We start from the raw sequence: 57,671 nt of genomic DNA on the forward strand, positions 1-57,671 counted from the left end.
CCGCCTTTCCAAGGGTGGTTTGACTTGAGATGGAAGCCATTTGGACGTCCCGAAGGGATTTGACCAAAATGGCCCATCGCGGCGTCAAAAGGACTTGAAATATTGACATATTCCTGCGCCCTTTTTTCTTGCGCTGAGCCATTTTGCTTCAAACCTCAATGGTGCCGGTAATGGGTCCTGAGCCTAAGCTGCGTCGGGCCATGAAGCCTCCGATGGTACAACGCCGAAAGCCTGCCTTCGCCCGCGTATCCGCATCTATGGCGGCGCTGCTGCCGCTCGCGCTGGCATCGGCTCCGGCGGCAGCGCAAAGCCACGCTGTGGTTCAGCCATTGCCCCCGGCGGCGACCGGCGACCTGACCGACGCGCTCGCCCGGCTGGCGCGTAATGGCAGCGATTTCAACGCGCTGATAGATGCGGGCAATGCATCGCTGGAACTGGACGATATCGACGCGGCGGTCGGTTTCTTCGGCCGGGCCGATGAATTGCGTCCCGGCGATGCGCGGGTGAAGGCGGGGCTGGCGACAGCCGCTCTTCGTTCGGACCGCCCGCTCGATGCGATTACCCAGTTCGATCAGGCGGTTTCCGCCGGGGTCGATCCCGTTTCGGTGGCGAGCGACCGTGGACTGGCTTACGATCTGGTGGGCGATAACGCCTCGGCGCAGGCGCAGTATCGTTTGGCTCTCTCGCGCCGGGCCGACGATGACACGATCCGCCGCCTTGCGCTGAGCCTGGCCATATCGGGCGATAAGGACGGGTTCGAGAAAACCCTGCTGCCCTTGCTGCAAAAGCGCGATTTCGGGGCCTATCGCGTGCGCGCGATGGGTCTGGCGATCCTTGGTCGGAAGGACGAGGCGACTTCGATTGCAGAGGCGGTGATGCCGCGCGATCTGGCGGCGCAAATGCTGCCCTATCTCGATTATATGCCACGCCTCACGCGGGCGCAGCAGGCAGCGGCCGCCAATCTGGGCAAGTTTCCCCGAGCGGCGCAGATCGGTCGCGACGATCCGCGCTTCGCGCAGTATTCGCCCCCGGCCAGCCAGCCGAAAGTGGCAAGTGCAGGTTCGGTTGATTCGCGGCTAACACCCACCGGGCAGCCGTTGGGTCCGCGCAGCAAGACGGACCAGCCGGCCAGCAAGGCAGTGCAGCCGAGCAAACCAACTCCGGCAGAGGCGCGGCGTCTGGCGCGGGAACAGGACCGTGGCATTCGCCGGTCCCGACCATCGCTGGAGGGGGCAACGATGAAACGCGCGGCTCCTCCGCCACCGACATCAACCCCGCCGTCACCGCCACCAGCCTCGACGCCTCAGGCTTCGGGTTCGGTGGAGCTGCCGCCGGTATCGGGCAACCCGAAGCCGGGCTTCGATCTGGCGACAGTGGCAAGCCAGCCTGCCAGCCAGCTCGATAACGTGCGACAGGCGCAAGCGCAGACTCCGTCGCCCGCCCCGGTCACGATCACACCTGCGCCGCGCAATGCGACCCCGGTGTCGGACGCTCCGGCAGTACAGCCTTTCACTGCCTCGACTCCGCCACCGCCTCCGTCGCCGCCATTGGCGCTGCCGCAGGAATCGCGCCCGATCGTGCAGCCTACTCCGCCACCACCGCCCCCACCGCCGCCATCCGTGGCCGATGCATTTGCGGAACTGACTTTGCCGCAGGCGCCCTCGCAGGCGGCAGCGGGCGCGGTCGATATCACGGCGATCAAGATCAAACGTGAACTGCCACCGCCTCCGCCACCGCCCCCCGCGCCGCCACCTCCACCGCCGCCTCCACCAGAGCCGAGCCGCATCTGGGTGCAGGTCGCGACTGGCAAGGACTTGAAAGCATTGGCATTCGACTGGCGCCGGTTTGGCAAGAAAGCGCCCAAGGTTTTGGCCAAACGCGATGCCTTTACTGTGGAGTGGGGACAATCGCGGCGCCTGGTCACCGGCCCGTTTTCTTCGAACAAAGAGGCCGATGCGGCCATTGCCGATCTCAAGGCTTTGGGGATCGACAGTTTCCGCTTCACCAGCGAAAAGGGCGAGAAGGTTTCTCCGCTCAAGTAGCTGCGATCGGACTCTTCCACCGGTTTTGCACAAGCTATGAACAGGGTTGTCGAGTTCTCCCCAGCATCCGCATCGGTCGCGATTGCGGGAAATGGGGCGGATCGGCCACCTATGGCGTCATGAAGTCGCCAAGAAAAATCATACGATGAGAGCCGTCCGGGAAACCTTCCGTGCAGATGATGACGCGGCACCGATCGATATGCTCGCTGCATTGTTCGATGCCCGCCAATGGCCGCACGAAATCATCTCCCCCGATGAAATTTCGGGCGAAATTCAGGGAAGCTGGGCCAATTATCAGGTGCGCGCGATCTGGCGCACGGCAGATAACGTACTGCAATTGCTGTGCCTGCCCGATATCCGCGTGGCGGAAGGGAAGCGTAAACCGGCGTATGAATTGCTGGCGCTGGTCAACGAACAGCTCTGGTTGGGGCACTTCGATGTCTGGTCGCAAGGCGGGATGCTGGTCTATCGTCACGGGCTGTTGCTGGGCGACGAAGGACTGCTGAGCCTGAGCCAGGCGCAGGGCCTGATCGAAAACGCTGTCGACGAATGCGACCGGTTCTATCCGGCATTCCAGTTCGTGCTGTGGGGCGACAAGTCGCCGCGCGATGCGCTCGACAGCGCGATGGTCGATGCTGCCGGAGAGGCGTGAACCGGCCTGCTGAGCAGGTGAGATCGGGCTGGCGGGGGTAGCCGTGGGGGCGCGCGGCTCCTACATGGCCGCCATGACTCACTTCCAAAACATTCTCATCGTCGGGTTCGGTAACATGGCCGGGGCGATGGTCGAAGGCTGGCTGGCCGCAGGTGTGCCCGCCGCGACTTTCACGATCTATCACCCCACGCGCACCGAAGCGCCCGCGGGGATGGCGATCATCAACGACTGGCCCGATGGCGAGCCGTTCGATGCCGTGATCGTGGGTGTAAAGCCGCAGAAACTGGGCGATGTCGCGGATGGTCTGGAACGGGTTGTCGGGCCGGGCACTGTGGTCATTTCGATTCTGGCGGGGGTCGAGCTGGACAGTCTGGCGCGCCGGTTCCCGCGTGCGGGCGGCGTTGTGCGCCTGATGCCGAACCTCGCGGTGGCGCTGCGTAAATCGCCCAATGCGCTGATCGCTCAGGGTCTGGACGATGCCGCGCGCCAAACGGTGACGGACATGGCTGCCATGCTGGGCAGTGCCGAATGGCTGACGGAAGAGGCGCAGTTCGATCTGGTGACGGCACTGGCCGGATCGGGGCCGGGGTTCGTCTATCGGTTCATCGATGCGCTGGCGGCGGGGGCGACGCGCCTCGGCCTCGAACACGAACAGGCGCAGCGGCTGGCGGTACAGATGGTCGAAGGGGCCGCGGCGCTCGCCGCGCAATCGCCCGATTCGCCAGCGGACCTTGCGCGGCGTGTCGCCAGCCCCGGCGGGATGACGCAAAAGGGGCTCGACGTGCTCGACGAAGACGATGCGCTGGCCCGGCTGTTAACCGAAACGCTCCGCGCCGCGCGCGACAGAGGGCGGGAGATGGCGGCGGCCGCCCGCGACGAAGGTTAATGCGGGTTTGTCGATTCTCGACCGGTTTTCCTTGAAAAATGCACGCCAACCATCGATATTTGCCTTGAAGCCCGTTCATCTGTGCGACGGGCCAGAGGAGATGGTTTAAAATGGCCAATTGGAATGAACCTCGCACGACGCAGTCGGGCTTCGGCTCGGTCCCGCGCGCCGGTGGCGCGGTCGTTTTCGACGAGGGCCTTCGTCGGCATATGCTGTCGATCTACAACTATATGACTTCGGGCGTGCTGCTGACCGGTATCGTCGCGTTGCTGACGGCGAATTCGGGCCTTGCCCTGACTTTCGCAACCGGCCCTATGCGCTGGATCGTGGCGCTGGCGCCGCTGGCCATCGTGTTTGCGATGAGCTTTGGCGCGAACAAGTTCAGCAAGACTACGCTTCAGGCGATGTACTGGGGCTTTGCGTTCCTGATGGGGCTGTCGCTGTCGACGATCTTCCTGATCTACACAGGCGGGTCGATCGCTGTCACATTCTTCGCGACCGCAGCAGCCTTCGCAGGGCTTAGCCTGTGGGGTTACACGACCGACAAGGATCTGAGCGCGATGGGCAAATTCCTGCTCATGGGCGTGATCGGCCTGGTCGTGGCGAGTGTGATCAACATGTTCGTCGGCTCTGCCCCGCTGATGTATGCCATCAGCTTCATCGGTGTGCTGATTTTCGCAGGCCTCACGGCTTACGATACGCAGAAGCTGAAGGAGCAGTATGCACAGCTTCGCGGCACCGAATGGGCTGGCAAGGCGATCGTTCTCGGCGCGTTGACGCTGTACCTCGACTTCATCAACATGTTCCTGTTCCTGCTCCGTTTCATGGGCAACAGCCGGAGCTGAGGCGGACTCGTTTCGCCGCAAAGATGATTCGATTCATCGTGCCCGGGGCGCTCACTGCGCCTCGGGCATTTTAATTGTGGCGATTGAAGGTTACAGTTACCGCTTAATCCACCCGCAATGCTGCGGGTGCTATAGATTTGATGCGGGCAGAGGAGGGCCGCGCCGCATGTTTCAGTTTTCCACTTCACGCATTCGCATGATGGCAGTGGCCACGGGGCTTGCTGTTCTCGGGGCTTGTGCGACACCGCCGCCTCCGCCGCCGCCGCCACCCCCGCCACCGCCACCGCCGCCCAAGGTTATTCCGCCGCGCCCGACGCCTCCGCTCGGTGCCAGCTTGAATATGACCATTCCGCCGGTTGGTTTCGACGGGAAGCGGCGCACGGTAAATTATGGGATCAGTACAGCGCAGACGGTGTGGAATATGCGCTCCGCCCTTAACGTTGCGGCGTTGAACTGCCTCGAACCGGAATACCAGCCTGTGCTGGACGCCTACAAGGCGCTGCTCTCCACCGACAGTCGCGTGCTGCGGAAGACCAACGATGCGCTGATGAAGGAATATCGCGAGAAGTTCGGCAAGGAATATCGCGGCCATTTCGACACATATATGACGCAGGTCTATAACTTCTATTCGATGCCGCCTGCGCGCAAGAATTTCTGCGATGCGGCGCTGGCCGTATCGGCAGAGGCGATGACGGTCAGTTCAGCCGATCTGGAGGCATTTTCGCTAAGAACATTGCCGTTGCTCAATTCGGTGTTCGAAGATTTCTTCCGGTCTTACGAAGATTATCGCACCAATCTGGCCGCCTGGGATTCCGAATACGGTGTGCAGCCCGCGACCAGCACTCTGCTTGCGACCTATGGCAATGGCGCTGCGATCGATAATCCGATGAACGCCGGTATGACGAATGCTGCAACCGACACTGCCCAGGTTCCCGGCGTAGCCGCGTCTGAGACGGCTGCCCTCGCAACGCCGGTCACGCCTGCGCCGGTACCGGGCGCTGCGGCTGACGCAGAGGTGGCGACTTCGGCAAATGCTTCGGAAGAGACTGCCCTGCCGACGATCACGCTTCCGCCCGCGACGAATACGACCGCCACTCCGGTGCCGACGATCACGTTGCCGCAGACAACCCCGCCGGGGAACAGTTCGGGCGCGGAGGGCTGAGCGAGCGGATTTGACCTTTGCAGGGCGCGCCGCTTTCGCTAAGGGGCGCGCTCTTCGGCATAGACCCGATGCATCCGTCGGGCGCTGTGTGACAGAGGAACTGGAACGGGGCCGTAGCTCAGATGGGAGAGCGCGTCGTTCGCAATGACGAGGTCAGGGGTTCGATCCCCCTCGGCTCCACCAGTTCGTCTTTGCTTTCCGTACACGCAATTGAGTATGCGATTTCCTCGCACCTTCGGTGCTAAGGGCCGCGTTTGCTGTCCATTGATGCGCCATCCGGTGTTTGAGGCTATAGACCAACCATGCATTTTCTCGATCAGGCCAAGATTTATCTCCGATCCGGCGCGGGTGGGCCGGGTGCGGTCAGTTTCCGGCGCGAAAAGTACATCGAATATGGCGGGCCGGATGGCGGCAACGGCGGGCGCGGCGGCGATGTCGTGTTCGAAGCGGTCGCGGGGCTGAACACGCTGATCGATTTCCGTTATTCGCAGCATTTCAAGGCGCAGCGCGGCGCCCACGGTATGGGTAAGGACCGCACCGGCGCCAGCGCGCCCGATCTGGTGATACAGGTGCCGGTCGGTACGCAGGTTCTGTCCGAAGACCGCGAAGACGTGATCGCTGACTTTACCGAAGTGGGCCAGCGCCTCGTCATCCTCGAAGGCGGGATGGGCGGGCGTGGCAACGCCAGTTACAAGACCAGCACCAACCGTGCCCCGCGTCAGCATCAGCCGGGGGAACCGGCGCAGGAAATGTGGGTCTGGCTGCGGCTGAAGCTGCTGGCCGATGTCGGACTGGTCGGTCTGCCCAATGCAGGCAAGAGCACGTTCATCAATCAGGTGTCGAACGCGCAGGCGAAGGTCGGCCATTATGCGTTCACCACGCTGGTGCCGAAGCTGGGCGTGGTGCGGCACAAGGGGCGCGAATTCGTGCTGGCGGACATCCCCGGCCTGATCGAAGGGGCTGCGGATGGAGCGGGGATCGGCGACCGGTTTCTTGGCCATATCGAGCGCTGCCGCGCGTTGATCCATCTGGTTGATATCTCTGGCGAAGACCCGGCAGAAGCGATGCAGACCGTCGTCGCGGAACTGGAGGCATATGGCGAAGGGCTGGAGGATAAGCCGCGCCTGATCGTGCTGAACAAGGTCGATCTGGCCGATGCCGAACTGGTGGAAGGTTTCGCCGCCGAACTGCGCGCCGCCGGGGCGGACAAGGTGTTTGCGATCTCCGGCGCCACCGGTCAGGGCGTGAGCGAACTGATGGATGCGTTGCTGGCCTATCTCCCCGAACGCACCGCGACCGAGACCAAAGGTGTCGAGCTCGAACGGAACGACGATGAGGAGGGCGACGGCCTGCCAGATTGGTCCCCAATCTGAGGTACTTCGTCTGACCGGGTGACGCGCGCGCGATCCTTCGCTACATGCCCGCGCATGACTGTTTCCACTCTTTCCGATCTGTTCGATCCCGTCGCCTGCCCCCGTCTCGTCATCAAGGTGGGGTCCGCCCTGCTTGTCGGCAAAGACGGTTCGGTGCGACGCGAATGGCTGGAGAGCCTCGTGGAGGAAATCGCCACGGCCCGCTCCAATGGGCAGCAGGTGGCTGTCGTCAGCTCCGGCGCGATTGCGCTGGGCGCGGCGCGGCTGGGTCTGGAAAAGGGTGGCCGCGCCAGTCTGGCCGACGCGCAGGCGGCGGCTGCGGTGGGCCAGATCGAGCTTTCCGGCCTGTGGGCCGAACTGCTGGGGCAGAACGACATTGCCGCGGCCCAGATGCTGGTTACGCTGGACGATCTGGAGGATCGGCGGCGGTATCTCAACGCTTCGGCAACGCTGGTCCACCTGCTCGAATGCGGCGCAGTGCCAGTGGTGAACGAGAACGACTCGGTGGCCACATGGGGCATTCGTTTCGGGGATAACGACCGTCTCGGCGCGCGTGTGGCACAGGCGGCGCAGGCCGATGCCATCGTGTTGCTGAGCGATGTGGACGGCTTGTACGACCGTAATCCCAAGGAAGAGGGGGCGCAGCTTATCCCTCTGATCCAGAAGGTCGATGCGCGCATCCGGGCGATGGCCGATGGCGGTTCGGCATCGGGCATGGGCTCTGGCGGGATGACCTCGAAGATCCAGGCGGCAGAGATTGCCACTCGCGCCGGGATCGCGCTGGCCATCATCAACGGCCTGCACGAACAGCCGCTGTCGTGCGCGCTCCATTCGGATCGCGCCAGCGTGTTCGCGCCCCGCCGCAACGATGCCGGGCGCAAGGCGTGGCTGGGTGGCCGTATCGCGATCAAGGGCACGCTGACGGTGGACGATGGGGCGAAGGCCGCGCTGGGCAAAGGCGCCAGCTTGCTGGCCGCCGGGGTCACCAATGTCGATGGCGCGTTCAAGCGGGGTGACGTGGTCACGATCGCCTCCGCCGATGGAGTGCCTGTCGCGCAGGGTCTGGCCGAATACGATGCCGACGAATCGCGCAAGATCGCGGGCCACAAGGGTGCAGAGCAGGCCGAGCTGCTCGGCTATACCCCCCGCGCGGCGGTGGTTCACCGCGATCACATGGTTCTGCTGTGACCCAGCCGCCGCTCGTCGCGCTGACTGGCGGGACTGGCTTTGTCGGACAGGCGACACGCGAAGCCCTCGCTGCCAGAGGGGTGCGGGTCCGCGCGCTGGCGCGCTCGATCCCGGCGGAACGGGGCGATATCGAATGGGTGCAGGGCGGGCTGAGCGACAATGAGGCGCTGGCGCGGCTGGTCGCGGGGGTCGATGCGGTGGTCCATGTCGCCGGGCTGACCAATGCGCCCGATACCGCCGCGTTCGAGGTGGCCAATGTCGATGGCACACGCAACTTGCTGGCGGCAGCGGAGCAAGCCGGGGTGGCGCGCTTCGTCTGCGTATCGTCGCTGTCTGCGCGCGAGCCGCAGCTCTCGGCATACGGCGCATCGAAGGAGCGCGCCGAACGGCTGGTGATGGAAAGCGACCGCGACTGGACCGTCGTGCGCCCCCCGGCGGTGTATGGCCCGCGCGATCGCGACATGTTCGAACTGTTCCGTATGGCGAAGCTGGGCATCGTCCCGGTGCCGCCGCCGGGGCACGTTTCGCTGATCCATGTGGACGATCTCGCGGCATTGCTGGCGGCGCTGATCCCCGGCGGCGAAGCAGTGAGCGGCAAGCTGTTCGAACCCGACGATGGGCATCCGGGCGGGCTGACGCATGTGGAAATGGCGCTGCTGATCGGTGAAGCAGTGGGCAAGCGGCCGCTGGTGCTGTCGTTGCCGAAAGCGATCCTGTTGCTCGGTGCGCGGATCGACCGGCTGGTGCGCGGCACGGGTGCGCGGCTGACGCCTGACAGGGTAGGGTATATGACACACCCCGACTGGGTGGCGCGGCCCGCGTTCCATGTCCCCCCATCGGTGTGGCGACCGCATATCCCGACTGCCGACGGACTGGCGGCGACCGCCCGCTGGTATCGCGCGCAAGGCTGGCTCTGACAGACTGAAAGCCTGCCTTTTTCGCGGCACTGCCCGGCGAGACATGGACCACATGTTACACTGTCCTGATCCAAAAAAGTCCTCTGCCGGATTGCGAGGAAAATCGCCCGTGTTTCAGAGGTATGGTTGGCAGGAAAGCGTCGCATTGGCCGTGAAATGCCCGATCGCACCGATGTAGGACTGCGGCAATCGCGGGGAGGGCGATCGCGCACCTTATCCGCCCGCCAGTGCGGACCCAACCGCATCGTCACCCCGGCCTCAGCGCCGGGGGCCAGCTTCCTGTGGCGCGGGGCGAGGAGAGCAGCGGGGCCCCGGATCAGGTCCGGGGCGACGGTGCATGGGGTTGCGGGTGTATGGCGCTGTCATCGTGGAGTGGTGCGGAGGCATGGCGTGCAGTGCTCGTGGGGCAGGTGGGTGCGGAGCTACCCGCTCGCCAGATCGCCGCACCTCATCCGCCTGTCAGAGCGCGCCAAGTTGCATCGTCACCCCGGCCCCTGAGCAGGGGGCCAGCTTCCTGTGGCGCGGGGCGAGGAGAACAGCGGGGCCCCGGATCAAGTCCGGGGCGACGGTGTGGTTTGTTGCGGGCGTGTGGTGCTGTGGAGGCGGATTGTCACGGTCGCGCGGGACGGCGGTTGGTGGTGGCGTGGCAGGTGGGTGCGGCGAAGCGAAGCGCACTCGCCAGATCGCCGTGTCTTATCCGCCTGCCAGAACCGACCAACCCCCACCGTCACCCCGGCCCCCGAGCCGGGGTCCAGCTTCCTGTGGCACAGCACGAAAAGAACAGCGCTTCCCCCCAACACACGGACGACAGGCGGTAACTACCCCGCGCGCAGTTCTTCCGCCAGCAATCGGAATTCGTCCCCGCGCGGAGAGTTCTTGCGCCAGATCAGTGCGATTTCGCGGCCCGGTGTCTTGCCCTTCAGCGGGCGGGCGACGACTTCGGTGTCGCGCAGGATGCCCGCGTCGATGGCCATTTCGGGCAACATCGTCAGGCCGAGCCCGTTATCGACCATTTGCACCAGAGTATGCAGGCTGGTGCCGATCATCGTCGCGCTGGCGCGCAATTCGGGGCGGTTGCAGGCGGCCAGCGCGTGGTCTTTCAGGCAGTGCCCATCCTCCAGCATCAGCAGGCGGCCTTCGTCGATCATCGATGGCGGCACCTGATCGGGCGGATCGCGCGGATCGTTTTTGGGGAAGGCCACGAACAGTCGGTCGGTGGCGATATGCGCGCTTTCGATTTCGCCGGTGGCGAAGGGGAGGGCCATCAGCACGCAATCGGCGCGCCCGTGATGCAGGCTTTCCAGCGCATGATCGGTGGTCTCTTCACGCAGGAACAGCTTGAGACCGGGGCGATCCTTCCGCAGGCGCGGCAGGATGCGCGGCAGCATGAACGGCGCAATCGTGGGGATCACGCTTATGCGGAGTTCGCCCGATAACGGCTTGCCACTGGCCAGCACCAGATCGCTCAGCTCCTCCGCTTCGCGCAGCAGGCGGTGCGCCTTGGCCACAACCCGTTCGCCCAGCGGCGTGAACCGAACCACGCGCCGACTGCGCTCGACCAAAGTGACACCCAGCAACGATTCCAGCTCGCGAATCCCGGCGGACAGAGTCGATTGCGAAACGAAGCTGGCCTCCGCCGCGTGGCCGAAATGGCCATGTTCGTGCAGCGCGACGAGGTACTGAAGCTGCTTGATCGTAGGGAGGTATGTGGACATCGCTCCCTCTCTACCCTGTCACCCTGCGTTGGCCAACCGGCATACGGTGAAGGGTGAGGAGGGGCGGATTATTCTGCCGCCAGTGCCTCGTCACCCGCTGCGTCACCCGCTGCATCATCCACGTCGCTGGCGGTTTCGGTGCTGTCGGTCTCGCTGGTCCGATCGCCCGGTTCCACATCGTCGATATGGGTCATCTTGAGACGCCCGTTCTCTACTGCGAACGCCAGCTTGCCTTCGACCAGATCGAGCGCATCGCGCCCGAACACTTCGTATCGCCAGCCTTTCAGGATCGGCAGATCGCGGATACCGGCGGCGAGGGCCTCCATCTCGTCGCTGCGGGTCAGCAGGCGGCTGGCCACGTCGATTTCGCGGCTGCGGATCTTGAGTAGCAGCTTGAGCAGGTCGGCCACCAGCGCGCCTTCCTTGCCCAGCGGGGCGCCGCGCTTGGGCTTGTCGGGCATCTCGTCTTTGCCGAGCGGTTCGGCCGCTTCGAGCACTTTCATCAGGCGTTTGCCTATATCGTTGTCTTTCCACGCATTTGACAGGCCGCGCACTTTGACGAGATCGGCCTGTTTCTTGGGCGGATGGCTGGCGAGATCGGCCAGCGTTTCATCGCGCATGATCCGCCCGCGCGGGATATTCTTGTGCTGCGCCTCCCCTTCGCGCCAGGCGGCGAGATCTTTCAGACGGCCAAGCACGGCGGCATTACGGCTGGGCGCGCGAATGCGTTGCCATGCCTTGCCGGGATCGTTGGCGTAGTTCGACGGATCGGCCAGTTTGTCCATTTCCGCGTCGAGCCACGATCCGCGCTCTGTTTTTATAAGTTTTTTCAGTATCTTGGGGAATATTTTTGAAAGATGTGTCACGTCCCCGATGGCATATTCGATCTGCCGTTCGGTCAACGGGCGGCGGCTCCAGTCGGTGAAGCGCGCGCCCTTGTCGATAGTGAGGCCAAGCCATGCTTCCACCAGATTGGCATAGCCGATCTGTTCGGACTGGCTGATCGCCATCATCGCGATCTGGGTATCGAAAATCGGGTGCGGGGTCTTGCCGGTGAGGTTGTAGATGATTTCCACATCCTGCCCCCCGGCGTGGAAGATCTTCAGCACGTCTTCGTTGTCGCACATCAGATCGAGCAGCGGTTGCAGATCGATCCCTTCGGCCAGCGGATCGATCGCCGCTGCCTCTTCGGTATTGGCGATCTGCACCAGGCACAGTTCGGGCCAATAGGTGTTCTCGCGCATGAATTCGGTATCGACGGTAACGAAATCGCTTTGCGCCAGCCTTTCGCACAGATCGGCGAGGGCTTCGGTAGTGGTAATCAGGTCATGTATTTTCATCTGTCTTCATTTCATGGTTCGGGCGGAGTGCCACCCACCGGACAGAGTGTGCCTTGACAAAAGCCCGCCCTTGCCCTGTTAGCGCGCGCGTTTCCTGCTAAAGGAGCGCGAACCCGCGCAATACGCGCGAGGCACCTAGCGCCATAGCCCCGAAATTGGAAAGTTTTTAGATGCACGCCTATCGTACCCACAACTGCGCGGCCCTGTCGAAGGGCAATGTTGGCGAAACCGTCCGCCTTTCGGGCTGGGTCCATCGCAAGCGCGATCATGGCGGGGTGCTGTTCGTGGACCTGCGCGATCACTATGGCCTGACGCAGATCGTTGCCGACGAAGACAGCCCCGCGCTGCCGATTCTCGACGGGCTGCGGCTGGAATCGGTCGTCACTATCGATGGCGAAGTGAAGGCGCGCGCCGAAGGTACGGTCAATCCCAACCTGCCGACCGGCGAAATCGAAGTGTTCGCCCGCGCCGTAACGGTGCAGAGCACGGCAGACGAACTGCCGCTGATCGTCAATTCGGCGGAAGATTATCCCGAAGAAACCCGTCTGAAATACCGTTTCGTCGATCTGCGGCGCGAACGGGTGCACAACAACATCGTGCTGCGTTCCAACGTGATCGCCAGCTTGCGCCGCCGGATGATCGATCAGGGCTTCACCGAATTCCAGACCCCGATCCTCGCGGCCTCCAGCCCCGAAGGCGCGCGCGACTATATCGTGCCCAGCCGCCTGCATCCCGGCACGTTCTACGCGCTGCCGCAGGCGCCGCAGATGTTCAAACAGTTGCTGATGGTGGCCGGGTTCGACCGCTATTTCCAGATCGCCCCCTGTTTCCGCGACGAAGACCTGCGTGCCGACCGCAGCCCGGAATTCTACCAGCTCGATTTCGAAATGAGCTTCGTCACCCAGGAAGACGTGTTCAATGCCATTGAACCGGTGCTGGCCGGGGTGTTCGAGGAATTTTCGGGCGGCAAGAGCGTGACGCCGGCAGGCAGCTTCCCGCGTATCCCCTATGCCGAAGCGATGCTGAAATATGGCAGCGACAAGCCCGATCTGCGTAACCCGCTGATTATTTCGGACGTATCCGATCACTTCCAGCAGTCGGGCTTTGGCCTGTTCGAGAAGATTGTCGGCACCGGCGGCGTGGTCCGCGCGATCCCGGCGCCGGGCACGCACGAGAAGAGCCGTAAGTTCTTCGACGATATGAATGACTGGGCGCGCAAGGAAGGGTTCGCGGGCCTCGGCTATGTCACGCGCAAGGGTGGCGAATTCGGCGGCCCGATTGCCAAGAACCACGGACCCGACAACATGGCGAAGATCTACGCCGAGCTGGGGCTGGGCGAGAACGACGGCCTGTTCTTCGCCGCTGGCAAGCAGGGCGACGCGGTCAAGCTGGCCGGTGCCGCGCGCACCCGTGTGGGCGAAGAACTGGGCTTGATCCCCGACGATCGCTTCGAATTCTGCTGGATCGTCGATTTCCCGATGTTCGAATACGACGAAGAGGCGAAGAAGATCGATTTTAGCCACAACCCGTTCTCGATGCCGCAGGGCGAGATGGAGGCGCTGGAAACGCAGGATCCGCTCGATATCAAGGCGTGGCAGTACGACATCGTCTGCAACGGATATGAACTGTCGAGCGGGGCGATCCGTAACCACCGCCCGGATATCATGTACAAGGCGTTCGAACTGGCCGGGTACACCCGCGAAGATGTGGACAGCAATTTCTCCGGCATGATCGAAGCGTTCAAGCTCGGCGCACCGCCGCACGGTGGCTCCGCACCGGGGATCGACCGGATCGTGATGCTGCTGGCCGACGAGCCGAATATCCGCGAAGTCATCGCCTTCCCGCTCAACCAGCGGGCGCAGGATCTGATGATGGGCGCGCCCAGCGCGGTATCCGCTCGCCAGTTGCGCGATGTGCATATCCGCACGATCGAACCGCCGAAGCAGGAAAAGCCAGCCACAGAGGATTGATTACCCACCTCCCGTACGGGGGTTATCTGTCCGGTTTGACTTATTCCGTCGCATCATTATTTGCGGCACGGGATCTTTAAATACCGGCAGGTGATATGGATCCTTTCATTCGATTTGGCATGGCGCTTTCCATTGGTGTTGCAGCCCCCGCTGCAGCGGAGACTTTGACTGTGCCTGTGGGCCGTCCGGCTGTCAGCGACGCGGTTGCTGCGCTCGATACGATTTCTATCCAGCAGTTCGGCGGCCGCGACGGTGCCGCAGCGGCTGTCGCGATTGAAGATGCGTTACGCGCGGCGGGGCCAGATGGGCGGCCCTGGTTGCGCGTTGTGCCCGCGGGGGTGAAAGCGGACGTGAAAGGTGGGCTTTACGGTTCGGTCGAAAGCGACATCAAGATCAGTTCGAGATATCAGAAAACGAAAGAGGAATGCCGCGACAGAGATAAGGACGGCAATTGCACGGCGAAAGAAACGCGCAAAATCGATTGCAAGTATGAGCAGTTGACGTTGCGCCCGACACTTCGCCTGACCGATGCAGCCGGCGCGTTGCTCTATTCCGACGAAAAGGCGATGACGGACACCCGGCAATCCTGCGCCGACGGTGTTCAGCCCGATTGGTCGCGCGTCCGGCGTAAGCTGGTTGCCGAGCTGGTAGAGCGCACTGTCGCAGCACTTACTCCGGCCCTGATGCGGCAGAATATCCGTGTGATGGAAAACCGCCGGGGTCTGGATAAAACCGCCGCAACGGCGTTCAAGGATGCCCTGCGCCTGACCAAGCGCGATCAGGAGGGGGCATGCCGTGTCTGGCGCACGATGGGGGCCGATTCCGGCAATCAGCCGTCTGTCGCGTTCAACATCGGTCTGTGTGCCGAACACGATGGCGATCTGGAGACCGCCCGCAGACAGTATGAACGAGTGGCAAATATGACGGCGGGGCGCGGTGAAGCCAACGAAGGTCTGCGGCGTATCGACGATACGATTCGGGCGAACCGGCAATTCGCCGCCCGCACAGGGGGATGACCGCTGGTGCAATAACTACAATTTGGCAGTGGAATGAATACCTACGCGGCACTTGCCAGCCCGCCGCCCGTTGATTAGGGCGAAACCCAACCATACACCCCAAGTTCGAAGAGGGACCATTATGAGCGATACCGCCGACCGCGTGCAGAAAATTGTCGTCGAACATCTCGGCGTCGAAGCCGACAAGGTCACCCAGGACGCCAGCTTCATTGACGATCTCGGTGCCGACAGCCTCGACATCGTTGAACTGGTCATGGCTTTCGAAGAAGAATTCGGGGTCGAAATCCCTGATGACGCTGCCGAAAAGATCACGACCGTCGGCGACGCGACCAAGTACATTGAAGAGCACAAGGGCTAAGGCCCTGCCCGCCGTGCTCGCCTGACGGCAAGTCGGCGGGGCATAAACAGGCTCGTCCCCGCCGCGGGGCCGGGCCTGTTGTATATATTGGAGAGCAGTATGCGTCGTGTCGTCGTTACCGGACTCGGCCTCGTCACCCCGCTGGGGGCGGACGTGGAAACTTCGTGGAAAAACCTCATCGCCGGGAAAAGCGGTGCAGGTACGATTACCCGGTTCGATACCGAAGGGCAGAAATGCACCATCGCGTGCGAAGTGAAGCCCAAGGATCACGAATTCGGCTTCGATCCTGACAAGCGCGTGGATCACAAGATCCAGCGTCAGGTCGATCCGTTCATCGTATACGGCATCGATGCCGCCGGTCAGGCGCTCGAAGATGCCGGGCTCACCGATATGGACGACGATCTGAAAACCCGCGCCGGTTGTTCGATCGGTTCCGGGATCGGCGGCCTGCCGGGGATCGAGATCGAATCGGTCAACCTGCACGAACGCGGCCCCGGCCGGGTCAGCCCGCATTTCGTGCATGGGCGTCTCATCAACCTGATCAGCGGGCAGGTTTCGATCAAATACGGCCTGATGGGGCCGAACCATGCGGTCGTCACCGCCTGCTCTACCGGCGCGCACTCGATTGGCGATGCCGCGCGGATGATCAAGGATGGCGATGCCGACGTAATGCTGGCGGGCGGTGCGGAAAGCACGATCAACCCGCTGGGTGTGGCCGGTTTCGCTCAGGCACGCGCGCTGAATACGAGCATGAACGATCGCCCGACAGAGGCCAGTCGCCCCTATGATAAGGGCCGCGATGGCTTTGTGATGGGCGAAGGTGCCGGCGTTGTCGTTCTGGAAGAATACGAACACGCCAAGGCGCGTGGTGCGAAGATCTATGCCGAAGTGGTCGGCTATGGTCTGTCGGGCGATGCCTATCACGTCACTGCACCGCATCCCGAAGGGAAGGGTGCCGAACTCGCCATGCGGATGGCACTCCGCAAGGCCGGAATGGAACCGGGCGACATCGATTACGTCAACGCGCACGGCACCAGCACGATGGCCGACACCATCGAACTGGCTGCAGTGAAGCGCGTTCTGGGCGACGATCTGAGCGGTGCATCGATGAGCAGCACGAAATCGGCCATCGGCCACCTGCTCGGCGGTGCCGGTGCGGTGGAGGCGGTGTTCTGCATCCTCGCCATGCGCGATCAGATCGTGCCGCCAACGCTGAACCTTGACGATCCCGACGAAGGGACCGAAGGCGTCGACCTGGTGCCTCACGTCGCGAAGAAGCGCGAAGTGAAGGCGGTGCTCAACAACAGCTTCGGGTTCGGCGGGACCAATGCCTCGCTGATCATGAAGAAGGTCGACTGACGTGAAGAAGCTGGTGCTGGCGGCGGCGCTCGTCGCGGCGCTGGCTTTCGCGTGGTTCGCCCACGGGTGGTACGGCGCAGCGAATGTGCCGAAAGACACTTCGTTCATCGTGCCCGATGGCGCCACGCTGACCAAAGTCGCACGCAAGCTGGAAGATAAAGGCCTGATCGCATCGGCCGACAGCTTCCTGCTGCGCGCCAAGGTGTTCGGCGGCAGCGATCCGGTGCAGGCGGGCGAATTCCTCGTTCCGGCCGGATCGAGCCCGTCGCAAATCCTCGACCAGTTTCAGCATGGCGAGGTGATTCAGCGGTTCGTCACTATCCCCGAAGGGATGCCCTCGGTTATGGTGTACGAACGCCTGATGGCCGAACCGCTGCTGACCGGCCCGATCCCGGTGCCGGAAGAGGGATCGGTCCTCCCCGATACTTATAACTTCGAACGCGGCGAACCGCGTACACGGGTGTTGGCGCGCATGCAGACCGCGATGAACGCGTTTCTGGCCGAAGCATGGTCGAAACGGGGCAAGAATATCGTTGTCAAAACGCCAGAAGAGGCGGTGACGCTCGCTGCAATCGTCGAAAAGGAAACCGGCGTCGCCAGCGAGCGCAAGCAAGTTGCCGGGCTATATTCCAACCGCGTGCGGGAAGGGATGCCGCTGCAAGCCGACCCGACGATTATCTATCCCATCACCAAGGGCAAGCCGCTGGGCCGCCGCATCCGCCAGAGCGAGATCGCAGCGGTCAACGGATACAACACCTATACCATGCGCGGGCTGCCCGTAGGGCCGATCACCAACCCCGGAAGGGAGAGCATCGAGGCAGTGCTCCACCCGGCGGACACCAGGGCGCTCTACATGGTTGCCAACGGCAAAGGCGGGCACTGGTTCGCGCAGACGCTGGCTGAGCATAACGCCAATGTACACAAGTGGTTCGCCATTCGCCGCGAGCGCGGGGAGATGGACTGATCGCGCCAAGGGGCAGCGACAGGGGCGGCGCGGCGATGTCGTTCGACCCGTCCGCGCCGGCTCCGCTGATCGTGACCGCGCAATTGCCGCAATGGCTGCAATCGCGGGCCGATCGGCTCCGCACCGCGCATTTCCCGCCGGAACGTAACCAGCTCAACGCCCACGTCACGCTGTTCCACGCGCTGCCGCCCAGTCTGGAAAGCGAACTGCGCGACGCCTTGGCGCAGGAGGCGAAGGCGGCCCCGCTCGCCGCACGCCTCGATGGATTGATGAACCTGGGGCGAGGCACCGCTCTGCGGCTGGAAAGCGCGGCGCTGCTGGCGCTGAGGGAAAGGCTGGCGGATCGCTTTTATGGCCTGCTGACGCCGCAGGACATGGCCGTGCCACGCCTGCACATCACCATCCAGAACAAGGTCAGCCCGCATCGTGCGCGGGCTTTGCAGGCCGAACTGGCGGGGGCGATAGAGCCGCGCCCATTCGCATTTACCGGGTTGGCGCTGCACCGATATCGGGGCGGACCGTGGGAGTTTGTAAAACAGTGGTCATTCCGCGGTTGACCGCGCGCGATCCCCGCCCTAAATGCGCCGCCTGCACGGCGCCAACAGACGCCGCAGTGCCCGATTGGGGCGGAGTAGCTCAGCCGGTTAGAGCAACGGAATCATAATCCGCGTGTCGGGGGTTCGAGTCCCTCCTCCGCTACCATTTCGCGAATCATCTCAAACCTCGCAAAATGGCGGTTTTCCGCCGCATTGAGGTGTTGGAGATGATCGCAATCGTCCTCATGCATGCGTCCTTGAGTTGGACAGACCTGGTCAGCTTTCGACCGGTTTGGACGCCTGTTGTGCTATGATTTGTGCTATTGTTTTCTCGCCTCGTGTTGATCGAGGTAGCCATGGGAAAAGCCCAGAATTTCAATCCTTCGAGCCTTGATATGCTCTGTTCTGGCAGGCGTTCCGATCCGTTGGTGGCCGGGCTTTGTGTGATTGTTAGCGCCGCCGGTAAGAAGACTTGGACGTACCGGAGGCGCATCGCGAAGTCGGGGGTGATCGTGCAGCTCACGCTTGGCACCTATCCAGCTCACACTATTCCGGATGCGCGTGAGTGGGCCAGCAGGTTGAATTCCGCTGTAGAGCGAGGGGAGGATCCCCGAGTTGCCATGCGAATCGAGGAGGCAAGGAAGACCCTGACGGTCGCGAAAGCTCATGCGATCTATATGGAAGCGATGAGGCGTGGTGACCGAAGGGTGCTCAAGCCTCGCACACTCTACGACAAGGACGTAATCTTCACGAGGGACATCGATCCACGTCTGGGGAAGAGGTCGCTCATAGAGCTCACCGAGAACGAGTGCTGGGATGCCGTCTACGACAAGGCAAAGGCGTCGAAGGTTCGCGCAAACAAAATGGCCGGAGAATTGAGCTGCTTCCTGCGTTGGTGTTCGGGGCGGGAGGGCCGGATGGCGGGAATCGAGTTGGCGGCTCATCCCGCACCGACGTTGAACTCGAATTGGTTTTGCACGGGGCCGAAGGCGAATAAGCGCTTTTTGAATGAGGATGAACTGGGTTGGCTGTTCCAGGCGCTCGTCGATGAGGAGCTTCGCTATCGCCGAGGCTTCATTTTGCTCTTGTTGACTGCCGCAAGGCGCAACGAATTGTTCGGAGCCCGTTCGAGTGAAATTGCAGATGGTGTTTGGACGTTGCCGCCCGAGCGATCGAAGAATGGTGAAGCGAACCATGTGACATTAGGGCCATGGGGACGCAGTCTGGCGCAGGCTAACCAAGAATGGCTTTTCGCATCTCCTCGCATAGACGGGCCGCACCTGTTCGGGTGGTTCAAGGCCCGGGACAGGGTTCACAGCCGGATGGAGCGGTTGGCCGGGATGGAAGTGCCCCGGTGGCATTTCCATGACCTACGTCGCACGTTTCGATCACATGCCCGACGAATTGGTATCGATCGGGATATCGCAGAATTGATGCTCAACCATAAACGTAAAGGTCTCGAGGGCATCTACGACAGGAACATGGAGTTCGGACTGAGAGCGAAAGGGTTTGCCGCTTGGGAGGAATTTTTGGTTGCCATCGCAGTGAAGGCAGGGGCTGCTTCCGCACTGGATGTACCTCTTTGAGGAAGCGGCCACGTCGTCACCCGAATTGGGAGGTGGCCGTCCGTTCTTTCCTATCGGGCGCGCATCTTCAACAGCGAACTGCTGATTAAGAGTCCAGCAAAAATATTATAAATCAATCACCTGTCCGTATTCCTTCGCGTAGATTATTAAGAAAAGTCCCCAGCAAGTCTTATGTTTGCACAATGGGGCATAACACAAAAGCGGTCACATGTTTTTAACGGTCTGCGACGTAGTGCGTCGCCGTTCAATGTCGGGAACGTTGGACAAACCGGAAGGTCACCCGCCCGCAGTCATGCCATGCTCCGCGCACCATAGCAGTCTTCAATGGATGCCAGATGTCCATTGAAACCCTGGCGCGGATAGATTATGTGTAATCTGATGTTAAAGGATACACATCATGCGCACCAACATTGTTATCGATGATGACCTCATGGCCAAGGCGCTTCGGGCTTCCGGCCTCAAAACCAAGCGGGAAGCGGTGGAAGCCGGCTTACGGGCGCTCTTGAAACTTCGCTCGCAAGCGCAAATCCGTAATGCCCGTGGCAAACTTGCTTGGGAAGGGGATCTGGACGCCATGCGATCCGACATATGATTCTAGTCGATTCAAGCGTCTGGATCGATTTTTTCAGAGGCGCAGTATCTCCGGAAGCCGATCGGCTGGATGCCCTGCTAGGCAACGAGCCCGTACTGATCGGCGATCTCATCCTGACCGAAGTGTTGCAGGGTTTTACGAGCGAGCGGGATTTCAACCAGGCGCACCGATTGCTCGGATCGCTCGATCTGATTGAGATTGGCGGCCGTGAAATCGCCATACAGGCAGCACGGAACTTCCGGATTCTCAGGTCATTGGGCGTCACCGTGCGCAAGACGATCGACACGTTGATCGCGACGCGCTGCATCGAGTCCGGAGTTGCCTTACTGCACTCTGATCGAGACTTTGATCCTTTCAAAGAGCATCTCGGTCTCCAGACCGTATGATGATTGTTTCACCACATTCTTGTTCCAAGTTGCCCGAATTGAATTTTGTTAGAATTGCAAATACGAAAGTGACTTGCCACCCCGACCATGCACTGCAATTGCTCTGAAGGGGCTCGGGACGTGCGGACTGAAATGCTCCGAGGATTGCCGGAGATCACAATTCATGAATGGTGAGGATGGTACTGCCACTAGATTGCCTAGCATTATTGGGAGCCAATGAAACTTCAATAGCTGCCCTTCCGACCATACGACAACAAGCCTGCCATCAAGGTGACGATCAGACCACCCAGCGTCGGCAGCAGGAAAGTGGCGGCAGCTACAGGGGGGAGATGCGATACCCAGGTGTCATCCATGCCTCCGATCCAGCCAGTCAAAAAAGCTGAAAAGCCAAGTGCTGTCTTGTTGGTGAAAGTGAAAAGCGCAAAGCCAGCAACGGCTATAGACGGTATTGTTTCTTCTGACGATAAAGTATCAGGCACTATGCTCCATATGGAGTTGAAAACACCACCATAGCCAGCACCAATCAAGCTCACGATCAGAAGGGCTGTCGAGGAAACGGAATCTTCGGTCGCGCTGATGAAGGCCAGCGAACATGCAAATGAAAAGAGCATGGAGCTGATTAGCAGGATTGTTTGTTTCCCCATTCTGCTCGATGCAAAGGCCCAGAAAATTGCGCTTCCTGCCTGCGCTGCGGTGAATACGGTGAGAAGCAATCTAGGAGATGTGACCTCGCTATTCTCCGCGAGAACAAGGGGAAGCCCCTGGACCAAGGCGGGGAAGGCGGAGTGCGCAATAAAGCTTGTAAACAAGACCATGACAAACTGCGGATGTGCGAAAATTTCTCTTAAGCTCTTAAGCGAGACATTATCAGGCTTGGCCATGGCTAGCGTTTGCTGCTCGCGTACCTTAATCACGGGGAAGAAGCTCAGCAGAGATACACAGCTCATCACGGCAAGAATTGTGACGTCGATTGCAACCATCCTTGCGTCACCACCATCCGTAACAATCGATCCTACAAGCAAGACCGAGATGACGATACGTCCTGCCGAACCGAAGATGTTTCGTTGTGCAACCAGGTAGCTTCTTTCGGATGGGGAGGCCGATAGTGTCGCCAGCATTGAATTGTGCGGAAGGTCCAGCAATGCATAAGCTGTCCGAAATAAAAAGATCAGCGATACAACCCAGATCAGGTCCGGCCTGTTGTTAGTCCACATGCCGAGAGCGAAAAGTGCCCCGAAACTAATGCAGCTGAGGACGCCACCAGCCAGCATGAGGACGGACAAACTCCGCGCTTTCTTTCGCATGGCAAGCAACATGGAAAGAATGGGATCAGCAAGCGCGGAATAAACGAGGGATGCAAAGATCACAGCACCGGCAAGCTTCGGCGGCAAACCGAGAATGATCACAAGATAGGCAAGGAGGAAATATTCCGATCCACCCCATAGCAGACTCTTGCTGAAACTGACCCCGCTGAACGATACTTGTTCCCAAAATCGCATTCTGGATCACCGCAAGCTCTGCGCTGAAAAATCTTCCAGCGCCTGCACCGAGAAGCCGGAACGGTTATATTGTACTAGCGAGAGGATCTGGTTGGTTAGGCGCGCGCGTCGGTTAACCTTCAGGCATGCGATGTGAACCGGTATCAGCTCTCTTGTATCAGTGATCTGCCGGACCATTTTGATCCCCTGCTCGGCTATTCCAGTATAGCCCATGACACCGACGCCAAAGCCGACCCGAACCATCTCGATGATCATCTTCGGTTCATCGACTTCCTGCACGATATTGAGAGCAAAACCACGCTGGCGCGCCAGTTCGTCGATAATCAGCCGCGTTTGTGCAGCGCTTGAACCAGCGACAATCGGTTCATCGGCCAGGTCCAGGATCGAGACTTCGTCCTTTTCCAAAAGTGGATGCCATGGTGGGAAAATGGCTAAGAGTGGATATCGTCCAATCTCCACAGTTTCCAAAGCGTCGTGTTCGCCAGAAAGAGTCAGAATGCCGATATCACATTTCTCTTCGAGTAGCAGGCTTCGGACATATTCGCTGGGGCCCATGGAGATCGCGACTTTCGCATCGGGTGCGGATGTCTTCAGAAGATCGATGACTTTGGAGGTAGCGATAGTGGTCACCGTGCCAATGCGGAGATTGGTCGTTGCATATTGTTTGAGGAAGGTCTCAGCTTGATTCACATTTTCGAAGACCTTGCGCACGATTGGCAGGAGCAGCTCCCCTTCCGGAGTCAGAGTCTTCGTACGCGATTGGCGATTGATGAGGACGATCCTGTAGCCTTCCTCCAACTCCTTGATCTGACGCGTGAGGGTTGGTTGCCCGACGCCTAGGAAACGAGCCGCCGGGGCGAAACCGCCGCAAGTCGCGACAGCCCAGAAAGTGCGCAGATGAGTGAGGTTGATCGCCACGGCGTTCTCGAAATTGCATAAAAGGCATAGTAGATAGCCCCTCTACCCAGAGCTTTGTGACATACCGGTGACGCTATTGCCTGACAGGCATAGTGCTAGCGCCGCTAAGCATTTCAACTCGACGCGTAAAAGGGACAGATGGCGCCCCGTATCGGCAGGGGGATTTGTGACCGCGGCATGGGTCGTCGCAGGCCAATCCTGACGAAACTGCCTGGTGCAACGGATCAGATTTAGCGGGGTAACCGAGATGAACTTCAAGCACTTAATGGTGACGGTGAGTGCCGTCGCACTCTGCCCGTCCCTAGCCTATGCGCAGGACGCGACCGAAGAGAATGATGCGACCGCCAAAGTCGATTTCCAGGCGGACGCTATTGTCGTCACCGGAACACGCGGCTCTCTGAAAACAGCCTTGGGCATCAAGCGTGATGCGACTGGCGTGGTCGATGCCATTGTCGCAGAGGATATCGTCCAGTTTCCCGATCAGAATGTGGCAGAGGCGCTGCAACGCATACCGGGCATCACTATCGAGCGTGATCAGGGCCAGGGCAGCGAAATCATCGTGCGCGGCTTCACCTCCCAATATACGCGTACCGAAGTGAACGGTCTGACGGCACTGACATCGAAGGACAATCGCGGTTTTGATTTCAAGCTTCTCGCCTCCGAACTCTTTTCGAAAGCGGAAGTGTACAAGACCGCATCGGCAAGCCGGACGGAAGGCGGCACGGCCAGCATTGTGAATTTGGTCACACCGAAACCACTCGATAAAGACGGCTTTACAATTGCCAGCTCAGCCAATGGCACCTATGCCGAAGTGGCCGATGAATTTTTGCCGCGTGCGGCATTGCTGATCAGTCAGAATTGGAATGATCGTTTCGGTATCGCCGCATCACTGGCTTATTCGGAAAACTCAATCAATCAGGACGCTTATGAAGTTGGCGGATCTTGGGCCGATCTGGCGTTCCGCAGCTCAGGCTCACCGACTGGTGTCACTGAAGAGGAACTGGAAGCGTGGTATGCGCCGGTGCCCATGCGGACAAAGCAGGCCGAAGACCTGAAGCGGCTTGGTGCGACCCTGGACATTCAGTTTGCACCTAATGAAACCAGCCTTATCACGGCCAGCGCCATCTACGGCCGCCTGGAACGGGATGGCTATTCCCTCCGCCAGGATATCTTTGGCGGCAAGAATTCCGAATATTACGACCTGACGATCGAAGATGGGATTGCCGTCGCTGGTTCAGCTTATGGCGGCGGCAATCCGCGGGTCTATTCTAAGGAGCGCCCGCGAACCGACACGCTTCAACAATACAGCCTGACAGGCGATTTTGACTTCGCGGATCGCTGGAATATTTTGGCGCAGATTGGCTATACCAAGGGGGAAGGCAAGGAAGATCTTTACGAAACCGGCTTTGGCCTGGATCAGGGTGCTATCGAATGGGCCTTGGAGGGCGACTTCATCGTTGGCAGCGTGATTCCTGACCACGACGGTGACGGTGTTTACGAAAATAACGGTGAAGCCATAGATCCGATGGATCCGGCTTCCTATCCAAAGCTGCGCTTCCTTTCCGACAAATTCTACACCCAGATCAACGACGAGTTTTCGGTCAAATTTGATGTGGGACGCGAATTTGACGGTTTTCTGCAAGAGGTCCGCATTGGTGGACGATATTCGGATACAGTGCAGGACTTCACCCGCGAGCAACAGGACTGGAATCACACATCTGTGCCCAACAGCATTGATGTGGCGAGTTCTCTCGCCGCTCCAGGTGTCGCGGGCTATTTGCCCTGGCACGTTCCCGGTGCGCCGTCTTCCTATCCCAGCACGATCTTTTTTGTCGATTACGATGCACTCGCCGGATTTGTTTCTGAAACCTATGGCACTGAGCAAGCGGATCGGGTCATGCGCGAAGCGAACAGCTTCAGGATCAGTGAGGAGACTTATGCCGGTTTCCTTGAGGCGAAGTTCGGCACAGATCGTCTGTCGGGCAATGCTGGTGTTCGGTTTGTGAAGACCGAAGTTACGTCTTCGGGGCACCGGGTTGTAGGGGGGCTTGCCAACAACACTGGCTGGCTTGTGGACGAAGAAACGATCCCTGTCGAATTTGTCCGGGACTACAGCGAATGGCTGCCAAGCCTGAACTTGAAATATCGCCTGCGCGACGATTTCTACCTGCGCGCCAGCGCGGGCCGGACGATCACCCGCCCACTCTTGACGGATATGTCACCCGAAGCGTCCTTCAATATCAATACGTTGACCGGCAGCGCGAAGAACCCGGGCCTTGATCCACTAACGGCCTGGAACTTCGACGTCTCGGCGGAATGGTACTTCAGCAACGAAGGGCTCGTCAGCCTGGCATTCTTCCACAAGAAGATGGATTCGCTCGTCGAAGTCCGGCGTGAGATGGTCGACGTTGAGGTGGAGAATCCTGATGGAACAACCTCCGTTGCCGAAGTCAGCATGGCCATTCCTGTGAATGGCGATACAGCCACGGTCACCGGTCTGGAATTCAACATCCAGACACCATTCAGTTTCCTGCCGTCTCCGCTTGATGGATTTGGCGGTCAGTTCAACTTCACTTACGCGGACAGCAACGCCGAATTTTCCTTCGCGGAAGATCAGTATTCCGTCACCCTGCCGGGCCTGTCGAAGAGTAGCTTTAACGCGATCCTTTATTACCAGAAAGGCAAGGTCGATACACGTCTGGCTTATAACTGGCGCTCAGAATATTTGCGTCAGCTCAACCCCTGGGGCGGTCATCCCGTTTATCGGGATGCCTATGGTCAGCTGGACTATTCCTTCAACTATCACGTCAACGACAATATCAGCCTCCGCTTCAAGGCCATCAATCTGCTTCAGGAAACGAAGTATGAATATACGGAGGAGCGCAAGGATTTGCCGACCAATGTGCGGCTTGACGAAAGGTCTTTCACTTTCGGTGTGAGCTTCAAATACTGATGATCAAGGGAAAGCGCTGCGGTCGCTAAGCGGTCGCAGCGCCCCTGTTTTGACGAAAGTGCCTCCATGAAGAAGATCGTGCGTCTGTCGTTTGCCGTGTGTGCGCTGCTGTTTTCCGGTCTCGCTACAGCTCACGAAGTGCCCGCGAGAATTGACCGCGGAAATGATACGGAGAGTTTCCTTGCTTGTGGGTGGGGCAATGTCTCGATTTTTACATATGATCCTCAGGTAAAAACGCTTGAAGAGAGCTGGTTTTGGAAGCCCGAGGACTATTCGGGAATCGCCGATCTGGACCGGTTCTTCGAGCTTTTTCATCACATTGATGAATGTAAATCCGTTGATGGTGGAGACACCATCCTGATAACCGCGTCAACCGACGGAGTGGGGCTGATTGACCGGAAGGGCAAACGTTTCCTCCAGCTTGGCGTGAGTCGGAATGCCCATTCGGCAGACTTCCTTCCAGGAGGCCGCATTGCCGTCGCCAATTCTCACGGAGGTGACACACTCCAGATATTCGATGGTCGGGAGATGGGGAAACTACTTATCGAGAAACCCCTGTCAGCTGGGCACGGTGTCCATTGGGATAGCAAGTCCAAACGGCTCTACGCGCTCGCGAGCGAGGAGATCGACATATATGAGCTGGTCAATTGGGATAGTGAAAGCCCTGATCTTAATCTGGTGCGGCGTATCACCCTGCCGGAAGGAGAAGGACACAACCTTTCTCAAATACCTTGCTCGGATCAATTCCACATATCGACTGCGTCGCAGACTTGGCTTTTCGATGAGTCGGACGAGTCGGTGGTGGCGCATCCTCAACTTTCTGGGCAAAGACAGGTCAAATCCGTGTCAACGAACAGAAATTCTGGTGCCATTGTCTGGCTCAAGGCGGATTCGGGCAGCTGGTGGTCATACAATCTGCGCCTCATCCACGATGACGTGGATATGATCTTTCCGGTCAACAAGAGATATTACAAGGTTCGCTGGATCGGCGGAGAATAGCCTGAAGCGTCCCGGGTTTTTCGGAGGCTATTCGGCTTGACTTAGGCAGCCATATCGAGAGTCTCGAGGGCTGCATAGTAATTGGCTTCGGCCTCGGCGGGCGGGCGATGCAGGCCCGCGTCTGGGACAAGGTCGATGCTCAGCACCTGCTGGTGAAGTCACCGCCGGCATCAGGCAAATCGCGCGCGGCCATGTTCGTGGGGCTTGAGAAATTGCGGACATCGGAAGTGAAGAAAGTTCTGGTCGCTGTGCCTGAGCGTTCGATAGGCGCTTCGTTCCGCGACACGGAACTGAAAAAGCACGGTTTCCATTCGGACTGGAAGCTCGATCTCGACCTATGTACCGTCGGATCCGAGACCGGGCGTGGTCTGAGCCCGAAGTTTCTACCAGCTACGAGTAGAGCCTTGGGCCGTTTCGATGCCCATGTTTGGGCGTGATGGCAACAACCGTATCGGGGGCATGCCCCCGATACGGTTTGCCGCTTAATCCTGCCCCTATCTCCGCCGGGGTTCGGTTCCCGAGGCTGGAGTGGGGTCGGAAGTGGTTGTAGTCGTATCGCCAGGCTTTCAGTTCCTGGCGGGCATGGGCGAGGCTGGTGAAGATCGTCTCGTTCAAGAACTCATCCCTGAGCCTGGCGTTGAAGCTCTCGATGAACCCGTTCTGGTAGGGCTTGCCGGGCGCGATGTAATGCCACTCGACATTGCGTTCCTTCGACCAGCGCAGGATCGCCATACTGGTCAGTTCGGTACCATTGTCGCTGACGATCATGTGGGGCCGCGCCATCCTCTCGAAGACCGCTGCATCGAGCTCCCGCCCGACCCTGGCGCCGGAGATCGATGTGTCGGCGATCAGTCGGACGCACTCTCGGCTATAATCATCAACCACGGCGAAGATCCGGAACCTGCGTCCGCAAGCGAAGGCGTCAGACACGAAGTCGAGGCTCCAGCGCTGATTGGGGCCGTGCGGGACCATCATCGGCGCCCGCGTGCCCAAGGCCCGCTTGCGACCACCGCGACGGCGCACCTGCAACCGCTCCTCGCGATAGAGCCGTCGGAACTTCTTGTGGTTCATCGCCCATCCTTCCCGGCACAGCAGCCAGTGCAGTCGCCGATAGCCGAACCGACGGCGCTGGCAGGCTAGCTCACGGATGCGCTCGCGCGCCTTTGCATCGTCGGGCCGACGACTGACATAGCGCACCATGGTCCGGTCCACGCCCAGCACACCGCAGGCACGACGCTGGCTCACCTCGAACACCTCCTGGAGATGAGCCACCGCCTGCCGCTTGGCACCGGGCGCTAGAATTTTTTTGCGCTGATCTCCTTGAGCATGGCGTTGTCGAGCATCGAGTCCGCCAGCAGCTTCTTCAGCCGCTCGTTCTCCTGCTCCAACTGGCGTAGCCGCCGGGCATCGGACACCTCCAGGCCGCCATACTTCGACTTCCATTTGTAAAAGGTCGCCGAGCTGACACCGTAACGGCGGCACACATCCGCCGTCGCCATCCCAGCCTCCTGCTCCTTCAAAACAGCGATGATCTGCTCCTCGCTGAACCTGCTCCGCTTCATTCGTCCGTCTCCTTGTGAGGGCCGGACTCTCCTTATCTCTGGACGAAATCTAGGGGCTCAGACCACCCGAACTGGCGCTTCCAGGCATAGAGCGAGTGTGGGCTTACTCCGAGCCGCTCGGATACCTCCGCCACCCGATAGCCACGCTCGGTGATTTGAGCCACCGCATCACGCTTGAAATCATAACTGAAATTGGGCTTCCCCATCGTCGTCTCCTGTCCTCAAAATTAGGATAGAAGGCGTCCAGAAATCTAGGTGTTTAGTCCCGGCATGTGATGGTTGGGTTCGACGATAAAGACATCTGGCTTTGATTTCCAGAGTTCCTCGATGGCTTCGTATGGTGTCCTGAACTTGAGCGCCTTGAGCTGCTTGGCGAAGTTGTAGGCGATCAGCCAGTCGCTCACGTGTCTGCGCAGTTCCTGGATCGAGGCATAGTGGAAGGATTTAACGGTTGCCTCTTTGATCGTGCGGACCATGCGTTCGGCCTGCCCGTTGGTCCACGGGTGATATGGCTTGGTCAGCCGGTGCTCGATCTCGTTCTCCAGGCACACACGACCGAAGATATGCGGGAAGGTCAGACCCTTTGCGCCACGTTCGCGCTGGATGAACTGGACGCCGTTGTCGGTCAGGATGGTGTGGATCTTGTAAGGCACCCACCGGATCAGCGCCTTCAGGAAGCCGGCGGCAATCAGCTTGGTGGCACGACGATAGATGCGCGCAAAGACCAGCTTGGATGTGCGATCGACGGCGACATAGATGAAGGCTTTGCCGCCCTCGTAACGCAGTTCGGCGATATCGATGTGGAAGTAGCCGATCTCGTAATCCTTGAACTTCTTCGGCTTCTCTCGGTCGGCCTTGGGCAGGCGACTGATCCCGTGCCTTTGCAGGCAGCGATGCAGGGAAGAGCGTGTCAGGTGCGGGATCGCGTCCTTGAGCGCGATGTAGACATCGTCGAGCGGGAGTCGCGCTTGCACCCGCAGCGCCACGATAGCGGCTTCTTCCATGGGCGAAAGAACCGTGCTGCGCCGCTCCTTCGGTCCCATTGGCATGTCTTCGACCGACTGCCGGTGGCGCCACTTCAAAACGGTCTTCTCATTGATCCCGTATCGCTTCGCGAGGCTCGCGACCGAAGCTTGCGATCGCTGTAGCTCACTTCGAATGGCGTGCGTGGTCTTGGCGCACCCGTGTAGAATCTGTCCCATAGAAACCTCCGCTGCGATGGTGATAAACTTACACCATCACATGCTGGGACTAAACACCTAGGGGTTATTCAGTTGACAGCTCCGTTCCCGTTCGGCGCAGCCAAAAAAATTTGATGCGGGTTTGGCTGGCTCCAACGTCCTTGAGGCTGAGTAACTTTCTAACTGATTTTCGGCTGGTGCCATGAAAGCCTGCGAGGGGTGAATGAATTTATTTTGTCACGTGCAACTGGCACGACGCAGGTCATGTGTAATGGGTCGGATAATTGAATCCCATGTCGCTCTTCAGAAAATTCGCACCGCGATTAAGTGCTCTTTTGAAGAAACGCGGGATTTCAGATTCCGACGCAGAAGAGCTGGTTCAGGAAGCTTTCCTTCGTCTTTTGCAATATCGCAAGGACAATGAAGTCGGCCGAGAGGAGGGGTTCTTGGTGCGCACTGCCGTCAATCTCTCGATTGATGCCAATCGGCGCGCGAGGCGTTTCGATGTGGTGTCGGAGCCGGTCGATGACCTTCTGCTTGTCGATGAGACACCAGATCCTGAACGAGTTGCAATCGGCAGGAGCCGGCTGGAGCATCTGGTTGCAGGCTTTGAGCGGCTGGATCCCAAGACCCGTGCGATGGTTAAAGCGAGGCGCATCGAGGGTTTGTCGATGAGGGAAATCGCCTTGCGGGATGGCGTGAGTGTCAGCGCGGTTGAAAAGCGCATTGCCAAGGCAATGCTGTTCCTTTCGGTCTGGATGCGGAACTATTGATGGAGCCTGGAAGCTTTTGACCGGGAAAGCGGAAGCTGAAGCGGCGGCATGGTTTGCTCGTCTGGGCGATGGTGCATGTGCGCCGGAAACGCACGCGGGGCTCTCCCAATGGCGTGCCGAAAGACCTGCCAATGCTACCGCATTGGCGGAGATGGACGTGCTTTGGTCGGATTTGGGTGAGGTTGCGGCCTTATCATTCTATGATGATGGGAAGAAGGCAACGTCAGGCTCGCAGGCCGCTAATGATGAGCCAGGAAATTCTGCTTCTAGTGGTGCAAGGTCACGCCTGTGGTGGCCTGCATGGGTTGCGGCGGCGGTCGCTGCATTGATCTTTATTTTTGTCGGATTGAATCCGTTCGACAATCCGCTGACTTTCGAAACGTCGGTCGGCGGGCGACAGATTGCATCCCTTCCCGATCACTCGCGTGTGATCCTCAACACAAATTCCAAGGTGGCGGCACGTTACACCGACGACAAGCGTCTGATCACGCTGGATCGTGGCGAGGCCTTGTTCGAGGTGAGTAAGGATCCAAGGCGTCCCTTTGTTGTGCGGACACATCTCGGCACAGTGACCGCGCTGGGAACAAAGTTCGTTGTTCGAGATCGTGGCAATGCAATGGAGGTCACCCTGCTTTCCGGCAAGGTTGTTGTCGATCCCGAGCGGGAGGGAAGGGCGAGCTTCATTATGACGCCGGGGCAGCGGGTCCGTATCGGGACTACCGGTTCCACGGCCGTGGATAAGCCATCGCTCAGCGCCGTAACGGCGTGGCGTGATGGAAGGCTTGTCCTCCAGGATGCATCCGCCGTTGGAGCCATCGGCGAGATGAACCGCTATGGTCAAAAGACGATTGCGTTTGGTCCTTCTGCCAATGTCGCAAAATGTCGCGTTAGCGGTGTGTTCCGCGTCGCTGATACGGAGCGTTTCGCTCACATTCTGGCTAGGATATGTGGGTTGCGCCTTGAACGCCACGATGATCGGTATTTGATTACCCCCTGACCGGTTCGTTTAGCAAAGTTGATAGCCTCCCTCTTGTCTTCGGCCTGAAGGTGGGGGCGGGGACTCGTGTCGGCTGCTTGAGGCCAGTGCAACGGGCCGGCACCTTTTTGTTGCCTGTCTAGCCGCTCAAATTTTGACAATCAAAAAATCTGATGCGGGTTTGAAGCTTCCTAGCGTCCTTGAGGGTGTAGGGGTTGGCAGTGACCCTTCATTAATATTTTAATGAAAAAGACAGACGTGTAATAAAAATAACGTCTCCAAGATAAAATCTTGGAGCGCATGTTTTGTTTTAAAATAAATATAATCACGATCTATATTTATTTCTATTAAATTTATTAGAGTCCTGAATCTGTAATATTAAAAAATTAGACGGCCCATGTGCAGGGTGTGGTTCTAATTATTTGATTTGGCCTTCCTTGAAAAATTGAATTTTGGCCGCGGTTAGTGGTGTCGCCTCTCTTCCTGATTGGAAGAGGGGGCTCTGCCAGCGTTTGTGGCTGAGGTTCCGCGTGCGTCGTTCATGTGAACGGTGAGCGTGCTTGTCGTTTGGATCGGTCGGGTGGCGGGTCTTTATCCATTCCTCAAATCTGGAGCGGGGGAAATGAAACGAGTGTTGGTCGCGTTAAGCGCGATACTGTTGGCTGTGCCTGGAGCGGCATCGGCGCAAGACTGGTGGAATGATGACTGGGGGTATCGGCAGGAGATTGCCGTCAATCCTGACGGTGTGGTCTCCGGGGAAGTTGATAACGTTCCAGTTTTGGTCCGTTTGCATGCGGGGAATGTTGATTTCACGCGTCTGAAGGATGACGGTAGCGATCTGCGCTTTACGACATCCAGCGGGACGCCTCTGGAATTCCATCTCGAAAGCTTCGACAGGCAGGCTGAAATCGCGCTTGCCTGGGTGAAACTGCCTGAGGTCTCGTCCGAGCGTCAGAAAATCTATGCCTATTATGGCAATGGCGAAGCTTCAGGCGCCCTGTCCTCTGCCGATACCTATGATGGTGAGCAGTCCCTGGTGGTCCACTTCGCCAACGGTGCGAGCCCGCGTGATGAAACCGCCAATGCCAACACAATCGGCAATTTTTCTGCTCAACCGATAGCCGAGGGGCTTGTAGCAGGTGGCGCTCGCTTCGGCGCCGACAGCCGGATGGAGGTGAGCCCCAGCCAGTCTCTTACCATTGCCGCTGGTGGAGCGATGAGTGTTTCGGTGTGGATCAAGCCGGGTAATGAACTACCGGCCGAGGCCTCCGTCTACACCAAATTGGGGGATGGTTCTTCTCGTTTGATGATCGGACTGCGCGGCGCGGTGCCCTATGTCAGCGTGAATGGTGCTGAAGCCTCAGGGCAAGCTCCACTCGCCTCGGGGAGTTGGGCTCATCTGGCGGTTACAGCGGGCGATGGCATCGTGCGCCTTTATGTCAATGGCAGCGAAGCCGCGCAGCTGAAGGCGGATCTTCCCGCTTTGGATGGTGCGGAGATTGTCGGGGCCAATGGTACTTTCCCTGGCTTTATGGGGGATGTCGACGAAGTATGGCGCGCCAATTCCTCGCGCTCCGCCGATTTCATTGCTTTGGCGGCCAAATCGCAAGGACGTGACGCCACCGTGGTGCAGCTGACCGGCGAAGCGCAGGCGGCCGGTGAGAGCGGCGGCCACAATTATCTGGGTATTCTGTTTGGCGCGCTGACGCTCGACGCATGGGTCGTGATCGCGATTCTTGCGGTGATGTTGGTGATCGCCATTGCCGTGATGATCAGCAAGGGCATGCTGCTGTCCCGGATCGAACGGGCCAACACTGCGTTTCGCGATCGTTTCAGCCGCGCGAATGCCGATGCCGGTATGCATGACGGGCTGGTCAAGAATGATCACCTGACATGGGAAGAAGGCTCTACCCTTGGCCGCCTGTTCCAAACGGGGCGCGACGAAGCGCGACTGCGCCTTGTCGAAGGCCGTCGGTCGAAGGAAGCTTTCGCTTTGGCGCCGCAATCGGTGGCGGCCATTCGCGCGGCGATGGATGCCCAGCTTGCCCGGGAAGGGCAGAAGCTGAATGCGAAGCTGGTATTGCTGACCATTGCAATTTCCGGTGGGCCGTTTCTTGGGCTGCTCGGCACAGTCATCGGCGTGATGATCACTTTCGCCGGCGTGGCCGCAGCTGGGGACGTCAATATCAACGCAATCGCGCCGGGTATTGCCGCAGCACTGCTCGCGACGGTCGCCGGTCTCGCGGTCGCGATACCCTCGCTGTTCGGTTACAACTGGCTGCTTTCTCGCGTCGAGAAGGTTGAGACCGACAATCAGGTCTTTGTCGACGAACTCGAGAAGCGGCTGGCCGAAACCTATCGTCCTGGCCCGGTTGCAGTCGCATCCGCCTGACCCTTCGCACATACGAGGAGACTGGCGATGCAGGTCCAGAAAAAGCGCAAGCCCTATGACGAGATCAACGTCACGCCGATGGTCGATCTCACCCTGGTGCTGCTGATCATCTTCATTCTGCTGACAACGGCAGCGGTGCAGGGGATCAAGGTCAATGTGCCCAAGGCAAGCTCCTCGGTGAGCCTTGCCAAGCCGACGACCAAGGCGATCACGATCGACGATCAGGGGCAGATCTATCTCGATACCTTTGCGGTAACGCTCGATGAGCTGGAATCCCAATTGCGGACCTTCAAGGCGACGACCGAGGAATTCCCGGTCGTCGTCAAGGGAGACCGCGTCACACAATATGGCCGCATCATGGAGGTGCTGGATGTGTGCAACCGGGTCGGCATCAGCCAGCTTGGGTTGGTCAGCGAGAAGGCCCGGCCGTCATGAGCGAGCTTGCTCCCATCCCCAAAAAGGCTGGGCGGCTTGGAGGTGCCGGTCAGGTTGCAGCGGTGGTGGTGCCGCTTGCACTGATCGCGGTGCTGGCCTGGCTGCTCTGGCCTGATGCTGATCTTCCTGTCCGCCAGGAACGGGTCGTGACGAGGATTGACATGCTTCAACCTCCGCCACCACCCGAGCCCGAGCTGGAAGATCCGATCATGGAAGATGAAGAGGAGATCGTTGAGCCAAACGAGCAGCCTCCCAGCGAAACACCGAATGAACAGCCGAATGAAAACCCCTCCGACGCTCCGAGCGATACGGCATCGAACCAGTTGGCGGGCCTTGATCGTCCGGCGGATGCCGGGTCGGACAACTTCCGCTTGGCGGCCGGTGGCGGTGGCGGAATGTTCGGACGGGGTACGGGAGGAGGCGGTGGCGGCCAGTGGGGCGCTTATGTCGAAGGACATATTCGCCGGGCGTTGATGCGGGATCCCAGGACCCGGGTTGCCAAGGGATCGGTCAATGTGACGGTCGTCATCTCTGATGCCGGGAAGTTCACTCAGGCCAGCTTGCGCAACTCTACCGGTGATAGGGAACTTGATGCGGCTATCCGTGAAGTCTTGCGCAACTTGCCGCCGCTCTCCGTTCCACGTCCGGCCGATCGCTCCGCCACGACCCATGCGACGATCGACATGAGGCGAAGTTGATCAGTCAGTTCCCCTTTCAGGCAGGTTTGCGACCTATGCCGGTTCACGCCGCACGTGTCCTGCCGAGACAAGTCTTACGGAGTATTCCGATGATATTTCGCATGGCGGGCTGTGTAAGTGCCCTGGCCTTTAGTTCAGTCTTTGCTCCGGCGCTTCACGCTCAGGAAGCGACAAGGGACGCCCCGTCCACATCCACGCCAGAGACCGAGCGGCTGGTCGATATCCTGAACTATCAGGTTGAAGGGAACAGCGTCCTGTCGGCCAGGGAAATCGAACAGGCTCTCATGCCCTGGCTTGGACCGCAAAGGCCGCTTTCCGACGTTGATCAGGCGCGCAAGGCGCTGATGGAGGCCTATCACGCAAAGGGCTTTGAAACAGTCAATGTCATTATTCCCGCTCAGGAAGTGAAGGACGGAAATATCCGCCTCAAGGTTGCAGAGATGCGGATTGGGCGCCTCAGGGTTGATGGCGCAACCTATTACTCGCCGGAAGATATCAAGAAACGGGTTCCCTCCCTCAAGGAAGGCGAGGTTCCCAACTATAATGAATTGTCGCGCGACCTAGCTGCGGTGAACAGGTCGCAAGACCGTGTGATAGCTCCTACCTTGCGCGCTGGCCTGGAGCCCGGCACCGTTGATATCGACCTTACGGTCGAAGATAAGGTGCCTTTGCATGGCACGCTGGAGCTTAATGACCGGGCAAGTTCTAGTACGAAGCGCCTGAAGCTCTCCGGCTCGCTGACCTACAATAACCTTTTCCAGCTCGATCATAGTCTGAGTCTGCAGGGCCAGATCAGTCCGCAGGATCCAAGCCAGTCCTGGGCGGTCTCGGCATCCTATGCCGCCCCCGTTCCGGGCACCGACCTGACGCTGGTCGGCTATGGCATCCACACCGACAGCGACGTGGCCGCGCTGAGCGGGATCAATGTGCTCGGCAAGGGTGACATTCTCGGTCTGCGGGCGATTTATTCGAAGATTTCCGGCGACCCTACAAGGCCAACGGTCCACCAGTTCACTGCCGGGTTGGACTACAAGAACTTTAAGGAAAACCTCCTTTCCGAGGACGAGGAAGGAGCCGCCTACACGCCTATCGATTACATGCCTCTGATGCTCCGCTATGCCTTATCGAAGCGGACGCAGGCCTATGATCTCGATTTCGGGATCGGCGCTGCCTTTGGCCTTCGCGGACTTGCCGCTGATGATCTCGAGTTCCGGTACAAGCGCTACAACGCCAACGCCAATTGGTCAGCTCTGCGCGGAGATTTCGGTTACACCCGCAAGCTGCGGAGTGGCTGGCGGATCGGCGGGTCAGTGCAATGGCAATATGCTGGTGAACCGCTGATTTCCAACGAGCAGTTTTCGCTCGGGGGCTATGATAGCGTTCGCGGCTATTATGAGAGCATGAATCTGGGCGATGACGGCGTTTCCGGCCAGTTTCAGATCGACACGCCTTCCCTGCTGAATTCCGGCCTCGTCAAGCAATTGCGCGTCTTTGGCTTCGTCGATGGCGGCTACGCGCGAATTTACGACCCGCTCAGCGTGCAAGACGAACATATGAAGCTGCTGAGCGTCGGCGGTGGTTTGAGGCTTCAACTCGACCATGGCCTCAATGCAGCCGTGAACCTCTCCAGACCTTTGGTCAGCGAAGAGTCGACGCTCTCGGACTTCGACAACTTCCGTATCCAGTTCCGTATCTGGGAAGAGTTCTGATGCCCGGAAAGTCGGGCTCTCTCGCAGGTTAAGTCATTAGTTTCAGGCGGTGGCCGGAGCGGCTGTGCGCCACATCGAATGAGGATCGAAATGTTCAAGACAAAAGCACTTCTGGGTAATTCAGCGATGGCGCTGATCATGCTTCTCCCGTCACCTGCCATGGCGCAGGCTACGGACGAAGTGGGTGTCGAAATTCTCCAGCTTCTGGTCGATGAAGGGGTTATTCCTTTCGACAAGGCTCAGGCCATTCTCGACAAGGCCCGGCAGAACGCAGCTTTGCGTGCCGAAGCTGATGCTGCGGCCAAGGCTGAGGATGTCGTCAATGTCCCTTATGTCCCGGAAACCGTCCGGGATGAGATCAGGGAGGCCGTTCGCGACGATGTGGTGAAGACGGCAAAATCCGAAGGGTGGGTTTCGCCGAACACGCTTCCCGATTGGGTGAAGGCGGTACGGATTTCAGGCGATCTTCGGGTGCGTGGTCAGTTCGACAATTTCAGCGATAATAACTTTCCGTCCTTTCCCGATGGTAATGCCATCAATCAGGCGGGCGGCGTATCCAATTCAAACTTCCCGCTGCTCAATTCCACTTTTGATCGCAAGCGTGTGAATTATCGTGCACGCATCGGCATCGATGCGCGGGTAGCAGATGGCATTCAGGTCGGTTTGCGCCTGGCTTCTGGCGACGAACCTGGTGCCATTTCGACAAATTCCACTTTCGGCAATTACTTTGATCGCAACACGCTCTGGGTCGATCGTGCCTTTGTCGACATCGAGCCAATTCAGGGCGCACATATCGTCGCAGGCCGCATGCCTAATCCTTTCTATTCCACCAGCCTGGTGTGGGATGAAGACATTAATCCGGAAGGTGTCGCGCTGAGTGTCGATCGCGAGATCGGCGGAGGACTTGGCGTCTTTGCAACGGGCGGGTTCTTTCCCTTGCAGGAACGCGAAATTTATGACGACACCAACCTCTATGCAGGCCAGATTGGCATTCATTATGGCTCGAAGGATTCCTTCTTCGCCAAGCTTGGCGCGGGGTATTATTACTATGAGAATATTCAGAGCCTGAAGAACCCGGCAGACGGCTCGCGCATCAATGACTGGAGCGCGCCAGCCTATGTTTCAAAGGGCAACTCCAACTTCAACATGCGCACCGATGGCCTGACCACTCTGGTCGGTCTGGCCTCGGAATATGAGTTGCTGTCGGGTACGGCGGAGGTCGGTTACCGGTCCGGCCCGCTGACGTTCAAATTGTCCGGCGAGGTCGTGAAGAATCTGGCGCTCGATAGAGCGACGATCAACGCGCTGCGCGGTGGTGAGCAAGGCGTCAAACCCGGTGATCTTGGTTGGTTGACGCGCCTTGAAGTCGGCTACCCTGTTATCTCGGAATTCGGGCAATGGCAGGTAGCTGCTGGATATCGTCACGTCGAAACGGATGCCGTGCTCGACATCTTCACGGATTCAGATTTTGGCCTCGGGGGCACCGATGTCGAAGGCTATCAACTGGAAGCCTATTTCGGCGTTCACAAGAACACCTCTCTCGGAGTGCGTTGGCTGTCGTCGGACTCGATCGAACGAGCGCCCTTTTCGGTCGATGTGGTTCAGGTCGAACTGAACACGCGGTTTTGAGGAGGCGGGCATGAAAAAGACACTCTTCATGGTTCTCGTGCTTTTTGCTTCCCCTGCCTTCGCCGAGACGCCTGGGGCCGTTTCGGAAAAGGTGGCGACACCAATCTCCCTTGATCCAGCGGAGCAGCTGGAGCGCAAGGAAGAAGAACTGCGCCGCATGACCCGGATCGCCGACAATGCACGAAAAGAGGTTGAGCGTTTGCGCGCGGACATCGCGCTCAAGGACGAGCTGATCGCGCTCGGGATCGAGCGTAACGCCGAGCTGTTCGCCATTACCCGCGAAGTGATCGACCAAGGGTTGAGCAAGCGGTCTGTCGAGCCTTTCCTGCAGACCCAACGGGTGAAGATGGAAAATCTTCAGCAGGACTATGTCGATCGCGCGCATGCCGCTCGAATTTACCCCGAGACGCTTCCCCCCAGTGTTCAACAGAAATTGGACCAAGAGGCCGCAGGGTCGAACTGATCGACCTCCATTCCCTCCTGGATGACAAGCATTTTAAACAGGAATCTGTTCATGTCCGTCACTATCGCCACCATTCGCAAGCGCCGTATCTCCGGTAAGCGTTTCAAACTTGGTACGAGCCTCGTTGCCCTTGCGGCCATGAACATGCTCGCACCGGTTTCCGCCAGAGCTGAGCAGCCTTTCGGCACACTGGTTGGGATGCAGGCGGGCCGTACCATAGGGGCGGACGGTCAGGTTTCCGTCTGGCAAGGCGCGAACCTTCCGGTTCTCTCGAAGGAGGGCGACCGGGATCTGATGACAATCGTGCAGACCCAGAAAAAGGCCATTCTCGACTGGGAAGATTTCCGCCTCCAAACTCAGGAAATCCTCGAGTTCCAGCAGCAGGCATCCGACTGGTTCGTCATCAATCGCGTGCATGGCAGTCAGGCTGCGGAAATTCACGGTGAAATCCGTGCGATCGGTTCGGTCTACGTCTTCAATGACAATGGCGTGCTGATTGGCGACGATGCGCTGATCAATACGCGGCAGCTTGTTGTCGGCTCGGGTATTTCGGACGTCGATATCGATGGCGATACGACGACATTCGTGCAGAGCCGGGCGAAAGCAGCGCTCGACTGGCAGAAATTCGAAGTGGCCACCGATCAGGTTCTGAAGTTCGAGCAGCAGGCCAAGGACTGGCTGGTCATCAATCGTGACCTGACCGAACCTGCGAATACCGGCAACGCTGCTGCTCTCGCCCAGGGTGATCTGACGCTTCACGGCACGATCGAAGCCAAGGGCATCGTCGTGCTTGAAGACAAGACCGGCTTCGATATCGGCGAAGACGCACAGATCAATGCCGAACGCTATTTTCTGACCCAGAACATCGCCGATGTGAACGTCGCGGGCAATGGCTTTGAATTCACCCAGGGTGATGAGCGGGCCATCATCAACTGGAGCGACATGAATCTGGCGGAAGGCCAGAGCATTACCATCCATCAGAATGGTGATGACTGGATGGCGCTCAATCGCAGTATTGCGGGTGGTGTCGTTGCGCTCGACGGTACGATCAAGGCGGACGAAGGTCTGCTTCTGGTCGCGCGGGACGGCTTGGTGATCAACGGTGCTATCGAAGCCGGACAAGTCGTAGCGTCCGCTCTGGAAATCCGCGACACGGCTTTTCTGGGTTTCCATAATAAAGGAGGCGGGCTGTTTTCCTTCTCGGAAAACGATCAGAATAGTGCGCTACGGCTGGACCCTACCTTCAGTAACAGTTGGATTTATCCAGAGCTGGGCCAGGGTAGTGCCGGCCAGACGGTGGAAGCCCGAACCGATCGCTATCTCAATCTGCTGAATGACGAGCCGATAGTCGTCGATCCGAATGATGCACAGCATTATGCGGTCACGGTGGGTGCGGCGGGAAGCATCAGTACCGATGCAAAGGGCAAGATCATGCTCTTTGGTCCCAATGTCTACAATAAGGGGGTGCTGAGTGTTCGGGATGAAGGCCAGGTCATCCTGGCTGCCGGTGAGAACATCTTCATAGACAGCCAGGATGGTGTCAATCTGGATGTCTACACCAGCGGTTATAACCCATTGGACGTGACCAACAGTCAGGTTTCATTGAACTATCTGGCACCAGCCTTCCTTAATGTTCAGTATGACCGGAGCACCCGGCGCTATTATGCGCAGGACAGCGTCATTCCGACGGAGTGGGTCGATTTCGTCAACACCATGACCGGAGGCTCGTATCAGGCGGGTGACCTGCTGCCGGGCACGGTCGGCGATACTCTGGTCGGCCTTAACGGTTCGTCGGAAAATCTTGTTTCCGACTATGTCGATGCCCTGCGCGCCGCGCGCGTGCGGGATATCGGTTTTACCGCCGTCAATGAAGGCATCATCACCGGCACAGGTGGCAGCGATGTCACTATGCGCGGCTGGGATGTCGAGCAGAACGGTGCGATCACGCTGACATCCACCGCCAATTTCCGCGCTCTGATCGACCTCCAGGCCGTGATGCAGGATCAGGCGGTCACAAATGGTACGCTCGAAAATAACCTCGCGGGCAATGGCACGGTAGTTTTTGGCAAAGGCAGCCTGACCCAGATAACGCCAGATCTTGATGCGGACGATACTTTACCGCTGACCCAGGGAAATCAGTCGGTCGGCAATTTGTTCGTTGCCGGCCAATATGTGCACCTTCAGGATGACTCGCTGATTTACATGCCTTCGGGCACTGCGGAATTCTATGTGGACGCCGACGCCACGGTGCTTGATCCCTTGGGGGCGAGCGGTAACGCCAACAGCCAGGATGGATCGCGCTTCCTGATGGAAGGCGGCGCGACCATCGACCTGTCGGGTTGGGATGTCACCCGCGAGATGGGCTATCATCAGGTGACAGGTACGGTTTATGTCGCCCAGCTCGCGGATTCGCCTGTGCAGGATGGTGGGCCGTTGTATCGTAAGGAAATTTCGGTCGACCGGCGTTACGGTACGGAGATTGTCGACTGGGAAACCTTCGACAATCTCAACCAGCTAACCCTTGATCAGATGATCGTCGATGGTGGCACGCTGAAAATCGCCGTTGGTGACGATTTCATCATGAAATCAGGCGCGGTCATTGACGTGTCGGGCGGGTCGATCACTTATGACGAAGGCTATGTCTATACCACGCTGTTGCGCCGGCTTGATGGCAGCATCATCGACATTCGCGAGGCTGATCCCGACGAAATCTACATGGGGCTTGCCAATGAGTGGGTCGTTTACGACCCTAAATGGGGGAAGCAGGAAACCTACTATGTCCCGCTTATGTCATCGTCGAGCGGGCAGTGGGAGGATAGCTATGTCGAAGGCGGTAACGCCGGTACGGTGAATGTCTGGGCACCCGACGGTGTCTATCAGGGCACGTTCCTGGGCGATGTAACCGTTGGTAAATACCAGAAAATCAACCAGCCTGACGCTGGCGCGCTGATTATCAACGCTTATGGCGAATATGACGAGGACTATCTCAGCCAGCGATTGCTGATTGCCAACGCGATGGCGCAGCTGGACGGAGACTTCGGTTTATATGACAGCCTGACGTCGGTTTATGGCGATCTGTTCGGCGAGGAAGAGGAACGCACGGGTTCCTATGATGCCGAAGGAAATCTGACTTTGCTATCGGCTGACCTGTTCGAGCGTTCGACAATGGGGCGCTATGAGTTGACCCAATATTTCTTGGGAGAGGGGCAGAGCTTTGCCGGTAAGGGTGAGGGCGCATACGGCAACTATTACAGCGTGGTCGAGGATGGGGTTGACCTGAATTTCGCGAACGGAGCGACCTTCGATCTGATCGGGACCGGAGCAATGTATTTCGGTGGTTCTCTCACCACCAACGGTGGCGATGTCGCGCTGCGCGGGCAGGGGATCACCTTTGCCGCAGACAGTTTCATCGATACCAGTGCGGCCTGGTACAGCGAATTCGAACTCTATGATTATGTTCCGCTGGCCGATCGACCGATCGTCGATGGCGGCGACATCATGATCATGGGCTTTTATAACGACCAGATCGTGAATGAGGCGGATGCCGACTATGCCTTCGTCATTCCCGAGACGGTTGGTTTGAGCGCCAATGGGGGCGGATATCTGGACCGCGAGGGCAATCTGACCGCGGGCAAGGGTGGCGATATCTATATCCGCAACTTCATGGCGCTGGGCGATAGCGTCGACCTGTCCGGCGCGTTCAACGCCCAATCCTATGGTCTTGGCGGCAACGGCCAGTTCACGCTTGAAACAAGCGGCGAAATCTATGTTGGCGATGAATTGCCGGAGGATTTGGAAAACCGGCATATCACCGCGCTGATTGCACCGGATTTCTATGAAAACATGCCGTTTTCGGGCGTCTATCTGAGCGCGCCGAAAGTCACAATCGCGCCGGGCATGAACATTTCCGCTACAAAGGCGACGATGCAGCTCGATCCGGCGACATTGCTGGACGGCGTCCCATCCGCCTGGTTGGCGGAACCGGGCGCGGATATTCTGGACGTAACCACTATCGGCTATGTTGAGCCAGGTTATCGCGATGCGGCCTTGCAGGACGGGGCCGACCTAGCCTTTACACCTTATATTTTCTCCGATGACTATACGCAGATCAGCCTGATCCATCTGAATACCTTTGGGGAGGATGGAGATGTACGGGATGGAGCCCTCCTGCCTGAGGATTCGTCCATCACGGTCAATCCCGGCGGCAGCATCCTCTACTACGGCAATGTTGCGGGGACGCTCGAGGCGCCAGCTGGCACGATTTCGCTTGGTGGCGTGCTTTCAAGCACAGCGCGCATATTGGCACCGGGAGCGGTGCGGATCACCGATCGTACGCTTGACAGCAATGGAAATGAACTCGTTAGCGGCATCGTTCTCGATGGCGGCGTCGTCAATTCCGGCGGAAGCGCCATGTATTCGCTGATCGCGGAAGACGGCGCAATTATCGATGTTTCCGGGACAAGCGCGGAACTGAACATTGCGAAAGGTGTGGGCGGCAGTGTCGTTCGCGAACTGACAACGATCGCTTCTGATGGCGGTTCGGTCAATTTCAGCGGTTCCTCGCTGGATGTGAACAACATCACCTTCCTGGCATCGGGCGGCGGTGAGGGCGCACGAGGTGGGACCTTCACATTGCAATGGATTTCGGGCGATTATGAAGCGGTTGCCACCAACACCGGGGCACGCCTGAAGAGCGCATTGTCCGGCACGTATCGGCTCAAGGGCGGTGGCTGGCAATATGGTCTGGCCGGCGTCGATCTTTCCACGATCGATTGGGGATATACCGGCAACGGAGGCGATTATTTCGTCAGTGACAGCCTCGATTTTGCGGAAGGAACCTATCTTCCCGAACTCACTTCTATTCAGGCGGATTACGATGCTTGGTACAATGCTCAGGCCAGTGCGCCTGCCCCCATTTTCTACATTGGTGAAGGGGAGTTGCCGGCGTTGCCGGATTATGCGGGATTGCCGCAAATCGATCCGGCGTTCCTGACGCTTTACGAAGCACTTGGCTATGGCCTGCCGACCTTGAGCACTGAGCAGACATCGATGTCGCTTTCGCCGCAGAACATCGCGGCGGGCGGCTTCAGCAGTGTGCAGATCGCTGCAAGCAGTGCGATGGTGGTTTCCGGGAAATCTCAGCTTGGAGGGCTGGCAGACGATGGCAGTTATCTGATCGATGAAGTCGTTTTGTCGGCTTCCAACATCTACGGTCAGGCCGATGCCGATTTCACCATATTGGCCAATACGGTGCGGCTGCTGGATAGCGGCACGCTGAACGAAAATGGCGGCAATCTCCCGACGGATGTCGACGAAGCGCGTTTTGCGGCGGCAATTGAGGCGCTGGGAGTGTCCGCGGACAATGTTGACACATCGTTTGCTGTCGAGGCGGGGAGGCTGATCGATATCACTTCTGCCGATTTCCTTGGTTTCGAGGATGTGACGCTCAACAGCGGGGGCGATATTCGCTTCACGCCGACGATTCCTTATGTGAAGAGTTTTGATACGCCGGAAGGTGCGCTTGTCGCCTCGGGTAATCTCACACTCAAGGCGGATCAGCTTTACGCTGCATCGGGCCGCATCTTCACGGTAGAAGCGGGCGATACGCTCACCATCCTGCCGCCAGATGAAGGCTCGGACATCAACAAGGTGCCGCTGGAAGGCGGGGCCAGCCTGACCTTGCGCGCGCCGCGCATCGTGCAGGGTGGCATCGTCCGTTCGCCGCTTGGCTCCATCACGCTGGAATCCTGGGATGACGGCAGCGAGGGAGCGGACAGCATCAGCCTGCTGGCGGGAAGCCTCACCTCCGTTTCGGCTGACGGCAATATCATCCCCTATGGCACGCTGCAGAACGGCGACACGTGGGTTGATCCCTTCACCAAGGAAGAGTTGACCTATCTGCCCGATCGCACCGTCACTATCGCGGGCAATGTGATTGATTTTGCCGAAGGAGCAGTGGTGGACATTTCCGCGGGCGGCGATCTGGTGGCCAGCGAATTCGTGGCGGGTGTCGGCGGCACGACGGACTGGCTGACCGGCTATCGCAATGAGGACTATGAGTGGGTTGCTGATAGCTCCGGGATCTTCGCTATCATTCCCGGCTACGATGGGGATGTGACGCCGCTGGGTACGGGCAATGGCTATGGCGCGCAGGATCTGGGTAAAATCTATCTGTCCGGCGCGAACGCCTACGGGTTGCCCGAGGGCGAATATACGCTGCTTCCGGCTGAATATGCGAGCTTGCCGGGCGCTTATCGGGTCACCGCGAATCACCAATATGGCGATTATGGCAATATGGTGCTGGGCACGACCGCGCCCAAGGCGGACGGCTCGGTCATTCAGGCAGGCTATCGCTTTACTGCCAATGCCGATGGTTCGGTGCAATATCGCGACCCATATACCAATGGCTATCTGGTAATGAGCGGGGAAGTGCTGGCCAAGCGGTCCACCTACAACACTGCCAGCGCGACGAGCTATTTCGACTCTGAAGCCTTCCTTGCGGCTGCGCTGCGGACCAATCTGGAAGTGGACTCCCTCCCACGCACGCCAAATGACGGCGGCGGACTGGCGTTCGTCGCTGGCTCCTCGCTGACACTTGATGGTGCGATCGATGCAGAAGCAGCCGAAGGTGGCAAGGGTGGCTATCTCGATATTGTCTCGGGGAATATTCTGGTGTCCGGTGCGGAGACGGATTTATCTGCCTATGCCGACTATTTGGTGCTGGACGCGGATAAGCTGGCCAGCTTCGGCGTGGAAAGCCTTCTGTTGGGCGGCAGCCGGTATCAGACCGACACTGGCACGGCGATTGCCGTGGGCGCAGGCGATCTGGTGATCGATACGGCCGGAGGCACGCTGTCGGGTGCGGACATGATCTTTGCCGCGATCGGGGGGGTTACCGTCAAATCCGGTTCAGTCGTCGAAGCGACGGGCGGATTGACCTCTCCGACCGAAGCCTATCGCATTGATGCGGCCTATGGCCTGTTCCAGACCGGGCAGAGCACGCCCTCGACCAATGACGATGTATTCGTCCATGCCGATCTCGACCGGGGCGCGCTGTTGCATGTTTCGGCGGGTGAACGGGCAGAATTCCTGCGCGACAGTGCCGCAGTCGATGCGATGGCGGAACTGCTGGCCAATCCGGCGGCGCTGGCTGCGGCTAACGCCAAGCGCGCGTCGGAAGGGCTGGCCCCGATCAGCGCCAAAGGAGGCTTGCTGACTATCGAGGATGGCGCTGCGCTTCTCAGCAGCCGTTCGCTCGTGCTCGATGCGACTGCGGACACCGTGTTGGCCGGCGGCGCGACGCTGGGCGCGAAACAGATCACGGCATCGGCTTCTCAGGTTAGCATTGGTGATGTTCCGGCGGTTCTTTCCGGCCTGATCTTCACTGGCGACACGGCGGCGGTGCTCTCAAGCGCTGAAGATGTCGCGCTCAAGAGCTATTCGAGCATCGATTTTTACGGCGATGTGGAATTCGTGACTGAAGGCGATCTTACGCTGGATGCGCGTGAAATCCGCTTGCTTGACAATATGGGCGGCACGGCCCGCATCCAGGCGGGCAACCTCACACTCGCCAACAGCAACGGCGGGCAGGCGGTTGCCACGGGCGGCAGTGCCGGACTGGTGATGACCGCTGAAAACATCACGCTGTCGGGCGGGATGAAGGCCATCTCCGGCGCCGATGACGTAACCCTCACCGCCACGGGGCGGATGATGGGCCGGGATGATGGCGGGCTTACCCTGCCGGGCAATCTGACGCTGGAGGCCGGGCAACTTACCGTGAACAGCGGCGATGCGCTGGCGGTGAATGCGGCGGGCCTGATTACGGTCAACCAGGTGGAAGGCGCGGAAATTGCGGCGGCGGACAGTTTCGGCGCCACGCTGGCGCTGAACGGGTCCGCCATCGCCCATAACGGCCGGATCGCGCTCAATGGCGGCACGGTTTCGATGCTGGCGCGCGATGGCGATATCGCCTTGAGCGAAGGCAGCGTGGTTGATGTTTCCGGCACGTCCTTTGCGCTCTACGATGTCACCATCGGTGTCGACGCGGGCAGGGTCAACCTTACCGCCGATCATGGCGATGTGGTACAGGCCGAAGGCGCGCTGATCGACATTTCGGGCGGCGAAGCGGCCGATGCCGGGGCGCTTGCCATCTCGGTGGTGGAAGGCAATGCGCTGCTGAACGGCACGCTCAGCGGCGGCGCGGCGGAAGGCCGTTCGGCGGGGGATTTCGACCTACTGATCGGTTCGCTGGCCGATTTTGGTGGGCTGAGCGATACGCTGACCGCTGGCGGGCTGAACGGGCAGCGCAGCTTCGAAATCCTTTCCGGCGATGTCACGCTGGACGGCACGACCGAAGTGGAAGGGCTGTCGCTGGTCGTGAATGACGGCGCGATCCATGTGACGGGCAGCGTCACCACCACGGGCGCAAAGGGCGGTACGATTGCGCTGGCGGCATCGGAGGATGTCACGCTGGCGGGCGGTTCCGCGTTGGTCGCGGCGGCAACAGCCCAGGGCGGCGCGGGCGGCAAGGTGCGGATCGAAACCGCAGGGACCAATGGCGGCGCGATCTCGATGGCCTCCGGCGCGCTGATCGATGTCAGCGGCATGGCTGGGCCGGAAGGCGAGGAAGCGCAGGGCGGCCTTGTTCATTTCCGCGCGCCGCAGATTGGCTCCAACGATGTCGCGATCACGCAGCTTGCGGGCACGATTACTGGCGCGGATCGGGCCGTGGCGGAAGCCTATGCGGTCTATGAGGACGTCGCTGTCATCGACCAGGCCGTGATCGACACGGTGGAAGGCGATGCGAGTGATTTCATGAACGCGGCGCTGGCCAATGGGGTGGAAAACCGGCTCGGTTCCGTCTCACTCATCCCCGGCATCGATATCCGCAATCAGGGCGATATCGAACTGGCCCAGGAATGGGACTTGTCCTCCCTGCGTTTCGGGCCGGACGATCGCGCGGGCGTGCTTTCGCTGCGCGCTTCGGGCGATCTGCTGATCAACGCCAATCTGACGGATTCCGATACGGCCAGCGGTTCCAACTGGGATATCAATCTGGTTGCGGGCGCCAATCTGGACAGTCCGGCCGTGCTGGCGGTTCTGACGCAGAGCCTGCTGGCGGATGGTACGGGTTCGGTGATTATCGGCGGTGAGGTGGATGCACTCGACATCACGATGCTCAATGCCAATGACTACGACATGACCATTGAGGTTGGCGGAGTTGATTACGCGTCAGGCTTCTCTGAGCTGTTTTCTATCATCGATGGGTGGATTTTCTCGAAAGGCATTACTCTTCCTGACGCGGAGGTGATGGAATATTACTACTCAGCAGAGGATGTTGTTTTTAATCAAGGCGGCATTCCTGATGACTATGTTGAAGGATATTATTTAATTAAGAATTTCCTGGAAACGAATCCAGAATATTACGCCGTGCAATCGAGTAATGCTACTAGGACATACTATGCCGGTCTGACTTATATCAACTCTCGTATCCTGAGGGATGCAGAGGCTTTGTCCGAACTTTCTGATGAAGCGGTGGTGAAGTTGACCGAATTATACGGACGCAGAGTGAACGGGAATGAGGAGAATAATAAGCCATATTATGTCGAATTTGTGAACTATATGCTGGGAAATTACCCGGATGTTATTAACAAATATTATTTTGAAATTGAACAATCCGTTGATGCAGCGCCATATTATTTGCGAGTGAATGGGGCGGAGAGTGCTCTCTATAATCTCAACGCCGACGGCTCTCTCGGCGTTGAACTGGAGCGTGATTTCACTACCGGAAAATATATCGATCCGGTCACTGGCGCGCTGATCGAATATGCGGCGGGCGCTAAAGATTATGCCGATACGGATTATTATACCCGTGATCCCCTGGACTGGATCGTTTCCTGGCGGTCAAACTACGACAATGATGACTACGCCACGCTTGTGCAGACCTATAACCCTCAGGGTTATGTGGTCGGCACCAACGGTGCGGCTATTGCTGTGGCGGCCGGGCGCGATCTGGTGCTGGAACAGCGACCTTCTTCGCTTCAGACGACGGGTGCTGGGTCTTCGATCATGGTCGATGTCGCGGGCGATATCATCGCGCATGACGATGTGGCCAAGACTGTTGCGACCGATATTCTGACTGAAGGCAGCGCCTTCATCGCTGCTGGTGGCAAGATCGACAATCTCTCAGTCATGGCCATGGACATGGATGTACGTGCGGGTGGCGACATCGCCGGGGGCATTTATGATGTTACCGGCACTGCCCGCATCACCTCTGGCGGAGCCATCGTTTCAGGCAGTGAGGTTGTTCTGCTGTCCACCGCAGATCCGATCGTTCCCTATGATGATTGTCCGTCGAGCAGCGAATTGTGCCATTACGATCAGGATCCGACTGATGTGATCCGACACAATCCGTTCTACACCCTGTTCTACGCCAATGAAGCGGGCGATCTGCAAGTGAAGTCGGCCGGTGACCTCAACATCGAAACCGCGACCGGCGGGGCGGAAGCCCGCGTGGCTTTCTATTCGGCGGGCGGCGATATCGTAACGCGCAATAATGATTATAATATCACGTCGGCGGCCCTGCATGATGAAATTGGCAGTCCTTATTATATCAGTTACAGCAGCCAGAGGAGTGTCAATGTTCCCAATACTACCGTGACGGCGCAGACATGGGGCGGCACGGTGGAACTAGTCGCGGCCGGCGGTGATGTGAACATTCTGGGCGGTTTTGCCATGGCGCCCTATCAATATGGCAATCTCGATGTTCTCGCGCAGGGCAGCGTCCAGATCGGCACTTACCAGCGGGCTGCAGACGTTCTGGACGTGCAGACATCAGCCGCCGAACGTGCGGCGCGTGAGGTTCGCATATGGACGGGCAACTATCATAGTGCGATCTCAGGCATTTATTCGACCAGTGATCTCGTCACCCAGGACGATGCGTTTTACCAAGGTTATGCTGCGCGGCCCGCAGGCCTGAACCTATTGCTGCATGAAGGGGATAGTGAACCAAGCCGGATCTATACTGGGGCAGGTAACATCAATCTTTTGGGCGGGGTTTATTCTGCTGAACAGACATGGATAAAATCGGGCGGCAATATCTATTTCCCGCAACTGCTCGTACGTCACAGCCAAGCCAGTGATGTAACGCAGGTCACGGCCGCCGGGGGCATTTATTTCAGCGACTATATCGCGCCAACAACACCGGCCGCGACCTTGTCAGGCCTGGGTGGCTATATCGCGGCTTTTGGTGAGGGCAGGCTGGAAATCGAAGCCGGGACAGATCTCTGGATACCGGATAACGCCAGAGGTATCACCAGCGATGTGCTGATGGATATGGTCCGCATCGACAATTCCGGCCATTTCGGCTTTGTGGAGATCGACCCGGACATGAAGTCCGCCGATATTTCCATCAGTGTCGGCTATAACCAAAGGCCGGACTATGAAGCCTTCGAGGCGGCCTATTTCGACCCCGAATTCATGGCCGACATGGCGGATTATCTCCGCGTTGATCTGGGTAGCGGGGAGGAACTGCCCTTCTATCTGTTCGACAGCTATTATGCGCGCGGCAACGGTGCCAAGGCTGAAGTCGTAACGGGTGAAATGGCGGGAGGCTTCGTCAATTATATTCGCTCCCTGCAAGGGCTGGAGGCTCTGCCCGACGAGGCAGCACAGCGCAATTATCTGGATACGGCCTGGGAGTACTGGGTGAACCTGCCTGCCGCGCAGGAAACCCCTTTCGATGCCCTCATCCCGCGCTACACGGCGGCGCAGTCGGCTCAAGAGGGGCTGAAAGGCGAGTATTTCCTGCCTGAGCAGCGTCAGGGTCTCGTCAACTATGTCCGCGAGCTTCAGGGGCTGGAGGCTCTGGCCTCTGCCGAAGAGCAGGCCGCCTATATGGATGAGGCGCTGGCCTATTGGGATGGTCTGAATACCGTCTACAAGACGCCGTTTTACCGCTCCGTACTCTTCCTCGAAATGCGTACCTCCAGCCGAGAGGCGAACGACCTGGACAGCGACCGCGCCGGTTCGGTCAATCGCGGCTATGACGCCATAGCCACGCTGTATCCGGGCGCGCAAAAGGCGGCGGACGAGCAACTGGCCGATGGGGAATCGCGCTGGGACGGCAATCTGGAAATCTTTGCCGCGCCCATCCTGTCCAATGCGGGGGGCGATGTCTCTGTGGTGGCGCCGGGCGGTTTTGTCCGCCTTGCCAGCGCGGCGGCGACGGCGGACCAGATCGGCCAGCCTTCGGAGAATAACCCGCAGGGCAACGCGCTGCGCGCCGGTATCGTGACGCAGGGCGGGGGTGAGGTGAACGTCCTCTCCCATGGCGATATCGATGTGAATCAGGCGCGAGTGCTGACCAGTCAGGGCGGCAATGTGCTGATGTGGTCTTCCTATGGCGATATTGCCGCAGGCAATGGCGCCAAGACCTCTATCGCGCCGCCTTATTATGACCGCTCGATTGACGAACTGGCTAATTTGAACCGTTCACCGGCGGGGCTTCCCACCGGAGCGGGCATCGGTACGCTGGCAAGCACGCCGGGTGTGCCTCCGGCAGACGTCGATCTTGTCGCCAATTATGGCGTGGTCGATGCAGGGGATGCGGGTATCCGTGTTTCCGGCAACCTCAATGTCTTCGCCATCGAAGTCCTCGGTCTCGACAATATCGACGTGGCGGGCCGCACCACGGGCCTTCCCGAAGCTCCCGCCGCGCCTCCAACCTCGCTCGATGTTGGTGATATCGGCAGCAAATCGCTGCTGGGAGGCGACTTGCTCAAGGATCTGGCGGAATCCGTGCGCCGGAATGCCGCTTCGACCACGCCGTCGCTAATCGAAGTCCGGGTCACCGGTTATGGCGATAGCGAATGCGAGGATGGGCGGAAGCGGGAGCAATGCGCTCCTGCGGCTGGAAATCCGCAAAGCTCGGTGTCCTCTTCCTCGTCCGAACGCGCCGATATTGGGCGGGTGCCGACCGTCTGGTCCAACGGAAAGCTGGATTTCGACATTGCCGCGGTCGGTTTGGATGATGCGATGAAGGAGATGGGGAGGCTCTCGGGCTATAACATCCTTTACAGCTCGGATGTCGCTGCCAATTTCCGCTCACAACCGGTCCGTGGGTCGATGACGCTGCGCGAAGCGATGTCCCGGCTTCTTGGCCAGGGCCTGCGAGCAGTGCTGATCGATGATCGTACGATCATGATCGAAGCCAATAACTACGCCTACAACTGATTGATTTGGAGATAAATTCAATGGCACGCGCACAGAACAAGGGCGCCGAAGGGCGGCTGCCGCTCTTCTTTAAGGAACCGCTGCTGGTTTCATCCAACACCCACGGTGATTGGAAGATCAGGGAAGGGGATTACAGCTTTGCCGCCGATGCAGTGAGCATACCATTGTCCGTCGGCGAAATCATGACGGCCAGCCATGACTACCCGGTCCTGTTTGCCGGTGCCAAGGCCGCGCCAGTGGCGCTGGTGGGCGTCAAGGATGCCAATTTGTTCGTCGAGAATGGCCGTTGGGCAAGCGATGTCTATATCCCTGCCTATGTACGCCGCTATCCCTTCTCGACCGTAACAGTCGGTGAAGATCAGAATGTGGTGCTGATGGTGGATGCGGCATCGGATCGTGTCGTCAAAGGCGATGCCGAGGCTGCGGGGAACAGCATTCACCACCTGTTTGTTGATGGCAAACCCTCTGATTACACCAAGCGGCTTATGGCTTTTTGCGATCAGTTTCATCGTGATGCGCAGAACACCGAAGCCTTTGGCGTGGCGCTGGTCGAAAGCGGCATTTTGACCGATCGTCGGGCGGAAATGTCGGGACCTGATGGGAACGACAGGCTCTCGATTTCGGGTTTTCAGGTCGTCGACACCAAACGCCTTATGGAGCTTCCCGACGATATTGTTCTCGACTGGCACCAGAAGAACTGGCTGGCGCTGATCCATTATCATCTTGCTTCGCTTGGCCGGTTCGCAGCCCTGGGTCGCAAGCGCGAAGAGCGTCGCAAAGGCGCCTTCGCGCAATCAGATATGGAGACTGCTGCATGAACCGGAAACATACTTTGCAGCGCTTCTTTGTAGCAGCCTTCCTGGTGTCTGCCACGACGTTAAGCGGGGCAACGGCGGCTCTGGCTGCGGATGACGTAGCTGGCCTTGGCGGCAAGGTGGTTCCGGGCTTGTGCCTGCTTTCGCGCGAGGCGGTGCTCGCCAACGCGAAGGTCTCGAAAGCGGCGAATGAGCGTCTGGCCACGCTTCTCAAAGCGGCTCAGGAGGAAATCGCCGCCGAACGCGCACCTATCGATCGGCAGGTTGTCGCGCTTCGCTCCGAAGCGGCCAGTCTGAAGCTGGAGGAACGCCAACGTCGTTCGCAAGCGCTGGCGGAGCAATTGAAACCGGTCACGGCCAAAGCGGACCTGCGGTCACGGGAAATCAACCTCACCCGCAAGAAAGCGCTCCAGCAAGTTTCGGACTATCTTCAGCCGGTGATCGCCGATGTCTATCGGCAGCGGGATTGCGGGTTGCTGGTTGATCGAAAGTCGGTTCTTGGCGGCAACTTTTCGAATGATCTCACGGCCGATGTGGTGCGAGGGCTGGATGCAAGAGTGCAGACGATCACTTTCGAGCGCGAACATATCTCCGAGGATTAGCTCTCGTAAGTTTGGGCGCTGATTTTAGAAATTGCATTGGGAATGAAGGTGGCGTGCTATGCTCTCTATGATCCTGCTTTCCTTAATAGCGTTTATCACTGGCGTTGTATTAACTTCACTAGTGGCGCTTTATGTATTTGGTATTCTTCATGCTGAGGCTGTTCGCGTAGTCGAAGGCTATGGCATGGTTTTTTCGACTACAGGGCCCTCCATGTTCGGGGGAAGAGTGTCGCCGTTGGCGGCAGACAGTCAACACCATGCCAATGACTAAAAGCGGTCTCGCTCCTGTCCGGCAACGGGCAACTGCTTGCCGGGCTGGCAAGCTATAGTTTTCATGAAATGCACCTTCAGGTGCGGGCAGTTCCCTCATTATGCTCGTGCTATAACCTTGATCTGGCGTGGGCGTTCGGCTCCCTCCGTACTCACGCCAGATTTTTTTCATTCACTGGCCCGGCACGTGCCGGAATGCCGTAGCTTGCTTGTCGCAAGGTCTTCATTTCCTTACAAACGAAAGTCGAATTGTAGAAATGACTGCAAATGAACTCGTTGAACTTTTGTCTGGTCAGTTCAGGTTGTCGAAAACTGATGTAAAAAGGATTGTTGATGGCGTCTTTACCGCCATCGGAGATGCCGCAGCCGACGGTGATGAAATCGCCATCAACGGCTTCGGAAAGTTCCAGGTGAAACATATGCCGGCCCGTGAAGGGCGTCATCCGCTTACCGGCGAACCGATGACCATTCGTGCCGCCAATCGTATCTCCTTCCGCCCCGCCAAGGCGCTCAAAGACAAGCTGAACAGATAATCGGCAACAGGCTTTCGACCTGGCGAGCGTTGGCCGGATGATCCATGCAGTTCGACAATACCAATGCGCCGAAACTGAAGCGCGCGGCAATATACTCCGCCTTCTGGATATGGATGCCCGGAAAGAGAATTCCGAAATGTCGGACCAGCAATATCATCCGTCCTTGTCAGTCATCTATCGAATGCACTGTGGACCCTTTCAGGGATAGCCGGTCCTCGCGGCGGCGTCGCTGAGCGCCTTTGCCCTACATCATGTTTCGCTTGCGCAAGGCTCGAAAACCCGAACTGATTGACTTCAGCAGCCCTGAGCGCTCATCCCGGCTTGTGCCGCTCACAAGCCTTTCCCATGACGGCATCCATGTCATGCGCAGTACGCTGACTGAAAACGAAGATGGTCGTTCCATCGGCGGCGCGCAGCTCAGTATAGCTGTCCATCTTGGATCTGCGATGGATCTTGAATGGTGTCCGCCGGGCAGCGACCGGAAAAGAACGACCCGGGTCGAACGGGGCATGGCCCATATCAATCCGGGCAGCAACCCCTTCTATCAGCGCTGGAAGGGGGTGCCCGAACTCCTGATCTTTGCCATCGATCAGCACATCATTGATCGCGTGGGGCTGGAAACTTTCGGCAGGTCGGGCTCTGTCCTGCGCCCGACTGTAGGTGTCGTCGATCCAGACATCCAGCACGTCTTTCCGATCTGGCAGCGCGAACTTGAAACTGGTGGACCGGATGGAAGGCTTTTCCTCGAAAGCCTGGCCAAGGCCGCCATCATCCATCTGTTTCGGCACTATGCCGGAAATGAAGCTGCGCCTTCTGTGTTGCGCGGTGGACTGGGCGTAGCGCGGCTGCGCCGGGTGATCGACTATATAGAAGCGCATCTGGAGGATGATCTCTCGATCAGGGATCTAGCAGCCGTTGCTGGCCTTAGTGCGCATCATTTCGGATTGGCCTTTCGTCAGTCCACAGGCCTGCCGCCACATCGCTATCTTGTTGCACGCCGTATAGAACGGGCGAGGGCGCTGCTGCTCACAACCGACCTTTCCATAACCCAGATCGCTCATACGGCGGGTTTTGCGAGCCACGGCCATTTCGCCGGGCATTTCCGCAAGCTCCTTGGCGTCACGCCGTCACGCTTCCGGCTCGATCACCGTTGACTGAAGTCTCACCTCACTCCTCTCGTGTCGTCTCTTCCATCATCAAGGGTGCGAAATTATGATGTGGGTTGCGAATCCCGGCGAAGCTGAACATCAGGAATGGAACCTCATGCGACCGCGGCCCAGTCTCGAACCCGAGCTTCTTGCAGCGCCGCCCATGTCGGAAGATCCGACCGACTATGATTATCGGCTGCTTATCGTCTATTTGCGGCTGCTTGATGCTAAGGCCGATGGGGCGGTATGGTCCGAAGCCGCCCGAATCATTCTTCATCTCGATCCGGAACGAGACCCGATAGGTGCGCGCGCCATTCACGCAGCCCATTTGTCGCGCGCTGAATGGATGCGCGACCATGGCTATCACAAGATCCTTGCCGATGCGCGCCCTCGTAGTCTGCCCGCAAATCGTGAAATCGGGTGAATTCTAGGGCGTCTTTATACCGCAAATGGAACGATCATCGTCCATTTATGGAAGCCTGTTACGAACGATCCTTCAAAGATGAGTGCCTGACCGGCCTGCCGCTCGCTATGCGGCGCGGCACCTGAGCTGCCTGCCGGTTCCGACCGATCGTGTGTGAACGAAGCGGCGGGGGAGAGGATGCATGAGCAAGGCCGTCAGGCTGTCCGGGGCTTCGTCCTGGGCAAATGAGAAAGCATATGTCGCGCTGACGCAAGCCGACCGGGCAACCTTCGCCTGGGAATTCGCTCGGCGTCAATTCGTTCGCCAGACCGCGACGGCCCCGGCATCCTCACTGCTGTCGGACAATATTACCCTTCTACGAGGCGGAGGAAATCCTGCGCTGCCGGGACTGTGCTTTGCTTTGCCGCCATCCGGTTCGGCTATGATTGCGACGGTCCAGTGGTCCTGGCAATACGATGCTTCGGTCTTGCCCATTGTCGCCCTGACGGCCGTCGACGGCTTCGATCTGCGGGCCCTTGCACTTCCGGTAACTCTCCTGCGGCAAGGAGGCGTGGAGCATGTCCTGATCGCCGATGGTACCGCCCGGCTGCGACTGGCGGTACTGGAGGGGACGTTGTCGCGGGGACCGGTGCGGCTTCGCTATCCTCTTCCCGTAGGCCATCGTCACCCACATCTTTTGGCGCTACGGCAACTGATGATGCTGCGTGAAACAGGTCGTCTCATGTCCGGATTTTGCCTGCCGGGCCGGCGTGCTCCGCGCTGGACGATGGTGTTACGCGCCTGGGACGCCCATTGCGCGGGGCTGAGCCAGCGCGATATTGCCTGCCTGTTCTGGGGCCACGAGCGCGTCGATGCCGACTGGAACGGACGATCCGACTATTTGCGGATGCGGGTCTATCGGATGGTGCGGACGGCCCGTTATCTCGTCCATGATGGCTGGCCTCGTCTGTTGCAATGGAGTGTGTGGCAGTAGCCTGGCGTCCCGCCCGCGAGCGGGCGATCGCGCTCTACGCCGCTTGACGCCAATGAGCATCAAGCTCTGCCGGGCCGCTTCGCGTCCCGGTCCATTCGGATGACGATCGCTGACGCATGTCCGGGAGCTGGCGCTCCCGGTGATATGGCCCGCCGCGCCTGACCGGCGCTGCGACGCTGTTTGTTGGCAGTCCCTTGGGCGTACCGGGTGGACGGCGCGCCCTCCTAGGCCCGCCGCGGCGCGCGGCAAGCCTTCGCTCGCGCTCCGGCTTCTTCACTTCGTTTCGCCCCTTCAGGTGCCGCCCGCCGCTTCGCACGGGCCTGTCCGGTCGCTTCTGCCGCCCACCCGCCACGCCTGGCGGGAACTGCGGCGGAGTTTGGCAGTGAAGGAGGCAGGCAATGGGCATTTCCGGCAAGCGCCGCGCGCGGGGCGAGGGCAGCAGGGTTTCCACCCGCAAGGGCGAGGCAGGCCCGCGCGTCAATCTCTATGACGAGGTGACGCAGCGGATCATAGTCGAGCTTGAGGCGGGCCGCTTTCCTTGGGTGCAGCCGTGGGATTCGCGTGTCACGGGCGGCCCCGGCCTGCCGATGAACGCGCTG

The 57,671-nt window shown here is 59.1% G+C and carries 43 protein-coding genes, 2 tRNA genes and 1 pseudogene (1 of these 46 running past the window's edge); 39 read left to right on the forward strand and 7 right to left on the reverse strand.

Features of this window, described 5'->3' with window-relative positions; translation table 11 throughout:
• Nucleotides 1–212 precede the first annotated feature (212 nt).
• The 9 genes from CV013_RS15960 to CV013_RS14125 all read left to right on the forward strand — a co-directional run bounded on the left by CV013_RS15960 (nucleotide 213) and on the right by CV013_RS14125 (nucleotide 9,065).
• A complete protein-coding gene (locus tag CV013_RS15960; RefSeq protein ID WP_123640017.1) occupies nucleotides 213–2,042 on the forward strand; it encodes a tetratricopeptide repeat protein in 1,830 nt (609 codons plus the stop codon).
• Between the two features lie 145 nt (nucleotides 2,043–2,187).
• A complete protein-coding gene (locus CV013_RS14085; protein WP_102156418.1) occupies nucleotides 2,188–2,694 on the forward strand; it encodes a type III secretion system chaperone family protein in 507 nt (168 codons plus the stop codon).
• A 73-nt stretch (nucleotides 2,695–2,767) separates the two neighbouring features.
• On the forward strand, nucleotides 2,768–3,580 hold the full coding sequence (locus CV013_RS14090; RefSeq protein ID WP_102156419.1) for a pyrroline-5-carboxylate reductase family protein: 813 nt from the start codon (nucleotides 2,768–2,770) through the stop codon (nucleotides 3,578–3,580).
• A gap of 110 nt (nucleotides 3,581–3,690) precedes the next feature.
• Nucleotides 3,691–4,425, forward strand: coding sequence for a Bax inhibitor-1/YccA family protein (locus tag CV013_RS14095; RefSeq protein ID WP_102156346.1), 735 nt, complete (start codon nucleotides 3,691–3,693; stop codon nucleotides 4,423–4,425).
• 166 nt (nucleotides 4,426–4,591) lie between these two features.
• Nucleotides 4,592–5,587: a RodZ family helix-turn-helix domain-containing protein gene (locus CV013_RS15755; protein ID WP_190276573.1), complete on the forward strand. Its 996-nt coding sequence runs from the start codon at nucleotides 4,592–4,594 to the stop codon at nucleotides 5,585–5,587.
• 107 nt (nucleotides 5,588–5,694) lie between these two features.
• A tRNA-Ala gene (locus tag CV013_RS14110) sits at nucleotides 5,695–5,770 on the forward strand.
• A gap of 119 nt (nucleotides 5,771–5,889) precedes the next feature.
• Complete coding sequence (obgE, locus tag CV013_RS14115; protein ID WP_102156348.1) at nucleotides 5,890–6,960, forward strand: GTPase ObgE; 1,071 nt, start codon at nucleotides 5,890–5,892, stop codon at nucleotides 6,958–6,960.
• 54 nt (nucleotides 6,961–7,014) lie between these two features.
• Complete coding sequence (gene proB / locus CV013_RS14120) at nucleotides 7,015–8,148, forward strand: glutamate 5-kinase (RefSeq protein WP_102156349.1); 1,134 nt, start codon at nucleotides 7,015–7,017, stop codon at nucleotides 8,146–8,148.
• The gene (locus CV013_RS14125; protein ID WP_102156350.1) at nucleotides 8,145–9,065 is read left to right on the forward strand and encodes an NAD-dependent epimerase/dehydratase family protein; all 921 of its coding nucleotides are present in this window, start codon (nucleotides 8,145–8,147) and stop codon (nucleotides 9,063–9,065) included. Before proB ends, CV013_RS14125 begins: the two co-directional genes overlap by 4 nt.
• Before the next feature lie 818 nt (nucleotides 9,066–9,883).
• On the opposite strand, the gene CV013_RS14130 is transcribed toward CV013_RS14125, so the two are convergent.
• Both CV013_RS14130 and rnd read right to left on the reverse strand, forming a co-directional pair.
• Nucleotides 9,884–10,780, reverse strand: a complete 897-nt coding sequence (locus CV013_RS14130; RefSeq protein ID WP_102156351.1) for a hydrogen peroxide-inducible genes activator — start codon at nucleotides 10,778–10,780, stop codon at nucleotides 9,884–9,886.
• 68 nt (nucleotides 10,781–10,848) lie between these two features.
• Entirely contained in the window at nucleotides 10,849–12,120 is a 1,272-nt protein-coding gene (gene rnd / locus CV013_RS14135) for a ribonuclease D (RefSeq protein WP_102156352.1), read from the reverse strand.
• A 170-nt stretch (nucleotides 12,121–12,290) separates the two neighbouring features.
• Between rnd and aspS the strand changes: the two genes are divergently transcribed.
• The 10 genes from aspS to vapC all read left to right on the forward strand — a co-directional run bounded on the left by aspS (nucleotide 12,291) and on the right by vapC (nucleotide 20,887).
• Complete coding sequence (aspS, locus tag CV013_RS14140; protein ID WP_102156353.1) at nucleotides 12,291–14,090, forward strand: aspartate--tRNA ligase; 1,800 nt, start codon at nucleotides 12,291–12,293, stop codon at nucleotides 14,088–14,090.
• 95 nt (nucleotides 14,091–14,185) lie between these two features.
• Complete coding sequence (locus tag CV013_RS14145; RefSeq protein ID WP_102156354.1) at nucleotides 14,186–15,106, forward strand: hypothetical protein; 921 nt, start codon at nucleotides 14,186–14,188, stop codon at nucleotides 15,104–15,106.
• Nucleotides 15,107–15,227: 121 nt separating this feature from the next.
• Nucleotides 15,228–15,464, forward strand: coding sequence for an acyl carrier protein (locus tag CV013_RS14150; protein ID WP_047805955.1), 237 nt, complete (start codon nucleotides 15,228–15,230; stop codon nucleotides 15,462–15,464).
• Nucleotides 15,465–15,563: 99 nt separating this feature from the next.
• Nucleotides 15,564–16,823, forward strand: coding sequence for a beta-ketoacyl-ACP synthase II (fabF, locus tag CV013_RS14155; protein ID WP_102156355.1), 1,260 nt, complete (start codon nucleotides 15,564–15,566; stop codon nucleotides 16,821–16,823).
• Nucleotide 16,824: 1 nt separating this feature from the next.
• Nucleotides 16,825–17,787: an endolytic transglycosylase MltG gene (gene mltG, locus CV013_RS14160; RefSeq protein ID WP_102156356.1), complete on the forward strand. Its 963-nt coding sequence runs from the start codon at nucleotides 16,825–16,827 to the stop codon at nucleotides 17,785–17,787.
• Between the two features lie 35 nt (nucleotides 17,788–17,822).
• On the forward strand, nucleotides 17,823–18,344 hold the full coding sequence (locus tag CV013_RS14165; protein ID WP_102156357.1) for a 2'-5' RNA ligase family protein: 522 nt from the start codon (nucleotides 17,823–17,825) through the stop codon (nucleotides 18,342–18,344).
• A gap of 68 nt (nucleotides 18,345–18,412) precedes the next feature.
• Nucleotides 18,413–18,489: transfer RNA gene (locus CV013_RS14170), tRNA-Met, on the forward strand.
• 172 nt (nucleotides 18,490–18,661) lie between these two features.
• Nucleotides 18,662–19,909, forward strand: coding sequence for a tyrosine-type recombinase/integrase (locus CV013_RS14175; RefSeq protein ID WP_123640019.1), 1,248 nt, complete (start codon nucleotides 18,662–18,664; stop codon nucleotides 19,907–19,909).
• A gap of 397 nt (nucleotides 19,910–20,306) precedes the next feature.
• A complete protein-coding gene (locus CV013_RS14180; RefSeq protein WP_102156359.1) occupies nucleotides 20,307–20,501 on the forward strand; it encodes a type II toxin-antitoxin system VapB family antitoxin in 195 nt (64 codons plus the stop codon).
• Complete coding sequence (vapC, locus tag CV013_RS14185) at nucleotides 20,498–20,887, forward strand: type II toxin-antitoxin system VapC family toxin (RefSeq protein WP_102156360.1); 390 nt, start codon at nucleotides 20,498–20,500, stop codon at nucleotides 20,885–20,887. The genes CV013_RS14180 and vapC overlap by 4 nt, the downstream gene beginning before the upstream one ends.
• Nucleotides 20,888–21,111: 224 nt before the next feature.
• Here the strand turns inward: vapC and CV013_RS14190 are convergent, their stop codons facing one another.
• Nucleotides 21,112–22,386, reverse strand: a complete 1,275-nt coding sequence (locus CV013_RS14190) for an MFS transporter (RefSeq protein WP_102156361.1) — start codon at nucleotides 22,384–22,386, stop codon at nucleotides 21,112–21,114.
• Nucleotides 22,387–22,392: 6 nt separating this feature from the next.
• Nucleotides 22,393–23,304: a LysR family transcriptional regulator gene (locus CV013_RS14195; protein WP_102156362.1), complete on the reverse strand. Its 912-nt coding sequence runs from the start codon at nucleotides 23,302–23,304 to the stop codon at nucleotides 22,393–22,395.
• A gap of 247 nt (nucleotides 23,305–23,551) precedes the next feature.
• Here CV013_RS14195 and CV013_RS14200 point away from each other — a divergent pair, with 247 nt between their 5' ends.
• From CV013_RS14200 to CV013_RS15595, 3 genes are all read left to right on the forward strand, one after another.
• Entirely contained in the window at nucleotides 23,552–26,257 is a 2,706-nt protein-coding gene (locus CV013_RS14200; protein WP_102156363.1) for a TonB-dependent receptor, read from the forward strand.
• Between the two features lie 66 nt (nucleotides 26,258–26,323).
• Nucleotides 26,324–27,256, forward strand: a complete 933-nt coding sequence (locus CV013_RS14205) for a DUF6528 family protein (protein ID WP_102156364.1) — start codon at nucleotides 26,324–26,326, stop codon at nucleotides 27,254–27,256.
• Nucleotides 27,257–27,363: 107 nt separating this feature from the next.
• A complete protein-coding gene (locus tag CV013_RS15595; RefSeq protein ID WP_123640020.1) occupies nucleotides 27,364–27,693 on the forward strand; it encodes a DEAD/DEAH box helicase family protein in 330 nt (109 codons plus the stop codon).
• Here the strand turns inward: CV013_RS15595 and CV013_RS14210 are convergent.
• The 3 genes and pseudogenes from CV013_RS14210 to CV013_RS14220 form a co-directional block, all read right to left on the reverse strand.
• Nucleotides 27,647–28,818, reverse strand: a protein-coding gene (locus CV013_RS14210) for an IS3 family transposase (protein WP_408057060.1) whose coding sequence is annotated in 2 segments (ribosomal slippage) — nucleotides 27,647–28,566 and nucleotides 28,566–28,818 — 1,173 coding nt in all. Because the reading frame shifts where the segments join, the coding sequence is not laid out codon by codon here. The genes CV013_RS15595 and CV013_RS14210 overlap by 47 nt on opposite strands.
• Nucleotides 28,819–28,892: 74 nt before the next feature.
• Nucleotides 28,893–29,024, reverse strand: a pseudogene (locus CV013_RS14215) (transposase); the annotation flags it as partial.
• Nucleotides 29,025–29,069: 45 nt separating this feature from the next.
• On the reverse strand, nucleotides 29,070–30,020 hold the full coding sequence (locus tag CV013_RS14220) for an IS481 family transposase (protein ID WP_102156366.1): 951 nt from the start codon (nucleotides 30,018–30,020) through the stop codon (nucleotides 29,070–29,072).
• Nucleotides 30,021–30,292: 272 nt separating this feature from the next.
• On the opposite strand from CV013_RS14220, the gene CV013_RS14225 reads away from it, so the two are divergent.
• The 17 genes from CV013_RS14225 to CV013_RS14300 all read left to right on the forward strand — a co-directional run.
• Entirely contained in the window at nucleotides 30,293–30,772 is a 480-nt protein-coding gene (locus tag CV013_RS14225; protein ID WP_102156367.1) for an RNA polymerase sigma factor, read from the forward strand.
• 16 nt (nucleotides 30,773–30,788) lie between these two features.
• A complete protein-coding gene (locus CV013_RS14230) occupies nucleotides 30,789–31,769 on the forward strand; it encodes a FecR family protein (RefSeq protein ID WP_190276574.1) in 981 nt (326 codons plus the stop codon).
• Nucleotides 31,770–32,370: 601 nt separating this feature from the next.
• The gene (locus CV013_RS14235) at nucleotides 32,371–34,140 is read left to right on the forward strand and encodes a DUF2341 domain-containing protein (RefSeq protein ID WP_102156369.1); all 1,770 of its coding nucleotides are present in this window, start codon (nucleotides 32,371–32,373) and stop codon (nucleotides 34,138–34,140) included.
• A gap of 27 nt (nucleotides 34,141–34,167) precedes the next feature.
• A complete protein-coding gene (locus tag CV013_RS14240) occupies nucleotides 34,168–34,575 on the forward strand; it encodes an ExbD/TolR family protein (protein ID WP_102156370.1) in 408 nt (135 codons plus the stop codon).
• Nucleotides 34,572–35,273, forward strand: coding sequence for an energy transducer TonB family protein (locus tag CV013_RS14245; RefSeq protein ID WP_102156371.1), 702 nt, complete (start codon nucleotides 34,572–34,574; stop codon nucleotides 35,271–35,273). The genes CV013_RS14240 and CV013_RS14245 overlap by 4 nt, the downstream gene beginning before the upstream one ends.
• 89 nt (nucleotides 35,274–35,362) lie before the next feature.
• Nucleotides 35,363–36,982, forward strand: coding sequence for a ShlB/FhaC/HecB family hemolysin secretion/activation protein (locus CV013_RS14250; protein ID WP_190276575.1), 1,620 nt, complete (start codon nucleotides 35,363–35,365; stop codon nucleotides 36,980–36,982).
• A 90-nt stretch (nucleotides 36,983–37,072) separates the two neighbouring features.
• Nucleotides 37,073–38,611, forward strand: coding sequence for a putative porin (locus tag CV013_RS14255; protein ID WP_157935788.1), 1,539 nt, complete (start codon nucleotides 37,073–37,075; stop codon nucleotides 38,609–38,611).
• Between the two features lie 10 nt (nucleotides 38,612–38,621).
• On the forward strand, nucleotides 38,622–39,074 hold the full coding sequence (locus tag CV013_RS14260) for a hypothetical protein (RefSeq protein WP_123640023.1): 453 nt from the start codon (nucleotides 38,622–38,624) through the stop codon (nucleotides 39,072–39,074).
• Between the two features lie 51 nt (nucleotides 39,075–39,125).
• On the forward strand, nucleotides 39,126–52,307 hold the full coding sequence (locus CV013_RS14265; RefSeq protein WP_190276576.1) for a filamentous haemagglutinin family protein: 13,182 nt from the start codon (nucleotides 39,126–39,128) through the stop codon (nucleotides 52,305–52,307).
• A 20-nt stretch (nucleotides 52,308–52,327) separates the two neighbouring features.
• Entirely contained in the window at nucleotides 52,328–53,125 is a 798-nt protein-coding gene (locus tag CV013_RS14270; protein ID WP_102156376.1) for a SapC family protein, read from the forward strand.
• Nucleotides 53,122–53,724 (forward strand): OmpH family outer membrane protein, encoded by a 603-nt coding sequence (locus CV013_RS14275; RefSeq protein WP_102156377.1) that lies wholly within the window; start codon nucleotides 53,122–53,124, stop codon nucleotides 53,722–53,724. The genes CV013_RS14270 and CV013_RS14275 overlap by 4 nt, the downstream gene beginning before the upstream one ends.
• A 67-nt stretch (nucleotides 53,725–53,791) precedes the next feature.
• On the forward strand, nucleotides 53,792–53,995 hold the full coding sequence (locus tag CV013_RS15760; protein WP_123640024.1) for a hypothetical protein: 204 nt from the start codon (nucleotides 53,792–53,794) through the stop codon (nucleotides 53,993–53,995).
• Nucleotides 53,996–54,251: 256 nt separating this feature from the next.
• Entirely contained in the window at nucleotides 54,252–54,527 is a 276-nt protein-coding gene (locus tag CV013_RS14280; protein WP_102156378.1) for an HU family DNA-binding protein, read from the forward strand.
• 251 nt (nucleotides 54,528–54,778) lie between these two features.
• Nucleotides 54,779–55,681: a helix-turn-helix domain-containing protein gene (locus CV013_RS14285; protein WP_102156379.1), complete on the forward strand. Its 903-nt coding sequence runs from the start codon at nucleotides 54,779–54,781 to the stop codon at nucleotides 55,679–55,681.
• A gap of 58 nt (nucleotides 55,682–55,739) precedes the next feature.
• Nucleotides 55,740–56,099 carry a DUF2285 domain-containing protein gene (locus tag CV013_RS14290; RefSeq protein ID WP_223805404.1) on the forward strand — a complete coding sequence of 120 codons (360 nt, stop codon included), beginning with the start codon at nucleotides 55,740–55,742 and terminating at the stop codon, nucleotides 56,097–56,099.
• 181 nt (nucleotides 56,100–56,280) lie between these two features.
• Nucleotides 56,281–57,072, forward strand: coding sequence for a DNA -binding domain-containing protein (locus CV013_RS14295; RefSeq protein WP_102156380.1), 792 nt, complete (start codon nucleotides 56,281–56,283; stop codon nucleotides 57,070–57,072).
• A gap of 398 nt (nucleotides 57,073–57,470) precedes the next feature.
• Nucleotides 57,471–57,671, forward strand: partial view of an ArdC family protein gene (locus CV013_RS14300; RefSeq protein WP_102156381.1) — the 5' end (the start) only. The gene runs 798 nt beyond the window's last position; 201 of the gene's 999 nt are visible here — the first part of the coding sequence; the start codon lies at nucleotides 57,471–57,473; its stop codon lies beyond the right edge, outside the window.

The sequence above is a fragment of the Tsuneonella flava genome (assembly GCF_002870965.1).
Classification (GTDB): domain Bacteria; phylum Pseudomonadota; class Alphaproteobacteria; order Sphingomonadales; family Sphingomonadaceae; genus Tsuneonella; species Tsuneonella flava.

Excerpts from the sequence above, each read along its gene's own strand:
- CV013_RS14270 (WP_102156376.1), top strand. The coding sequence starts at position 52,328 with ATGGCACGCGCACAGAACAAGGGCGCCGAAGGGCGGCTGCCGCTCTTC.
- CV013_RS14095 (WP_102156346.1), top strand. The coding sequence starts at position 3,691 with ATGGCCAATTGGAATGAACCTCGCACGACGCAGTCGGGCTTCGGCTCG.
- CV013_RS14145 (WP_102156354.1), top strand. The coding sequence starts at position 14,186 with ATGGATCCTTTCATTCGATTTGGCATGGCGCTTTCCATTGGTGTTGCA.
- CV013_RS14150 (WP_047805955.1), top strand. The coding sequence starts at position 15,228 with ATGAGCGATACCGCCGACCGCGTGCAGAAAATTGTCGTCGAACATCTC.
- CV013_RS14225 (WP_102156367.1), top strand. The coding sequence starts at position 30,293 with ATGTCGCTCTTCAGAAAATTCGCACCGCGATTAAGTGCTCTTTTGAAG.
- CV013_RS14085 (WP_102156418.1), top strand. The coding sequence starts at position 2,188 with ATGAGAGCCGTCCGGGAAACCTTCCGTGCAGATGATGACGCGGCACCG.
- fabF (WP_102156355.1), top strand. The coding sequence starts at position 15,564 with ATGCGTCGTGTCGTCGTTACCGGACTCGGCCTCGTCACCCCGCTGGGG.
- CV013_RS14190 (WP_102156361.1), bottom strand. The coding sequence starts at position 22,386 with ATGCGATTTTGGGAACAAGTATCGTTCAGCGGGGTCAGTTTCAGCAAG.
- CV013_RS14235 (WP_102156369.1), top strand. The coding sequence starts at position 32,371 with ATGAAACGAGTGTTGGTCGCGTTAAGCGCGATACTGTTGGCTGTGCCT.
- rnd (WP_102156352.1), bottom strand. The coding sequence starts at position 12,120 with ATGAAAATACATGACCTGATTACCACTACCGAAGCCCTCGCCGATCTG.
- CV013_RS14165 (WP_102156357.1), top strand. The coding sequence starts at position 17,823 with ATGTCGTTCGACCCGTCCGCGCCGGCTCCGCTGATCGTGACCGCGCAA.
- CV013_RS14200 (WP_102156363.1), top strand. The coding sequence starts at position 23,552 with ATGAACTTCAAGCACTTAATGGTGACGGTGAGTGCCGTCGCACTCTGC.
- CV013_RS14285 (WP_102156379.1), top strand. The coding sequence starts at position 54,779 with ATGTTTCGCTTGCGCAAGGCTCGAAAACCCGAACTGATTGACTTCAGC.
- CV013_RS14090 (WP_102156419.1), top strand. The coding sequence starts at position 2,768 with ATGACTCACTTCCAAAACATTCTCATCGTCGGGTTCGGTAACATGGCC.
- CV013_RS14205 (WP_102156364.1), top strand. The coding sequence starts at position 26,324 with ATGAAGAAGATCGTGCGTCTGTCGTTTGCCGTGTGTGCGCTGCTGTTT.
- CV013_RS15760 (WP_123640024.1), top strand. The coding sequence starts at position 53,792 with ATGATCCTGCTTTCCTTAATAGCGTTTATCACTGGCGTTGTATTAACT.
- CV013_RS14275 (WP_102156377.1), top strand. The coding sequence starts at position 53,122 with ATGAACCGGAAACATACTTTGCAGCGCTTCTTTGTAGCAGCCTTCCTG.
- CV013_RS14295 (WP_102156380.1), top strand. The coding sequence starts at position 56,281 with ATGAGCAAGGCCGTCAGGCTGTCCGGGGCTTCGTCCTGGGCAAATGAG.
- CV013_RS14130 (WP_102156351.1), bottom strand. The coding sequence starts at position 10,780 with ATGTCCACATACCTCCCTACGATCAAGCAGCTTCAGTACCTCGTCGCG.
- CV013_RS14245 (WP_102156371.1), top strand. The coding sequence starts at position 34,572 with ATGAGCGAGCTTGCTCCCATCCCCAAAAAGGCTGGGCGGCTTGGAGGT.
- CV013_RS14220 (WP_102156366.1), bottom strand. The coding sequence starts at position 30,020 with ATGGGACAGATTCTACACGGGTGCGCCAAGACCACGCACGCCATTCGA.
- obgE (WP_102156348.1), top strand. The coding sequence starts at position 5,890 with ATGCATTTTCTCGATCAGGCCAAGATTTATCTCCGATCCGGCGCGGGT.
- CV013_RS14250 (WP_190276575.1), top strand. The coding sequence starts at position 35,363 with ATGATATTTCGCATGGCGGGCTGTGTAAGTGCCCTGGCCTTTAGTTCA.
- proB (WP_102156349.1), top strand. The coding sequence starts at position 7,015 with ATGACTGTTTCCACTCTTTCCGATCTGTTCGATCCCGTCGCCTGCCCC.
- CV013_RS14240 (WP_102156370.1), top strand. The coding sequence starts at position 34,168 with ATGCAGGTCCAGAAAAAGCGCAAGCCCTATGACGAGATCAACGTCACG.
- CV013_RS14180 (WP_102156359.1), top strand. The coding sequence starts at position 20,307 with ATGCGCACCAACATTGTTATCGATGATGACCTCATGGCCAAGGCGCTT.
- CV013_RS15595 (WP_123640020.1), top strand. The coding sequence starts at position 27,364 with ATGCAGGCCCGCGTCTGGGACAAGGTCGATGCTCAGCACCTGCTGGTG.
- CV013_RS14260 (WP_123640023.1), top strand. The coding sequence starts at position 38,622 with ATGAAAAAGACACTCTTCATGGTTCTCGTGCTTTTTGCTTCCCCTGCC.
- CV013_RS15755 (WP_190276573.1), top strand. The coding sequence starts at position 4,592 with ATGTTTCAGTTTTCCACTTCACGCATTCGCATGATGGCAGTGGCCACG.
- aspS (WP_102156353.1), top strand. The coding sequence starts at position 12,291 with ATGCACGCCTATCGTACCCACAACTGCGCGGCCCTGTCGAAGGGCAAT.
- CV013_RS15960 (WP_123640017.1), top strand. The coding sequence starts at position 213 with ATGGTACAACGCCGAAAGCCTGCCTTCGCCCGCGTATCCGCATCTATG.
- CV013_RS14265 (WP_190276576.1), top strand. The coding sequence starts at position 39,126 with ATGTCCGTCACTATCGCCACCATTCGCAAGCGCCGTATCTCCGGTAAG.
- vapC (WP_102156360.1), top strand. The coding sequence starts at position 20,498 with ATGATTCTAGTCGATTCAAGCGTCTGGATCGATTTTTTCAGAGGCGCA.
- CV013_RS14290 (WP_223805404.1), top strand. The coding sequence starts at position 55,740 with ATGATGTGGGTTGCGAATCCCGGCGAAGCTGAACATCAGGAATGGAAC.
- CV013_RS14255 (WP_157935788.1), top strand. The coding sequence starts at position 37,073 with ATGTTCAAGACAAAAGCACTTCTGGGTAATTCAGCGATGGCGCTGATC.
- CV013_RS14280 (WP_102156378.1), top strand. The coding sequence starts at position 54,252 with ATGACTGCAAATGAACTCGTTGAACTTTTGTCTGGTCAGTTCAGGTTG.